At 57.8% G+C, this 57,671-nt stretch carries 46 protein-coding genes and 1 pseudogene (1 of these 47 running past the window's edge); 36 read left to right on the forward strand and 11 right to left on the reverse strand.

Annotated elements, in window-relative coordinates; genetic code table 11:
• The 7 genes from ABSG47_RS01180 to ABSG47_RS01210 all read left to right on the forward strand — a co-directional run.
• Window positions 1-664: outer membrane beta-barrel protein (locus ABSG47_RS01180; protein WP_424165295.1), on the forward strand; the 664-nt coding region annotated here is incomplete at its 5' end.
• 146 nt (window positions 665-810) lie between these two features.
• Complete coding sequence (locus ABSG47_RS01185; RefSeq protein ID WP_424165297.1) at window positions 811-2,037, forward strand: anthrax toxin-like adenylyl cyclase domain-containing protein; 1,227 nt, start codon at window positions 811-813, stop codon at window positions 2,035-2,037.
• A gap of 54 nt (window positions 2,038-2,091) precedes the next feature.
• The gene (locus ABSG47_RS01190) at window positions 2,092-3,537 is read left to right on the forward strand and encodes an aldehyde dehydrogenase family protein (RefSeq protein WP_424165299.1); all 1,446 of its coding nucleotides are present in this window, start codon (window positions 2,092-2,094) and stop codon (window positions 3,535-3,537) included.
• Window positions 3,538-3,869: 332 nt separating this feature from the next.
• Complete coding sequence (locus tag ABSG47_RS01195; protein ID WP_424165301.1) at window positions 3,870-4,220, forward strand: c-type cytochrome; 351 nt, start codon at window positions 3,870-3,872, stop codon at window positions 4,218-4,220.
• Window positions 4,217-4,576, forward strand: a complete 360-nt coding sequence (locus tag ABSG47_RS01200; protein ID WP_424165304.1) for a hypothetical protein — start codon at window positions 4,217-4,219, stop codon at window positions 4,574-4,576. The genes ABSG47_RS01195 and ABSG47_RS01200 overlap by 4 nt, the downstream gene beginning before the upstream one ends.
• A gap of 322 nt (window positions 4,577-4,898) precedes the next feature.
• Window positions 4,899-6,974, forward strand: coding sequence for a S9 family peptidase (locus ABSG47_RS01205; protein WP_424165307.1), 2,076 nt, complete (start codon window positions 4,899-4,901; stop codon window positions 6,972-6,974).
• Between the two features lie 5 nt (window positions 6,975-6,979).
• Entirely contained in the window at window positions 6,980-7,171 is a 192-nt protein-coding gene (locus ABSG47_RS01210) for a hypothetical protein (RefSeq protein WP_424165310.1), read from the forward strand.
• Window positions 7,172-7,178: 7 nt separating this feature from the next.
• Here the strand turns inward: ABSG47_RS01210 and ABSG47_RS01215 are convergent, their stop codons facing one another.
• Window positions 7,179-7,484 (reverse strand): hypothetical protein, encoded by a 306-nt coding sequence (locus ABSG47_RS01215; RefSeq protein ID WP_424165313.1) that lies wholly within the window; start codon window positions 7,482-7,484, stop codon window positions 7,179-7,181.
• A 150-nt stretch (window positions 7,485-7,634) separates the two neighbouring features.
• Window positions 7,635-9,050 (reverse strand): UDP-glucose dehydrogenase family protein, encoded by a 1,416-nt coding sequence (locus ABSG47_RS01220; RefSeq protein ID WP_424165316.1) that lies wholly within the window; start codon window positions 9,048-9,050, stop codon window positions 7,635-7,637.
• Window positions 9,051-9,339: 289 nt separating this feature from the next.
• On the opposite strand from ABSG47_RS01220, the gene ABSG47_RS01225 reads away from it, so the two are divergent.
• The 5 genes from ABSG47_RS01225 (at window position 9,340) to ABSG47_RS01245 (ending at window position 14,722) form a co-directional block, all read left to right on the forward strand.
• Window positions 9,340-11,154: a capsule assembly Wzi family protein gene (locus ABSG47_RS01225; protein WP_424165318.1), complete on the forward strand. Its 1,815-nt coding sequence runs from the start codon at window positions 9,340-9,342 to the stop codon at window positions 11,152-11,154.
• Window positions 11,155-11,179: 25 nt separating this feature from the next.
• The gene (gene larE / locus ABSG47_RS01230) at window positions 11,180-12,082 is read left to right on the forward strand and encodes an ATP-dependent sacrificial sulfur transferase LarE (protein WP_424165321.1); all 903 of its coding nucleotides are present in this window, start codon (window positions 11,180-11,182) and stop codon (window positions 12,080-12,082) included.
• 37 nt (window positions 12,083-12,119) lie between these two features.
• A complete protein-coding gene (gene larC, locus ABSG47_RS01235) occupies window positions 12,120-13,568 on the forward strand; it encodes a nickel pincer cofactor biosynthesis protein LarC (protein ID WP_424165324.1) in 1,449 nt (482 codons plus the stop codon).
• A complete protein-coding gene (larB, locus tag ABSG47_RS01240; RefSeq protein WP_424165327.1) occupies window positions 13,541-14,314 on the forward strand; it encodes a nickel pincer cofactor biosynthesis protein LarB in 774 nt (257 codons plus the stop codon). Before larC ends, larB begins: the two co-directional genes overlap by 28 nt.
• Window positions 14,315-14,404: 90 nt before the next feature.
• Window positions 14,405-14,722, forward strand: a complete 318-nt coding sequence (locus ABSG47_RS01245; RefSeq protein ID WP_424165330.1) for a hypothetical protein — start codon at window positions 14,405-14,407, stop codon at window positions 14,720-14,722.
• 43 nt (window positions 14,723-14,765) lie between these two features.
• Here the strand turns inward: ABSG47_RS01245 and ABSG47_RS01250 are convergent.
• Both ABSG47_RS01250 and ABSG47_RS01255 read right to left on the reverse strand, forming a co-directional pair.
• Window positions 14,766-15,955, reverse strand: a pseudogene (locus tag ABSG47_RS01250) (aminopeptidase).
• 639 nt (window positions 15,956-16,594) lie between these two features.
• On the reverse strand, window positions 16,595-17,665 hold the full coding sequence (locus ABSG47_RS01255; RefSeq protein WP_424165333.1) for an aldo/keto reductase: 1,071 nt from the start codon (window positions 17,663-17,665) through the stop codon (window positions 16,595-16,597).
• 194 nt (window positions 17,666-17,859) lie between these two features.
• Here ABSG47_RS01255 and ABSG47_RS01260 point away from each other — a divergent pair, with 194 nt between their 5' ends.
• The 3 genes from ABSG47_RS01260 (at window position 17,860) to ABSG47_RS01270 (ending at window position 20,527) form a co-directional block, all read left to right on the forward strand.
• Window positions 17,860-18,198: a hypothetical protein gene (locus ABSG47_RS01260; protein WP_424165336.1), complete on the forward strand. Its 339-nt coding sequence runs from the start codon at window positions 17,860-17,862 to the stop codon at window positions 18,196-18,198.
• A 93-nt stretch (window positions 18,199-18,291) separates the two neighbouring features.
• On the forward strand, window positions 18,292-19,437 hold the full coding sequence (locus tag ABSG47_RS01265; RefSeq protein WP_424165339.1) for a tetratricopeptide repeat protein: 1,146 nt from the start codon (window positions 18,292-18,294) through the stop codon (window positions 19,435-19,437).
• A 10-nt stretch (window positions 19,438-19,447) separates the two neighbouring features.
• Entirely contained in the window at window positions 19,448-20,527 is a 1,080-nt protein-coding gene (locus ABSG47_RS01270; RefSeq protein WP_424165342.1) for a cytochrome c3 family protein, read from the forward strand.
• 307 nt (window positions 20,528-20,834) lie between these two features.
• Here ABSG47_RS01270 and ABSG47_RS01275 read toward each other — a convergent pair whose 3' ends face one another.
• The 5 genes from ABSG47_RS01275 to ABSG47_RS01295 form a co-directional block, all read right to left on the reverse strand.
• On the reverse strand, window positions 20,835-21,407 hold the full coding sequence (locus tag ABSG47_RS01275; RefSeq protein WP_424165344.1) for a ferritin-like domain-containing protein: 573 nt from the start codon (window positions 21,405-21,407) through the stop codon (window positions 20,835-20,837).
• A 225-nt stretch (window positions 21,408-21,632) separates the two neighbouring features.
• Window positions 21,633-22,409, reverse strand: coding sequence for an anti-sigma factor (locus tag ABSG47_RS01280; RefSeq protein ID WP_424165346.1), 777 nt, complete (start codon window positions 22,407-22,409; stop codon window positions 21,633-21,635).
• 29 nt (window positions 22,410-22,438) lie between these two features.
• A complete protein-coding gene (locus tag ABSG47_RS01285) occupies window positions 22,439-22,939 on the reverse strand; it encodes a sigma-70 family RNA polymerase sigma factor (RefSeq protein WP_424165348.1) in 501 nt (166 codons plus the stop codon).
• 158 nt (window positions 22,940-23,097) lie between these two features.
• Window positions 23,098-24,135, reverse strand: a complete 1,038-nt coding sequence (locus ABSG47_RS01290; protein WP_424165350.1) for a ferritin-like domain-containing protein — start codon at window positions 24,133-24,135, stop codon at window positions 23,098-23,100.
• Between the two features lie 22 nt (window positions 24,136-24,157).
• Entirely contained in the window at window positions 24,158-25,066 is a 909-nt protein-coding gene (locus ABSG47_RS01295) for a ferritin-like domain-containing protein (protein WP_424165352.1), read from the reverse strand.
• 312 nt (window positions 25,067-25,378) lie between these two features.
• On the opposite strand from ABSG47_RS01295, the gene ABSG47_RS01300 reads away from it, so the two are divergent.
• The 3 genes from ABSG47_RS01300 to ABSG47_RS01310 all read left to right on the forward strand — a co-directional run bounded on the left by ABSG47_RS01300 (window position 25,379) and on the right by ABSG47_RS01310 (window position 28,300).
• Window positions 25,379-25,930: a fasciclin domain-containing protein gene (locus ABSG47_RS01300; RefSeq protein ID WP_424165355.1), complete on the forward strand. Its 552-nt coding sequence runs from the start codon at window positions 25,379-25,381 to the stop codon at window positions 25,928-25,930.
• 223 nt (window positions 25,931-26,153) lie between these two features.
• A complete protein-coding gene (zwf, locus tag ABSG47_RS01305) occupies window positions 26,154-27,551 on the forward strand; it encodes a glucose-6-phosphate dehydrogenase (protein ID WP_424165357.1) in 1,398 nt (465 codons plus the stop codon).
• Between the two features lie 113 nt (window positions 27,552-27,664).
• Window positions 27,665-28,300, forward strand: a complete 636-nt coding sequence (locus tag ABSG47_RS01310) for a YqaA family protein (protein WP_424165359.1) — start codon at window positions 27,665-27,667, stop codon at window positions 28,298-28,300.
• 37 nt (window positions 28,301-28,337) lie between these two features.
• On the opposite strand, the gene ABSG47_RS01315 is transcribed toward ABSG47_RS01310, so the two are convergent.
• Both ABSG47_RS01315 and ABSG47_RS01320 read right to left on the reverse strand, forming a co-directional pair.
• Entirely contained in the window at window positions 28,338-29,693 is a 1,356-nt protein-coding gene (locus tag ABSG47_RS01315; protein ID WP_424165361.1) for a glycoside hydrolase family 18 protein, read from the reverse strand.
• Between the two features lie 164 nt (window positions 29,694-29,857).
• On the reverse strand, window positions 29,858-31,609 hold the full coding sequence (locus tag ABSG47_RS01320) for a glycoside hydrolase family 9 protein (RefSeq protein ID WP_424165363.1): 1,752 nt from the start codon (window positions 31,607-31,609) through the stop codon (window positions 29,858-29,860).
• Window positions 31,610-32,399: 790 nt separating this feature from the next.
• On the opposite strand from ABSG47_RS01320, the gene ABSG47_RS01325 reads away from it, so the two are divergent.
• The 18 genes in view from ABSG47_RS01325 to ABSG47_RS01410 are tightly spaced (at most 53 nt apart) and all read left to right on the forward strand, a layout consistent with a single transcriptional unit that may run on beyond the window.
• Entirely contained in the window at window positions 32,400-33,926 is a 1,527-nt protein-coding gene (locus ABSG47_RS01325; protein WP_424165365.1) for a phage tail sheath family protein, read from the forward strand.
• Window positions 33,927-33,979: 53 nt separating this feature from the next.
• Window positions 33,980-34,507 carry a phage tail protein gene (locus ABSG47_RS01330; RefSeq protein WP_424165368.1) on the forward strand — a complete coding sequence of 176 codons (528 nt, stop codon included), beginning with the start codon at window positions 33,980-33,982 and terminating at the stop codon, window positions 34,505-34,507.
• A gap of 17 nt (window positions 34,508-34,524) precedes the next feature.
• Window positions 34,525-35,232 carry a hypothetical protein gene (locus ABSG47_RS01335; RefSeq protein ID WP_424165370.1) on the forward strand — a complete coding sequence of 236 codons (708 nt, stop codon included), beginning with the start codon at window positions 34,525-34,527 and terminating at the stop codon, window positions 35,230-35,232.
• On the forward strand, window positions 35,229-35,933 hold the full coding sequence (locus ABSG47_RS01340) for a hypothetical protein (protein WP_424165372.1): 705 nt from the start codon (window positions 35,229-35,231) through the stop codon (window positions 35,931-35,933). The genes ABSG47_RS01335 and ABSG47_RS01340 overlap by 4 nt, the downstream gene beginning before the upstream one ends.
• Window positions 35,930-37,189 (forward strand): Pvc16 family protein, encoded by a 1,260-nt coding sequence (locus ABSG47_RS01345; RefSeq protein ID WP_424165374.1) that lies wholly within the window; start codon window positions 35,930-35,932, stop codon window positions 37,187-37,189. The genes ABSG47_RS01340 and ABSG47_RS01345 overlap by 4 nt, the downstream gene beginning before the upstream one ends.
• On the forward strand, window positions 37,186-39,123 hold the full coding sequence (locus ABSG47_RS01350) for an ATP-binding protein (protein ID WP_424165377.1): 1,938 nt from the start codon (window positions 37,186-37,188) through the stop codon (window positions 39,121-39,123). Before ABSG47_RS01345 ends, ABSG47_RS01350 begins: the two co-directional genes overlap by 4 nt.
• On the forward strand, window positions 39,120-39,374 hold the full coding sequence (locus ABSG47_RS01355) for a hypothetical protein (protein ID WP_424165379.1): 255 nt from the start codon (window positions 39,120-39,122) through the stop codon (window positions 39,372-39,374). The genes ABSG47_RS01350 and ABSG47_RS01355 overlap by 4 nt, the downstream gene beginning before the upstream one ends.
• Window positions 39,371-41,956 (forward strand): eCIS core domain-containing protein, encoded by a 2,586-nt coding sequence (locus tag ABSG47_RS01360; protein WP_424165382.1) that lies wholly within the window; start codon window positions 39,371-39,373, stop codon window positions 41,954-41,956. The genes ABSG47_RS01355 and ABSG47_RS01360 overlap by 4 nt, the downstream gene beginning before the upstream one ends.
• Window positions 41,957-41,986: 30 nt before the next feature.
• Window positions 41,987-42,652: a hypothetical protein gene (locus tag ABSG47_RS01365; RefSeq protein WP_424165384.1), complete on the forward strand. Its 666-nt coding sequence runs from the start codon at window positions 41,987-41,989 to the stop codon at window positions 42,650-42,652.
• Window positions 42,649-43,032 (forward strand): LysM peptidoglycan-binding domain-containing protein, encoded by a 384-nt coding sequence (locus tag ABSG47_RS01370; RefSeq protein ID WP_424165387.1) that lies wholly within the window; start codon window positions 42,649-42,651, stop codon window positions 43,030-43,032. Before ABSG47_RS01365 ends, ABSG47_RS01370 begins: the two co-directional genes overlap by 4 nt.
• On the forward strand, window positions 43,025-44,182 hold the full coding sequence (locus ABSG47_RS01375) for a hypothetical protein (protein WP_424165390.1): 1,158 nt from the start codon (window positions 43,025-43,027) through the stop codon (window positions 44,180-44,182). Before ABSG47_RS01370 ends, ABSG47_RS01375 begins: the two co-directional genes overlap by 8 nt.
• Before the next feature lie 10 nt (window positions 44,183-44,192).
• Window positions 44,193-44,732, forward strand: a complete 540-nt coding sequence (locus tag ABSG47_RS01380; protein WP_424165393.1) for a phage baseplate assembly protein V — start codon at window positions 44,193-44,195, stop codon at window positions 44,730-44,732.
• Entirely contained in the window at window positions 44,732-45,055 is a 324-nt protein-coding gene (locus ABSG47_RS01385; protein ID WP_424165395.1) for a hypothetical protein, read from the forward strand. Before ABSG47_RS01380 ends, ABSG47_RS01385 begins: the two co-directional genes overlap by 1 nt.
• An 11-nt stretch (window positions 45,056-45,066) precedes the next feature.
• Window positions 45,067-45,444: a GPW/gp25 family protein gene (locus ABSG47_RS01390; RefSeq protein WP_424165397.1), complete on the forward strand. Its 378-nt coding sequence runs from the start codon at window positions 45,067-45,069 to the stop codon at window positions 45,442-45,444.
• A gap of 2 nt (window positions 45,445-45,446) precedes the next feature.
• Complete coding sequence (locus ABSG47_RS01395; RefSeq protein ID WP_424165400.1) at window positions 45,447-48,773, forward strand: putative baseplate assembly protein; 3,327 nt, start codon at window positions 45,447-45,449, stop codon at window positions 48,771-48,773.
• On the forward strand, window positions 48,770-51,796 hold the full coding sequence (locus ABSG47_RS01400; RefSeq protein ID WP_424165402.1) for a putative baseplate assembly protein: 3,027 nt from the start codon (window positions 48,770-48,772) through the stop codon (window positions 51,794-51,796). Before ABSG47_RS01395 ends, ABSG47_RS01400 begins: the two co-directional genes overlap by 4 nt.
• Window positions 51,793-53,973, forward strand: a complete 2,181-nt coding sequence (locus tag ABSG47_RS01405; RefSeq protein ID WP_424165404.1) for a hypothetical protein — start codon at window positions 51,793-51,795, stop codon at window positions 53,971-53,973. The genes ABSG47_RS01400 and ABSG47_RS01405 overlap by 4 nt, the downstream gene beginning before the upstream one ends.
• A gap of 13 nt (window positions 53,974-53,986) precedes the next feature.
• A protein-coding gene (locus tag ABSG47_RS01410; protein ID WP_424165407.1) for a DUF6519 domain-containing protein crosses the window boundary here: on the forward strand, window positions 53,987-57,671 show its 5' portion. It continues 128 nt past the right edge of the window; 3,685 of the gene's 3,813 nt are visible here — the first part of the coding sequence; its start codon is at window positions 53,987-53,989; its stop codon lies off the right edge, out of view.

Here is a 57,671-nt window from a genome sequence, read left to right on the forward strand (position 1 = left end):
CAATCAAGCTCGTAGTGAAATCGCTCTTCTAACCAATTGGGACCAGGGAATGCAACTACGTTTAAATCAACCCGGAAAGATGCTGCGGCGGCTGAGCGTTTGCCTCGTGCTGTTGGCCTGCGCCGCCCTCTCTACCGGCTCTCTCCACGCGCAGGCCGCCTATGCCGGCTATATGAACCACAACGGCCTCTGGGCTGGCGGCGAATTCAGCGGCTACGCACCCTCCTTTCCCTATCAATACGGTCAGCGCGTCTACGGCGGCGGCCTCACTGCCGACTACCGCTGGGGATTTCACTGGGATTTCGACGGCACCGCGCGCTGGCTTTCTTTGAACAGCTATGCCCAGACATCCGAGCGCACACTCCTCATCGGTCCTCGTTACTACATCGTCCGCTATCACGGCATCGAGCCATACGGTAAGTTCCTCGTAGGCGATGGCACCATTCACTATCCCTATTCCATCGGTACTGACAGCTATTTCACGCTGGCTCCCAGCGGCGGCGTCAACCTCCGCATCTTGGAGCGGCTCCACGTACACGCGGAGTACGAGTACCAGATCTGGCACAACGCACCCGGCTTTACCAACGAGCCGAATCATCCTCTGCGCCCCAACGGCATCAACATCGGCGTCACCTACCGGATCATGCCATTCAAATCGCAATAGCCCGGCAAATTCCTCCCAGCGGGAGTGAACTTGGTAGCCTGCCCCATCCCGCGTGCTTAGAATGGACTTCCCCGACAAATCCAGTTCTATAAGGAGTATCCGTGGTCATCGGAATTCAAAACTCGTTCATGCAAGCGGAAAACGGCATGACGCTGCAAGACATGCAAGCCTGCTGCCAGGTGGCCACGCGGTTAAATGAGGTCATCATCTTCCGCTCCACCGGGCCGTGGTCCCTGCGCTGGCTTGAGAAGAATTACCCCACAAAGAACTTCCATGTAAAAGGTAAAAGCTCCGACTGGGGCCCGATGGCCGGCTTTGTACCCTATCTGGGCAAGTACAGCAAAGTGGGCGGCAACGCAGAGAAGGAGAAGGTCGGCACGGCCTATAACGACGACGGGCTAAAGCACAAATATGCGCAAAAGACGCAACTGTGCCTCACATTGGCGGAATTGCAGATTCAGCGCAGCACGGTCTCCAATGGCCGCACCGCGCTGACTGAGATGCAGCAGGTAGAGAACAGCCCGGACTACTATCTCGTAGCTTTGCGCAGCTCCGACCGGGCGAAATTTGCCTTCCGCGCAGCCTACGACGCAGCCGGCTTTTACAGGATCTCCGTATACCCGAAGTACTTGCCACTGAAAGGGCTGGCATACGAGAAGCCCACACCTCTTGAAGTGATGACCAGCTCCGAAGTCGGCGCAAACAACAGGCCCATGACCGGCGACTACGATCTGATGTCCGTATGCCCCGCCTGGTCCAACTACGGCGAGCGATCGCTGAAGGACATCACCAAGCCCGGACTGAACTTTGGCCGGCAGGGCGGCGTGGAACCGGGCGCAGCCTTCAAAGCGGGCGTCAATCTGGACGCCGTGCTGGACATGCGCCTCAATACCGGCCTGCCCACGCAGATGACCGCTGGACCTAACCCCAAGGCAAAGACCTTTGGCGCGACAGGCTTTACCGCGGCAGGCTATGGAAAGGCGCCTGATCTCCCAAACGCCGCCAACACGCCGCCCGGCAGGGGCCGCGAGCACGGCGACATGGGTAACATTTCAGCTCGCATTCTGCGCTGCATCAACGAGCTCAATGCGGCCATGGGGCAGACAGGGCCATTCCGGCGCGTGCATCACAATGCGGAGTCGCACCGGAATGTGATCTTCGGTGGTATTCAGTCGCGCGATATGGAACTGGGCGAAGGCTTTCCGATCACTTCCTTTCAGCCGGTACAACTTCGCCTTGCGCGCTACGATACGGTAACCACACTCGAAAATATGGCGGAGTTCCGCACCTACGCGGGAATGCTGAATGCCGGTGGCTACTATGTGCAGAAAAACTGGGCCTGGGGCATGTCCACTCGCAATGAGGTAATATAGTCTGCTTTCCCTCTCAGGGTGCCAGCCGTTATCCTCCATCCGAGGACACCTCACATGAAGATGCGACCTGGCGCTCAGACCGGTTTTTTGCTCTGCGGCAAGGAATGGAGTGATGGCGAAGCTCTTGAAGTGCGTTCGCCGTGGGATCAGGGCCTGGTAGGTCGCGCCACCCTGGCCACCCGTGCCGATGCGCGCCAGGCCGTGCAACATGCAGTTGCCTCCATGCGCCGCACCCGCGCCCTGCCCCGCTGGAAGCGCCGCGAAATTCTCGAAGACGTGGCCGCCTCGCTCATTGAGCAGAAGGAGCGCTTCGCCCAGCTCATCGCCTCTGAAGCCGGCAAGCCCATCCGCCAGGCGCGTATCGAAGTCGACCGCTCCATACTCACCTTCAAGACCGCCTCGGAAGAAGCCACGCGCATGGGCGGCGAGACCATCCCTCTCGACCTCACCGAAGGCAATGAAGGCCGCTGGGGCCTTGTGCAGCGTTTTCCCGTGGGCCCGGTGCTGGCCATCACGCCGTTTAATTTTCCGCTCAACCTCGTAGCGCACAAGGCTGCTCCGGCGCTCGCCTCCGGCTGCCCGCTCATCCTCAAGCCCGCGCCGCAAACGCCCTTTACCGCGCTCGCACTGGGCGAAATCATCCTCAAAGCCGGCTGGCCTGAAGAAGCTCTCGCCGTCCTCCCGCTCTCAAACACCGACACCGCATGGCTTGCCGAAAAGGAAGACCGCATCAAGCTCATCAGCTTCACCGGCTCGGCAAAAGTAGGCTGGGATCTCAAGGCGCACTCCGGGCGCAAGAAGGTGCTCCTGGAGCTCGGCGGCAATTCAGCGCTCATCGTGCACAATGACTGGCCCGATCTCGAAGACGCAGCCCAGCGCACCGCAACTGCTGCCTTCTCCTACGCCGGCCAGTCCTGCATCAGTGTGCAGCGCGTTTACGTGCAGCGCTCCGTCTTCCAGACCTTTCTCTGGAAGGTCGTCGATGCGGCAAAAAAGCTTGTCTCAGGCGATCCACTCGATGAAAAAACCGACGTGGGCCCCATCATCCGCCTCGCGGACGCTGAGCGCATCGAAAGCTGGATTCAGGAGGCCGTTGCCGGCGGCGCAAAACTGCTCGAAGGAGGCCAGCGCACAGGCTCCATGATTACCCCGGCAATCCTCACCGGCACTAAACCGGGCATGAAGCTTCGCGATGAGGAGGCCTTCGGCCCGGTGCTGGCCATTGAGCCGTATGATGACTTCGAGGACGCGCTCGCCGAAGTGAATCATTCCAAGTACGGCCTCCAGGCCGGCTTGCTCACCCGCGATGCCGGACGCATCCTCACCGCCTACCGCGAGCTCGAAGTCGGCGCGCTCATCGTCGGCGACACACCCACCTGGCGGCTCGATCCCATGCCGTACGGCGGCGTCAAAGACTCCGGCCTCGGCCGCGAGGGTCTCCGCTACGCCATCGAAGAGATGACCGAACCGCGCATGCTTGTCATGGCCGGCCTGCACTAGGGTGGGACGGCGGATGATAGAGGATCGTTCGATATGAGCTCGCCCCAGACCTCAGAACTCCCGGAAAGCGCACGGATACCTTCTACCCTTCATCATCCGCGCGCTCCGCTTTTGGTTTGCCGTCGTCCTCACCGGCGTCGCCACAGGTATCGGAGCGGCTCTTCTCACCAAGCTCCTCGAGTTCGTGCGGCACGCCGCATGGCGCGGCTCGCCAACGGAATCCTCAGTGCGTGAAACGAGTCGAAGGAATTGTGATTGCGTTTTGTGTGTTCAGCCACAACATTCGGGATGGGCCATTTCGTGGCAGTTTCCGCTTGTATCATCGAGAGAGAATGCGCTTGAGATTGATTGCTGCTGGGGTCGCTTTTGCTGCGGGACTGCTTGCGGCGGGATGCCATGATTTGCCTCCGTCGAAGCCGGCATCCGAGTGGACGGCGAGCGAGGCGCATGGAGCAGAGATTTTTCAGGAAAACTGCATACGATGCCACTATCCCACTTCGACATGGGCCAAGCAGGGGCCGGGTTTGCAGGCGATTACGAAGGTGAAGGCGATGCCGAGCGGCGCGCCACCAACGGATGAGCGGCTGAGCGCAACGATTTTGCATGGACGTGGGATGATGCCTTCGACATCGTTGAGCGATGGCGAGCTGGGCGACCTGCTGGCTTATTTACGCACGCTATGACAGAGACACCCCAAAATCGAGACCAGAAGCGCGAACTGCCGATGCCGGGCGTGGCGGCGATTGCGCTGTACCTGCTGCTGATTGCTGGAACTATCGTGGCGGGCGTGGTGGGCGGCGGGCATTATCCGTGGGGCTTTTTGATTTTTTCGGCGGCGTTTATTGCCGCGAGCGGCGGGCTGATTGTGAGGTTTCGATGGGCGTGGGTGCTGGCGCTGGCCGCGGTGTTTCTGCTGATGGGTTACAACTTCTGGGTGTTTTCGCAGCAGCATCAAGTTCCCGCGGCTGTGCAAGGGCTTCTGAACCTGGTGTTCTTTCTATATTTGATTCGGCCTGAGGTGCGGAACAAGCTGCGTTGATCTTATTTCTTGCATGAGATCACTGTGGACGGGCATGGGGTTCGGACGCATATTTCTGGAATTTCACCCGATAGGAAATGCGCCTGCGACTTGGCGCCTACTGATGCAAGCTCGATATAAGGGATTCCATTCCGAGTAATCATTACTGGCTGGCCCGTCAATGCAATCTCGCGAAATACTTCGAGCCATTTCTTCCTGAACTCACCTACCGCAATGATTCGCATAGACGCTTCATCGTCCGGCAATCGGGCTTCGACACGAAATGACTTCCCAAACAGCATTTTTATGCGCTTTTATGCGGGTCAATGATAATCTTCTGGCCATGCTCTTACTCATCAAAAAATCTCTTGTTTATGCGATTGTGTGTGCGGCTGCTGTTTCCTTTGCTCAAGATGCGCCGAAGAAGCGGGCGATTACGCTGGACGACCTGGGGAAGCTGGAGCGCGTGGGCGGGCCTGCGTTGTCTCCGGATGGGGAGTGGGTTCTCTACTCCGTGAGCAAGACGGACTTTAAGGAAGACAAGAACGACAGCCACCTGTGGATGGTGAAGTGGGATGGTTCGGAGCGGGTGCAGTTGACATACGGCAAGGAGGGTGCGGGCGGGGCGAAGTTTTCGCCGGATGGAAAGTACATCAGCTTTTTGTCTTCGCGGCCCGGGCCTACATCGAGTTCGGCGAAGGGCAGCCAGGTTTGGGTGATGGACCGCCGTGGCGGCGAGCCGCAGCAACTGACGGATGTGAAGAGTGTCGATGGGAAAGACATGGAGATTTCCGGGTATCTGTGGGCTCCGGATGGGAAGAAGCTGCTGCTGACGCTGCATCCCAAGAGCGAGCCGGATGCGGAAGAGGGTAAGCCTGCAAAGCCGCAGCCGATTGTGATTGACCGCTACCACTTTAAGGAAGATGTGGAAGGGTACATCCACAACGACCAGTGGGACGCGCTGTATCTCTGGGATTTGACGACGAAGAAGGCTGAGAAGCTGACCACGGACAAGAATGTGAATGAGGAAGGCGCGGTGTTTTCGCCGGATGGCGCGTGGATTACGTATGTGAGCAACCATGATGCCGACCCGGATCGCAGCAACAATACGGATGTGTTTGTGGTGGCGCCGAAGGCGGGTTCGGCGGCAAAGAAGCTGACCGATTGGAAGGGGCCTGATGGCGGACGGCTGGCTTGGAGCCCGGATTCGAAGCTGATTGCGTTTTCGGAAGGCGCGGAGCTGAAGCTGCTCGAGTACTCGCAGGCGAAGCCGGCGGTGGTGACGCTGGATGGAAAGGTGAGCTATCCGGCGACGAAGCTGGACCGTTCGGTGAGCGCACCGCGATTTGCGCCCGATGGGACGCTAAGTTACCTGGTGAGTGATGACCGCTATGAGTATCCGGCGCAGGTGGAGCTGGATGGTCTGGGCGCGAAGAAGCTGCTGAATCCGGAATTCGCCGCCAAAGGCGTGGTGATGGGGTGGGAGTCGGCTGCGGGGCACACGGTGGTGTCGTACTCCGATGATGCGACTCCGGCGGAGCTATATGCGTTTGAAAATGGCGCGCTGCGCAGGCTGACCCACAATAACGATGCGCTGATGGCGGAGCTGAATTTAGTTGCGACAGAAGATATCGAGTTTAAAGCGAGCGACGGAAACGACGCGCATGGACTGCTGACGAAGCCGGCTGATTGGAAGGCTGGTACGGCGGTCCCTATGATTTTGTTTATCCATGGCGGGCCGAATGGGCAGGATGCGCACGGCTTTGATTTTGAGCGGCAGTGGGCGGCGGCGAAGGGATATGCCGAGCTGAATGTGAATTACCGTGGATCGAGCGGGCGCGGGGCTGCTTACTCGGCGGCGATTGCGGCCGACTGGGGCAACAAGGAAGTGCTGGATATAAAGGCCGGCGTGGATAAGGCGATTGCGCTGGGAGTGGCGGACCCGAAGAAGATGTGCGTGACGGGGTGGAGCTATGGCGGCATTTTGACGGATTACATGATTGCCAGCGATACGCGATTCCAGTGTGCGATCAGCGGAGCGGGGACGGCGTTTGCGCTCTCATTCTATGGCGTGGATCAGTACATTCTGCAGTACGACAACGAGATTGGTAAGCCGTGGGAGAACCTGAAGGCTTACGAGAAGATCAGCTATCCGTTTCTGGAAGCGGGCAAGCGGATTCATACGCCGACGATGTTTATGGGCGGCACGAGCGACATGAATGTGCCGCTGCTGGGCGGTGAGCAGATGTACCAAACGCTGAAGTCATTGGGAGTGCCGGCGGAGCTGGTGGTGTATCCGGGACAGTTTCACGGATTTACGAAGCCGAGCTTTATCAAGGACCGGTACGAGCGGTGGCTGGGGTGGTGGGACAAGTATCTGCAGCCGGATAAGGTGAGCGCTGCCGACAGAAAGAAATAGCGGCGATGCGGCGGATTGCGGAGCGATCTCGGCGCGAGTACGGCAAGCTGGCATCAGTGGAACTGTTTGAGGAACTACATGCGGCGGGGAGTTTTGAAGCGCTGGTGATGCCCACACCGAAAATTACGGTGGATACGAGCATATACACTCCGGCAACTCAAGCGCAGGCGATTACGCATGCGCTTGAGTTGCCGTAACGCGCGGCTATTCGTCGAGCGGAATCAGACGACCGGATTCGGATTCTTCATATTCGTATCTGTGCGTCGGCATGAACTGAATCACGATCGCCGCAACGAATGCGATGGCGAGCACGATCACTCCGACCAGAATGAGCGGAAGGCCAACCCACACCGCTGTACCGACAGTGGTGATGTTGACGCTGAGCTTTGAACCATCCGTCGGCCAGCCGAAGTTAAAGCTGGTGTTGCCGTTACAGTAATTCAGCAGGGTCCACAGACCGCCGGTAAGCAGAGCCACGGCCGCGATGAACAAACGACCAGTTGTCTTCATAACCTTCTCCCATTGCATGAGATGCAGGGTTTTGCATACAGGGAGAGATTCTACATATTTTTAGCGACGTGATGGGCCTACAAATAACAAACCCGTGCAGATGGAGAGCTGTTATCCATCCGCACGGGTGAAGAATGAAGCGTACAGCGACTAAAGCACTAGCTTCTTCGGCTTGCCCTGCTGTGCGTTATATGTGGCCGGACGGCCGATGCTGACGTAAGTAAAGCCGTGATCGGACATCTCTTCCGGCTTGTAGAGGTTGCGGCCGTCAATGATGATGGGGAAGCGCAGTGCGCGGTTGAGGCGCGGCAGGTCGAGTTTGGAGTATTCCTTCCAATCCGTGAGGATGAGCAAGGCGTCAGCGTTCTGCGCGGTTTCATAGAGGTCGCTCGAATAAATGAGCTTGTCTGAAACCGGCAGGACGGCCTTGGCGCGATCAATGGCCGCAGGATCGTGGGCGACGACGGTTGCGCCGGCTTCGACGAGACGCTTGATGGTGTCGATGGCAGGAGACTCACGGATGTCGTCGGTATCGCCCTTGAAGGCCAGGCCGAGGGCTGCGATGCGCTTACCACGGAGAGTCCAGAGAGAGGAGCGGACCTTGTTGAAGAAGACGTCGCGCTGCGCGTCGTTGATGCGGCGCACCTCTTCAAGGAGCTGGAAGTTGAGGCCCTGCTGCTGCGCGACATAGTGGAAGGCAGCAACGTCCTTGGGGAAGCAGGAACCGCCATAGCCAAGGCCGGCGCGAAGGAACTTGGGGCCGATGCGGCTGTCAAGGCCGATGCCGGCGGCAATATCTTCAATATCGGCATCGACGGTCTCAGCGAGGTTGGCGACGGCGTTGATGAAGGAGATCTTGAGCGCGAGAAATGCGTTGGAAGCGTGCTTGATGATCTCCGCGCTTTGCGCCGAGGTAACGAGGATGCGGGCAGGATGCGCGGCCGAGCAGACGCCGGCAAGCGCGCCAGACCGATCGTAGTAGGTGCCGCTGGTGAGAGGAGCATAGATGCGCTGCAGAAGCTGCGCTGAGCGCTCCGTACCCGCACCGACAACGATGCGATCCGGATGCAGGAAGTCGATGATGGCGGTGCCTTCACGCAGGAACTCGGGGTTCGAGACGACATCGAAATGGGCGGCATCGACGCCGTGACGGTTGAGCACGCGGCGCACCCACTCATTGGTGTAGACCGGCACGGTGCTCTTTTCAACGATCACCTTGTAGTCGGTAATGGAGCGGGCAATTTCAGAGACTACCGCTTCGACATAGGAGAGATCGGCTGCGCCGGTATCTCCCTGCGGCGTGCCGACGGCGATAAAGATGGCTTCACACTTCTCAACCGCGCCGGAGAGGTCGGTTGTGAATTCGACACCGCGCCCCAGGTGCTTACCGAGCAGTTCAGGCAGGTGCTCTTCGTAAATGGGCACGCCGCCGGAGCGCAGGGTCTCAACCTTGGCCTTATCGTTGTCCACGCAGATGACCTGGTGCCCCATTTCGGCAAAGCAAACTGCGGCAACGAGTCCTACATACCCGGAGCCGATCACGCAAATCGACACTGGTGTCGACATATAGAGGGTTCTCCTATCTTTGCTCGCGGGAGCGCGGCGGGATGGTAATCAATCTAACGGTATGAAATGATGGGAGCGGAGCTTTTATACCGGCTTCTTGGATTATAGGGTATCTGTGAATTTTTCGCCGCGTCTAAGTCTCATTGCGCTGTAGCCAGCGTAACCGGGGCCGCAGATTACAGGCTTACGAGATACGTATATCTATGTCTTTGCGGCATAAGACAGCCGCGCTTTGAATGGTAGAGTGAGGAATATGAAAACGAGACCTGCCGTGGCCAAGAGGCTGCGTATGATCGTTACAATTGCAGCTATTTTTTTCGGAACCGCGGCGGGCCTGATGGCAGCGGGGCAGGCACCCAGAGCAGGTCTAGACGGCCAGGCTGTTCCCGCAGCCCAGTGCCAGGTCTCCGGAATGGGGTCTCCCTACATACCGGTGGACAGTTGGGTTTATCCGGCCATCTATCGGCTTTATTCCCTGGGATACGTGGACGCTGTATACCTGGGAATGCGGCCCTGGACGCGCACCAGCATTGCTCGCATGCTGGAGAGTGCGGCGGATCGCATTGACGACGCAGACGGCACGCCAGAGGGCGACCAGGCGCAGGAGATTTATGACGCGCTGCTGCATGAGATGCGGTATGACATTGCGGGCCCTTGCAGTGCGTTGAAGGGGCAGGCGCGGATCGAGTCAGTCTATACGACGCTGCGCGGCATAACGGGGACGCCACTGCGTGACAGCTACCACCTGGGATCGAGCATCATTAACGATTATGGCCGTCCGTATGAAGCGGGCTTCAATAGCTACATCGGAATGAGCGGATACGCGACTGCTGGACGTTTTTCACTGTATGTGCGCGGAGAGTTTGAGGAGGCGCCGTCAGCGCCTGGATATTCGACCTCTCTGGCGGAGATACTGGCGTCAATCGATGGAACATACGGCCAAAACACGGGCAATGTGTACTACAACCAGGCCACGATTCCAATGGGGGAGATTAATTACATATCCCGTGGGCGCATCCAGGAGGCTGTGATCTCCGCGAATGTGTGGAATCACGAGATCTCCTTCGGGAAGCACGACCAGTGGCTGGGTCCGGCGCAGGGCGGCTCCTTTGCCTACTCGAATAATGCGGAGAATATTTATGGGCTCCAGCTCAACCGCGTGGAGCCGCTGCATGTTCCACTGCTTTCGCGGCTGACAGGGCCATTCCGCTATGAGTTTCTGGTGGGCGCGCTGCGGGGGCACACATACATTCCGAACGTAGATTTCATGGGAAATCTGGGGGCCCAGGCAAACGTCACCGCGCCTGGTGATCCGTGGATGCATGTGGAGAAGGTCAGCATGCGGCCGACAGAAAACCTGGAATTCGGCTTTGCGCGAACAGTGATCTGGGGCGGCCAAGGCCATGTGCCAATCACAATTCACAGCTTTCTGAAGAGCTTCTTCAGCTTTCAAAATGTGCCAGCTGCGGAGAAGGATGGCCGCGACGATCCAGGCGCGCGCTTTGGCCAATTCGACTTTTCCTATCGCCTGCCCTGGATGCGGAACTGGCTGACGCTGTATGCGGACGGAGAAGTGCATGACGATGTGTCGCCGATTGATGCGCCACGGCGCGCGGCGTGGCGGTCGGGATTATATCTCTCGCATTTACCGGGTGCGCCGCGTCTGGATCTTCGCACTGAGGGCGTGTACACGGATCCGCCTGTAGGCAGCAGCCAGTTCGGCAGGTTTATGTACTATGAAACGGTCCAGCGGCAGGGCTATACCAACCAGGGACAGATTTTTGGCGACTGGATCGGTCGTGAGGGCAAGGGCGGACAGGCATGGCTAACCTACCATCTGAGCGGCAATGAGTGGCTGCAGTTGAATTACCGGCGGCAGAAGGTTTCCAAGGACTTTATTGCGATTCCGAACGGGACGCAGTATGGAACGACGCTGGATGATGTTGGATTCCAGGCGGTGAAGCGAGTCGGCAAGGATTTCGAGATCAATGGAAACTTTACGGCAGAACACTACCTTGCGCCGATTTATCTGCAGAATAAGCAGACTGTGACCAATACCAGTGTTCAGCTGACGTGGTATCCGAGCCGGCGGGTGAGTTTCTAGGACCAGTTTCACAAGCAGCCGCAAGATGTGGCGTAAATCTTGGGGCGGTATAATTCAGCGCATGGCGGAGACGATGCAGGAGCGAATTTCCGAGCCGGCTGCGGCTGACAAACTGCGTGTGCTGGAAGCTCAGCTCCGCGACCGGGGCTCCGTAATGGTGGCCTATTCCGGCGGCGTGGATTCGGCATTTCTCGCGGCGACGGCGCACAGGATTCTTGGCGAGCGCATGATTGCCGTGCTGGCCGATTCGCCGAGCCTGGCGCGGCGCGACCTGGAGCAGGCTGTTGCATTTGCTCAGACGATAGGGATGCCGCTGAAGATTATTCAGACGGAAGAACTTGAAAATGTTGAATATCAACGTAATGACGCGAACCGTTGCTTTCACTGCAAGACGGAGCTATTTGCAGGCATGGCGGCATTGGGGCGCGAGCTTGGCTTTACGCAAATAGCCTACGGCATGAATACGGATGATGCGAGGGACTTTCGGCCGGGGCAGCGCGCTGCGGAAGAGCATGCTGTGCTGGCTCCGCTGGCGGATGCTGGTTTGAGCAAGTTGGACGTGAGGACGTTTGCCAAGGCGGCTGGTTATACGCTTTGGGATCGGCCTGCGGCACCTTGTTTGTCTTCACGGGTGGAGTATGGGCGCCCTGTGACACGCGAGGTTCTGGAGCAGGTGGAGCGCGGCGAAGAGGCGATGCGTGAGCTTGGCTTCCGCGAGTTTCGCGTGCGTCACCATGGGCCGCTGGCACGGGTGGAGATTGCGCGGACAGAGATGCCGCGGGCGCTGGATATGGGCGTGCTGGACCGCATTACGGCGGAACTGAAGGCGATTGGCTTTCAGTATGTGACTCTCGATGCTGCCGGGTTTCGCTCGGGATCGATGAACGCGATTCTGCCGGCGGATGTGCTGCTGCGGCGCGGAGCCTGAAACGCCGACCAGGGCTTCTTCTGTAGAATTTCCTTCGATGCGAATTGGATATTTGGAATGCTTCTCCGGCATTAGCGGAGATATGTTTCTGGGCGCGCTGGTGGATGCGGGCGTGCCGTTGAGCCATCTGGCTGAGGTGACGGCTGCGCTGAACGTGGGCGCGCGGCTGGAAGCGCGCGCGGTGATGCGCGCGGGGATTACGGCGACGAAGGTAGATGTTCTTGTTCCTGCTCATTTGCATGAGCAGGAAACAGGGACTGAGGGACTGAGGGACCAAGGGACTGATTCCGGGCATGCGCATACGCATTCGCATGTGCACTTGCACAGTCATGAAGATTCGCACTTACACTCGCATGTGCATGATCATGACCATCCGCACGAGCACGATCATGAGCACGCTCACTCGCATGAAAATGATCATGCGCATACACATGAACATTCTCATTCACACGATCATGAGCATTCGCATAGCCACGAGCATGCTCACCCGCATGAGCATCGTTCGTTGTCTGCGATTGTCGGGATTATTCGGGGTGCTGCGCTGGATGAGGGTGTGAAGGCATGGGCGATACGCGGATTTGAGATGCTGGGCGAGGCAGAGGCGGCGATTCATTCGATGCCAGTGGAAGAAGTTCACTTTCATGAAGTGGGTGCGGTGGATACGATTGTCGATATTGTGTGCGCCGCTGCGGGCGCAAAGTGGCTTGGAGTGGATAAGTGGGTTGCTTCTGATTTGAACGTGGGCAGCGGTACGGTGAAGTGTGCGCATGGAATGCTGCCGGTGCCTGCTCCGGCCACGCTGAAGCTGCTGGGCGATGCGCCGGTGTATGCGGCGGGACCAGCGATGGAGCGGGTGACGCCAACGGGTGCGACGATTCTGAAGATGCTTGGCGTGGAGTATGCGACGCTGCCACGGATGCGGGTTTCGGCATCTGGTTATGGGGCTGGTGGGCGCGATACGGCTGGTGAGCCGAATGTTTTGCGCGTGCTTGTTGGCGAAGACGCGAACGCAAACGAGAACGAAGAAAAAATTGCGATTCTGGAGACTGTAATTGATGATTCGACGCCGCAGTTGGTGGCTTATGTGAGTGAGTTACTGCTGGCGGCGGGCGCTTGGGATGTGTATCGCGTGCCGGTGCAGATGAAGAAGGGGCGCACAGGTGTGCAGGTGACGGTGTTGTGCGCGCCGAAGAAGCTTGAGGAGCTGCGCGAGCTTCTCTTTCGAGAGACGACGACGATCGGGGCGCATTGGCGGATTGAATCGAAGATGGCGCTGAGGCGCGAGTTTTCTGAGGTTCAAACGCCATGGGGCGTGGTTCGCATCAAAGTAGCAAGGCTTGGTTCGGGTGAGATCGCGAATGCATCGGCTGAATATGAGGATTGCCGGAAGATTGCCGAAGAGCATGGAGTTCCGCTGAAACTGGTGATGCTGGAAGCGGTGCAACTCTATGCGGTGCAATGTGCCGTCGAACGGAAGGTGCTGTGATGGATGGCGCGCAGATGGAAGCACTGCTGACGGCGGTGCGCGAGGGAAAGACCGAGGTTGCAGAGGCTCTGGAACGGCTGAGGAATTTGCCATTTGAAGATATGGGCTTTGCGAAGCTCGATCATCATCGCGCTCTGCGGACGGGGATGCCGGAGGTGATTTTTGCTTCAGGCAAGACCGATGCGCAGGTGGCGAAGATTTTTGCGCGCATGGCGGCGGCGGGTGGGAATGTTTTGGCTACGCGGGCTTCGCGGACGTGCTTTGAGGCTGTGGCTGAGGCTGAGCCGAGAGCTGAGTATCACGAAACGGCGAAGTGCATTATGCTTTCGCAGGCTTCGGCGGTTGTCGGCAAGGGGACTGTGGCGGTGGTGTGCGCGGGGACTAGCGATTTGCCGGTGGCGGAAGAAGCTGCTGTTACTGCGCGACTGATGGGGAATACTGTCGAGCTGATCGTGGATGTTGGAGTGGCGGGGATTCATCGGCTGCTGGCGCAACGCGAATCGCTTCAGTCGGCGCGGGTGTTGATTGTTTGCGCGGGAATGGAAGGCGCGCTGCCGACAGTGGTTGGCGGGCTGGTGAATGCGCCGGTGATTGCGGTGCCTACGAGTGTGGGTTATGGAGCTTCGTTTGGCGGCGTGGCGGCGCTGCTGGGGATGTTGAATACCTGCTCGCCGAATGTTTGCGTGGTGAATATCGATAATGGGTTTGGCGCGGCTAGTATTGCTACGTTGATTAATCGGCTGTGAGGAGACGGCAGGGGATGCCGGTTCATTCTTCTGAGAATTACCAACCCATTTCCAATTCTTAAATGAATGTGCGAGAGAAGACTTAGTCAAATGAGAGAAGAAGACATGCAAGCTAAGGTGACGTCGTTTCAAGAGTCGCTTCATCCGCAAATTAAGAAGCTCAGTGGAAGAGATGGCGGAGTTTCGCTTTCTGGTGAAGGCGCGGAGATTCTTTTAACCCTCCTCGGATCTGCTACAGGTACACTCATCGAAAGCAAATTTCAGCTTGAAATGCAATCTCAAATTCTTAATGCGCAGACCCAACTTATCGCGGCTCAGACTAAAGCCATCAACAAGCTGATTGAGGAGCTTCAGAGTGTAACGGATTATGCCAATGGGCCATGCATACGTGTAATATCCACGCGCTAAATCTGGCAATGTGCTCGTCTAAGGCAAAGGTTTGCCAGAAGACTTAGACCCACTCGCCTTTGCGCATAAGCGGCTCGCGTACGCCTAATGCGGTGATGCCGTCGATGTCTAGATCACCTGAGCCGATCATCCAGTCCACGTGAATCAGGCTCTTGTTTGCGCCTTTGGCGGCGAGTTCCTCTTCGCTGAGCTTGTCGCCATCAAAGTGACGCCGCTCTGCGAGATGGGCGAGGAATGGGGCACGAGAGCTACTTCGCCTAGGCGGCGCGCGCCATCGTCTGTGCTGATGAGCTGGTTGAGGACTTCTTCGCCCTTGGTGGCGTGGGCTTCAACGATGCGGCCTGCTTCAAACTTTACTTGAATGCCTTCGATCATGGTGCCTTGATACGAAAGCGGCTTTGATGCTGTCACTGTGCCGTCGGCGCGGTCTTTGTGTGGCGTGGTGAAGACTTCTTCCGTGGGCATGTTGGGGATGCAGTAGAGGCCGTTGCCGGCGGTGGTGCCGCCGCCCATCCAGAGGTGATCGTCGGCCAGGCCGAGGCGGAAATCGGTGCCGGGGCCTGTGTACTGGAGTGCGGAGTAGCGCTTTGCGTTGAGGAATGCGGCGCGCTTGTGAAGGCCGGCGTCGTGGGCTTTCCAGTTGGTGACGGGATCAACGCTGCCGCCGATGCGCGTCGTCGAAAAGATGGCTTCCCAGAGTTTGGCTAGGGCATCTTCCGGCGTGTCCTTGGGGAACATGGCTGCGGCCCATGCGGGCGTGGCGGAGGCGACGATGGTCCAGTTGATTTCGTGGCGGGTGATGAGATCGAGCGCGGGACGGTAGGCGATGGAGACGGCGCGGTTGGCGCGACTTACCTTGGTGGGGTCTTCATTCGAGAGCAGGAGTGGGCTTGCGCCGGTGATGGCCAGGCGCGCGGCTCCGCTGCGGAAGGCTGCGCCGAAGCCGTCATAGAGCCATGTAGCTGCTTTGTCAAAGCCCGCGTCGTGAGCGTACTTGTAACGCAAGAGTGTGGTTTCGTCATCGGCATAGATGATGGTGACCAGTGAGGCTCCGGCCTTGTATGCGTGCTCGGCGATTTTACGGGCGAGCGGCACTGCGTCCAGCGGCGCGGTCATGACTAGCTCCTGGCCCGGTGCGAGGCCGAGGCCTACTTTGATGGCTACTTCGGCTAGCTGGTCGAGTTTTTCAGTGAAGGCGGGGGAGGCGAGAATGGCGGTAGCAGTGAGTGACATGACAAGAAGATTGTAGCCCTAACCGCTTCCATCCCACCTCCTAATAGGAGGACGTGGGGCACCCAGTCCTAGCCTTAACGGTCCCAGATCTCTTTGAATGATGCCGGGATTACATAGATAGTTAGAACTCTCGGTTCGGGACTCTGTGTTCGTGAATTGCAATCATTGTGAGCTACTATTCCTGTCGAAAGAATCGTGTCAAGATTGTAGGCATCGGTGTTATTGAGAGTATTTCCGCCGTAATCAAATCCTAGAAACTTTCTATAGTCATTTTCAGAGTAGCGACAGTCGCGATGCAGAAAGTCCATCCATACTCTTACTTCGCGAGGACTTACTCCCGTCACATCTATACGTGCGTCTCCCCAGAATTGAGTCCGCCGATAACTTTGCTCAAATTTTTGTGGATCGGTTTTTCCGAGAAATACATACGGTGATGCAATCCACATGGGCAGACCCGTCTTTGCATTGCGGATTTTGATAATGATCTGCTGACGTTGACTCGCGCTAGTTGCAGCCGATTGCTGTGCTAAAGAAACTGCACCATGCCGAGGCCATGCAAGACATAATATGGCCCAAATCGTTACGACGTTGCGAATTTTTCGGCTATCACGTTGCATCGTAAATCAACATTCAACATATTTACGGGCGGTCGTAGAAACGGAAGAACAAGGATGGCTTCGCGACCGGTTCGGTTTTGGCTACCAGCTCGGATTGCTGCTTGTCGGTGAGTGGAGTGAAGTCGCGGGCTAGCTGGACGTTCTGTTCTAGTTGCGCGATGTTGTCGCAGCCGATGATTACCGTGCTCACCGGGCGTGAGAGGGTGTAGTACATGGCTTCGCGCATGGTGATGGTGCCGGGTGTGGGCGCGGGGACCATGCCTTCCCACATGTGCTTCTGCACGTCGAGCGGCTGGGGCTGCCAGCTTGAGAGAATGCGGCCGCGGCCGGGGATCTTCATGCCGATGATGCCCATCTGGTGCTCGACTGCGAGTGGGAGCAGGTCTTTGTCAAAGCTGAAGTGATGCGGGTCGGCGGCGTTGACGGCCATGAGGACTGTGTCGAAGTCGTGGCGCTTGATGCACTCCATGAGCGACTCAGGACGGTAGTGACCGGTGAAGCCGAGATAGCGGACGACCTTCTGCTGCTGCATCTCGATGAGGGCTTCCATGGCGCCGCCCTTGGCGAATATCTGATCGACGTCATACATGGTGCCGACGTCATGAAGCTGCCAGAGATCGACGTGGTCGGTCTGCAGAAGCTTGAGCGACTTATCGATCATCTGCATGGAGCCGTCGCGGGTGCGCTCCTTAGTCTTGGTGGCGATGAAGGCTTCGCTACGGCGCCTGGCCATGACTTTGCCGACGTATTGCTCGCTCCAGCGGTCGGGGCCGCCGTAGATGGAGGAGGTGTCGATGTAGTTGACGCCGAGATCAAGAGCGCGTTCAACGATGGGCACGGCGACGTCGAAGTTATTGGGCTTTTCAAGAGCGGCCTGGCCGCCGAGCGAGAAGATGCCTACCTTGTAGCCCGTCTTACCGAGGTTGCGCGTGGGCATGGCCTTGAGCGTGACGGGGTTGGACGGCATGGCGGGCAGGGTGTGCGGGCCGTCAGCCAGGGCGAGGCTGGGCGTGAGCAGTGCGGCGGTGATTGCGCCACCGGTTTTCAGGAATTCGCGACGACCGGTTTTGAGGCCATTGGGCTGCTCGCTCATGATTTGCTCCTTCAGCACAGCGCTGTTTTTCTGGTGGGTCCATGATAGCTCCGCCAGCGCGATGAGGAAAGCGGAGGCATGAGCGCCGTGTGGAATTTTCTGGCGAGAGTGAAAATTTGTGCGGTATAGTCCTGATCATGAGACCAAATAGCTACTTCCCTTCTCTTTTTCTTGGCGCTGCTCTGGCTTGCGGAATGGTTGCGGCTCAACCTTTTGCCCAGGCACAGAACCCAGCCGGACAGGATGTAAAGGACGCGGGCAAAGACACAGCTAACGCGGCGAAAAGTGCCGCTCACGCAACGGCAAATGGCACGAAAAAGGCCTACAGCGCGACTAAAAACGGTACGGTGAAAGCGGCTGACGCGACGAAGAATGGAACTGTGAAAGCAACTGACGCCACGAAGAAGGGTACGGTGAAAGCGGCTGACGCGACAAAAAAGGGCACGGTGAAGGCCTACGACAAGACCAAAAGCACAACCAAGGGCGCGGTGGACGGAGCCAAGAACGGTGCGAAGGACAGTCCGAAGCAGTAGTGAAGCTTGAGTGGCCGAGTCCGCGAGGATGAGGGCCGCATCTGCCTGCTAGTATGGGGTTCATAGCATTCCTGCTGAGGAATTCCATCCTTCATGCTTTCCGTGTCTATCTCCGCGTCCGCGACGAAAGAATTTCTTCTTCGCAGAAACCCGAAGCGGACGTGGGCGGGCATTCTTCCAGTTACGGCTGCCATTTTGATCGTCTTAGCGATGCCGGCGGGAGCGCAGGCTGGTCCGCAATTTGAGGATCTTGCGGCGCGAGCCGCACATGCACGGGATGCTGGCAACCCAATGCAGGCGGTGGAGCTGTACCGACAGGCGACGGCGGCGAAGCCCGACTGGCAGGAGGGCTGGTGGTACCAGGGCCTGCTGCAATATAGCGTGAACCAGTATCCGCCGGCGATTGATGCCTTTACGCGCTTGCTGAAGCTTGAACCACACGCCGCTCCGGCGATGGCGCTGCGCGGGCTATGCGAGTTTGAGACGGCAGCCTATGAAGACGCACTGCGGGACCTGGATACGGCTGTGGCGCATGGAGCGGCTAGTGATCCCCGCAATGCGCTGATACTGCGCGTTCATCTTGCGCAACTGCTGACGCGTGCGTCGCGCTTTCAGGATGCGCTGGCGCAGTACAGTTTCCTTGCCTTGGGAAAGGTCGAAGATCCGGATCTGGATGCGGGGATTGGGATGGCGGGAACGCGCATGGCGGGGTTGGTGAGCGATGCTACGGCGGCAGACCGTGTGCTGTATGAGGCTGCCGGGCGCGCCGGCTGGCAGTTATTGGCTAACAATACCATGCAGGCGGATGCGCAGTTTCAACAGTTGTTTACGCAGTATCCCACAACGCGGAATCTGCACTTTATGTATGGGTACATGCTGTTTCCGCACGATCCAGCGATGGCGCTTGACCAGTTTCAGCAGGAGCTGGCGGTGGCTCCCGATAACACCGCGGCGCGCGGGATGCTGGCTTTTACGCTGATGATTGACGGGCGTTATGTGGAGGCGCGAGCGGCGGCGGAGCAGGCACTGGCCGAAGAGCCGGAGATGGCTATGGCGCAGATTGCGCTGGGGCGCGCGCTGGGCGAAACCGGCGAGTATGCACGCGGCGAGGAGATGCTGAAGAAGGTGCGGACCAAGGATCCGCAGAACCCGGAAGTGCGCATGGGGCTGATTTCGATCTACTCGCATACGGGCAGGACTGAGGAGGCGCGGCGTGAGCGGCTGTCTATGGCGAAGTAACGCAGCGCGGATGGCAGCGGTTGCGGCTGTACTGCTGGCACCGCTGGCAGTGCGGCTGCTTGCGCCGATTTCAGCAGAGGGAGCGGCGCAGAAGCAGAAGGTGTCTAGCGTTCCTGTGACTTGCGCAACGTGCCATGCGGCGGTGGTAAATGACTTTGCCCATGCGCCGATGCGGCATGCGATGGAGCCGGAGGGAGCAGACCCGGTGCTGGACGCAAATCCGGATCTGCGGACTGAGCAGAGTGGATATACCTACAGGATTGAGACGAAGAATGGAAAGAGCACGTACACGGTTTCCAATGGCAAGGAGACGCTGACGCTACCCTTGCGATGGCACTTTGGCATGCGTGCGCAGACGTGGGTGCTGGAGAAGGATGGCAAGTTTTATGAAGGCCTGGTGAGCTACTTTCCAGGAATTCACGGGCTGGCGACGACGCCGGGGGACAACAAAATTGAGCCCCATTCAATAACCGAGGCGATGGGCCGCGAGCTGCCGGTGTGGGAGACGCGGGAGTGCTTTGAATGCCATGCCACCGGGATGAAGGCCCGCGAAGTCTTTACGCCGGAGAAGCTGAAGCCGGGACTGGATTGCGAGCATTGCCATGAGGGCACGGAGCAGCATATAGCGGACGCGCAGGCGGGGAACTTCAAGACGCTGCCGGTGAGCCTGAAGAAGATGGATGCGGAGAGCGTGTCCGGCTTTTGCGGGCAGTGCCATCGGTCCTTTGATACGGTGATTCGGAATGGGTGGCATGGGCCGCCGTTTGTGCGCTTTGCACCGTACAGGCTGTCGCTGAGCCGGTGCTTTTCCGGCAATGATGCGCGGATCAGCTGCCTGGCGTGCCACGATCCGCATCAGCCGGTGAGCCATGAGACAGCGTCTTACGACAAGAGATGCCTGGCGTGCCACTCGGGAAATGCGACCGTAGCGGCTGTGGGAACTGCGGAGGCTGCGCCGAAGACCTGTCCTGTGGCAAAGGCGAACTGTGTGAGCTGCCACATGCAGAAGGTAGACCTGCCAAGTGGAAACTTGCAGTTTACCGATCACTTCATCCGGATTGTGAAGCCGGGAGAGGCTTATCCATACTAGATTTTGGGGGGCACACTGTGCGAGGCCCCTTTTTAAGTTAATGATGCACTACTACCGTCCAGAAGCCTCCAATCCCATCCATCAAAATCCCGCCACAACTTTGTCCATCGAGGCCTACACTCTCCTTGTGTGGACAATGAATTATGCAGCGGTGGATAAATGGGGGCGGCAATGACTGCTAACTTCATCCCATATCGCAGCCATTCAGCCATCCGTCTTGAAATACTCCTTTACCGTCGTGTTGACCTCGAAAAGCACCTGAAGCTGTTCACAGATAAAGCTGAGAGCACCTGCCGAATCTCAGCAGCTAGTCCGCAATTCCTGGGTTAGGAGGGTCAATTCCCAGTGCCGTTGCCAGCGCAATAAGGTGATCCTGCTCCTGCATCAGAATTCCGCGCAGGCCCTCCGCGATTGCGAATTCATTCAACTCATCGGCCTGCTTTATGCGACGGCGGTATTGGCGAATCGTTTCTTCTTCATTGTTCAGATCGAAGCGCAGCATCTCCTCTGCCTTTTCCGAGGTTTTGACGGGCTTAGAAGTAACCGAAGGCATGCCTCCCAGATAATCAATGTGATTCGAGAGTTGCAGCGCGTGATCGAGCTCTTCCCTGGCATGAACTGCGAGCTCGTCGGCGATATTCATGTAGGCTGCCCCCTTAAGGACTTGAGAATAATTCACATACGAAATGATCGCCTGATACTCACGCGACAGATCTTCGTTTAGTGCATCGATAAGTCTTTTACGAGTCATCTTGCCTTGTGCCTTAACGTCCATTTGCTTCATTCCTCCACCTCGGATTTTCAATTTCGCGATCTTCCCGGTGATGTAACAGATCCAGGCATCTTTGATGCTCAGTGACTGATCGTGGGCTGTATTCAAAATCGAACAAATCTAAGCACGGACCTTCTGAGGAGCAAATCTTGAGGTCCATACCAATCCATTCAATTTCGGCATCGCCATATCCGAAATCAGAAAATGAGGGCACTCAGCTTCTGCAGATCGCAACGCCTCAAGGAGATCAGTAAAAGCGGTCGCCACGAACCCGGATGAATTCAAGATCATTGCAGGTACGGCGCCTGCACGGCGATGCCTGAGTGAGAGTTGTCACTCGCCTGCAGCCGATGCGGTCGTTCCTAATAGTATGATCGGCGCCGTCGGCGTGTCCGATCCTTCCGCCTTCTCAATCGTCACCCCGAAGGCCTTTGCAGGAACGCCCCTGTGGAGTGGCGGCAACACAACGCTCGCATTGCCGGTTGCATCAGACCGGAACAATCCAGCGGGGATGGGTTTGCCCTTTGCAGGGATTACCCACAGCTCATAGGTCTTATCTGAAGCCAGCAGTTTCAGGTTGTTTGCCTGGAAAATCAGACTGCCGCTGTCTGCCAGATAGATGGCGCGACCGGTCGGCTCGGCAGGCGTTTTACTGGCTGTCAACAAAACGCGCTGTGCGGAATGAGAAGTCAGAAGATCGAGCACTTGCTGCGCGCGAGCAGACTGACCCTTGAGATCCGTTACTTTGCCAGAGGCATCGGCGAGCTCCTGATGGAGTGCGGTGTTCTTTACGAAAAGCGAAATGGCCAGAATGGCGAGCGCCGCTGCTGTAGCCCATGGAATCCAGGCTTTGTAAGGAAACGGCAGAACCTGTTTGCGCTTTTCCTGCTTTGCAGATTGCTCTGAGAGCGACGCATCCGCGGCTACTCGATCAAGGAAGCGCTGCCGGGAGCCCGCAGGCACTGAATGCTGCCGTACGCCAAGCCCAATCATCGCCACATTACCGGAGAGCTCTGCCAACTCATCGCGGCACAGGGCACACTGCGCCAGGTGCGCGCACACCACTGCCGACTCTGCTTCAGACAGAGCCTGCAAGGCGTGTAGCGCCAAGTCCTCCTGCGAGATGTGTTGGTTACCTGTCACGCCGCAAGTGCCTTTCGTATTCCCATCAACGCCAGCCTGATTCTGGTCTTTACTGTACCGAGCGGGTCCCCGGTTCTTTCTGCAATTTCCGAATGGCTCAATCCTTCAAAATAGGCTAAATCGATCGACTTCTGCTGCTCCAGAGGCAGGTCTTTCAAGACAACGCGAACTTTCTCCATCAACACATTCCGCTCTGTGTCCGATGCCAGGGTACATGGCAGCACAACTTCGTCTGGCGAATCGGTCGGCTTTCTTCGCCGTATCGTATCGATTGCGCGATTCCTGGCCAGCACCATCAGCCAGCCACAAAGCGAGCCGCGCCCTTGAACGAATGCATCGGGCTTACTCCAGAGCTGGAAGAAGATTTCCTGCATCACATCTTCCGCCTGTCCCGGGTCCTTGAGCACTCGCAACGCCACCGAGTACACCATGCCTCCATAGCGATCAAACACCGCGGCCATGGCCTGCTGATTGCCGTCGCGCACGCGCTCCAGCAACAGATCATCGCTTGGGTCATAGTCGCTATGATGGGTACGTTCGAGTGCCATTATCGGATTTGCATATCAGGCTACAACTCTGTTTATACGCTTCCAGGAAGCGCATAAAGGGCCGTCATTTTGTCAGGGCGGCCCTTTAACTTGTCTCCCGCTTGCTTCTATCTGAAGCCGTTTGGACCTGCATTCATCCCTGCGGGGAAGAATACTCCCATTGCCGGGCTGACCGCGGCTTTCCCGCTGACAGCGCCACCACCGGTGACAATATTCAGGATTTGAGTGGTGTTGCGCGCGAAGGCTATGACATTGGTCGCATCGGCATCGGTGATGCGCGTTGCTGTTGCACTACCTGCGCCTCCGAGCATAACCGAGAACGTTGCTAAACCGAAGTCATCAGGATTTGAGTCGTACGCGCTGGGCTGGGCGCCGAGCAGGCCGGCCTGTGAGAGCGTTGCACGAAGCGCGGAAATCAGATTTGTGTAGCCGCCAATGGTCGCGCCGGTTGGATCAAGATAGTTGATGGTGGTGCGGACGAGACCGGCGTGATAGGCCTCAACCGCGAGGATACCGGCGGCTGTTACCAGATTTGCGGGCGTGGTGAGCAATGATGCCGCTCCGTGATAGGCCGTGACGCCTACATCCTCGAAGACATAAGCGCCCACAAGAAAGGCAGCGTCGCTGGCATAGGGGCTGAAGCCCGAACCACCAGGAATTTTTGCCGCCGTGGCGAGCGCCGGGAAGGATGTTCCCAGGTTGATGGCAGGCTGTGCTACGGCAGAAGTCCCGAGCGCGGTCAACAACAATTGAACATGCTTGCCCTCTTCGACAGCCGTCTCCGTCGCATAGGAAGCGACCTGGATTGTGCTGAAAGGAACCTGACTGCCTCCCGAAACGGTCCCGGCTGTGCCGACTGTTCCTGAGAGCGTGATCTGCGGCGCACCTGCAGCCGTTGATGCTGCATTCGGCTTGTCGATGGTAGTGCCGAAGGTCGCCAGGTAATAGAAGTTGGCCTCAAGATACTCGAGATTGAGGGCGAAGTTGAGAATATCTGAGTCCGAGTAGGACGCGGTTGCGGCCTCTGCCAAGGGGGCGCTTGCGCCGAGGGCCAGAGCAGCCAGTGAAGACACGCCGAGAGTCATCATCTTGCGGCGATTTGTGGCAATGATGTCATCCAGAACTTGAGTTTCTTGATTTGCCATGATGTTTTCCTTTGCAGGCCGCTTAGGCTGTGGTTGTGGCGAAGATGCTGTTCATTCCGTTGGGAAAGAAACCGCCGCTCTTGGCGCCAACAGTTGGCGAACCGTAGACGATATGAAGCACCTGGTTCACGGTGCGCGCAAAACCAACGGCGTCGGCCGCGCTGGCTGCCACGATTGAACTTGCGGTGGTCAGGTTTGCAGGCAGCGTGAGAAGCGTTTCTACCGAGCCCGATGTAGAAGGGGCTGCGCTGGCGCCGACCGTAAGCGTAGCGCGCAGATCTTCCACCAGGTTGGCAGCGGCCAGGTATGGATATGCTGACGCGGAACCCGCGGCAATGGCTCGTCCGGTCAGGGATGTTCGGACGTAACCAGCGTGGTAAGCCTCGACGGCCATGATGCCGGCGGCTGCCGTGAGATAGCCGGAAGCAACGCCTGCTGCACTGATCAGCGGAGCTGCGCCTGCGTAGGCGGTTACACCCACATCCTCAAAAATGAAGGCGCCGACGAGAAAGTAGTCAAAGCTGGAAAAAGGATTGAAGGAGCCATCGCCGGTGGCGGCTGTGGTGATATTGGCAGCAACGGCTAGTGGACCAAAGAAAGAGAGATCGATATCGGGCATGGGAACAGCCGCGGAGCCGAGTGCGCTGCGAAGAAACCGAACATGCGCCTGCTCTTCGAAGGCGATCTCATTCAGGATCTGCTGCTGTGCCGATGTAAGCCCTGATACGAGGGCGGCATCGCCCACTGTTACCGTGCCCGTGGTTTGGTAGGGCGAGGCGGAGCCGGCTGTGGTATCGGAGGTTTCGAGCCCTGAGCCTGTGGCCGCGTAGAGGTAGAACTGCGCCTCAAGATACTCCAGGTTTAGAGCAAAATTAAGGATGTCTTCATCGGTTGGCCCTGACGGGCTTGTTGGTCCTGTTGGTGATGTCATGGGTGAGCCATTGTCACCACATCCGAAAAGGTTCAGTGCCCCGACCGCTCCCGCGCTGGCTCCAACCCCGGCCAGAAATCTGCGACGAGAGACGTCACTGTTAATGAATGAACTTAAATTGGCCACGATGTTTCTCTCCTTGTACTTGCTACCTGGGTCTTCACACGCTGCCTTGAGTACGCCCCAATGATTGTTTTGGATTTGCTGTGTTGAAAAATAAATTCCCTGGGCCTGCGTGAATCCGTTTCGTTCTGTCCGGCGTTCAGTGAGTACAGCAGGAGAAACCCAAAGGGTAAGAGAGAGGACATGATTATGAAGAAGTATTGCGGAATTATTCTGATGAGCGCGCTTGCGCTTTCAGGGCTGGCGGCTCACGCACAGAAGGACCCCGACGTAGGCGGTGCGGCGATGTATCCGACTAAGAACATCGTTGAAAATGCGGTCAACTCAAAGGACCACACCACGCTGGTTGCGGCAGTGAAAGCGGCAGGACTGGTAGACACTTTGGAGGGCGCAGGACCGTTCACAGTGTTCGCACCCACCAACGAGGCATTTGCGAAACTGCCCGCCGGGACGGTGGATACGCTGCTGAAGCCCGAGAACAAGGATCAGCTCGTCAAGATACTGACCTACCATGTTGTAGCCGGCCACATGACAACGATGGACCTGAAGCGGAAGATCAAGATGGACGGAGATAAAACGGTGTTAAAGACCGTGGAGGGCGGAACGCTGACTGCAACCATGGAGGGCGGCAAAATCGTTCTTACCGATGAAAAAGGCGGTACGGCAACCATCACCATTGCGAATGTGATCCAGTCAAATGGCGTTATCCAGGTTGTGGACAACGTTCTTATGCCTAACTAATTGAGCGAGGCAGATATCCGAGGGTGGAGAACAGCACGTGGGTGCTCGCCGCGTATGTGGGCTTAGCCGGCATGATACAGCTGGCTAAGCCATCCATCCGCACGAAGTCGACATCAAACGCCAACAGGATTGAAGAACGCAATCCAGTACGCCTGACTTGCCCTGATTCTGATCACGAGGGTCGTTGAGTTGATTTAGCTACAATTGGAAATCGAGGCGCTTGATGACAATCTCCCGCTCCGATGCGTTGGTGGTTTTTGGCGTAACTGGCGATTTAGCCCACAAGATGATCTTCCCCGCGCTTTATGCAATGGTGAAGCGAGGCACGCTCAAGGTTCCGATCATCGGAGTGGCGTTTCCGAATTGGAGCCTGGAGCGGCTGCACAGGCGCGCGACTGACAGCATCAAGCGAGCTGGCGGAATTGATGATGAGCGCGCATTGCATCGTCTCCTGTCTCTGCTCAAATACGTGAGCGGGGATTATAACGACAGCGATACATTCGCGGGGATCAAGAAGGCATTAGGGGATGCGCGGTGTCCGGCGTATTATCTGGCTATTCCGCCTTCACTCTTTGAGACGGTCATCAAGAACCTGGGCGCTGCGAAGTTATCTGAGAATGCCCGCGTTATTGTTGAGAAGCCGTTTGGTCGCGACCTTGCCTCGGCGCGTGCGCTGAACCGCGCTGCTCGCGCTGTGTTCCCGGAAGACTCGATCTTCCGCATCGATCACTTCCTCGCAAAGGAAGCGATCATGAATATCCTTTACTTCCGGTTTGCCAATTCATTCCTTGAGCCGATCTGGAACCGCAACTATGTGGCCAGCGTCCAAATCACGTTGTCTGAGAACTTCGGCGTGGAAAAGCGCGGCGCATTTTATGAAACTGCCGGCTGCCTGCGCGACGTAATTCAGAACCACCTCTTCCAGGTGGCTGCGCTGCTTGCCATGGAGCCGCCCGCAGGTCGAGAGTTTGGAGACGTACATGATGAGCAGGCCAAGGTCTTCAAAGCCATGCGTCCTCTGAAAGCCGCCGATATGGTGCGCGGCCAATACGCCGGTTACCGCAATGAACCCGATGTAGCGAAGCGTTCCGATGTTGAGACATTCTGCGCCTTGCGGTTATTTATCGACTCATGGCGCTGGGACGGGGTGCCATGGTATTTGCGCTCCGGCAAGTACCTTGCGGAAACCGCGACAGAGATTGTGGTGGAATTGAAGCCGCCGCCGCAGAGACTTTTTGCCGATGCAACGGCGGTTTCTGGCCGGAGCAACTATCTGCGCTTCCGGCTTTCTCCCAACTCTGCCGTTGCACTGGCCGCGCGCGTCAAGCTAGCGGGGCAGGATTTTATCGGAGAGCAGAAGGAGCTTTATCTGCTGGAAGAGCAGCCCGGAGAGGAATCACCCTATGAGCGGCTTTTAGGGGATGCCATGGCCGGCGATGGTGCACTCTTTACCCGGGAAGACTCAGTTGAGGCTGCGTGGGCCGTGGTCAATCCGGTCCTCAAAAAGCATCCCCGAGTTCGCCCCTATAAACGCGGCGGATGGGGACCGAAGGAGGCTGACGCCATCATCGCTTCCGATGGAGGCTGGCACAATCCCAGCCGCACGAATCCAGCCGGATGATGCTCGTCCCCTCATCTGTATTTCTGCCGCATGCATCGCAGGCGGCCGCATCAATACGCCACTCAACCCTGCAGATAGTACAGTTTGTTGCTCAAAGAGGGCATCGCTCGCTGTTGCCAAACTGGCTCACGCACCTGGGAGGTCTGGGGCTCTTTGTTGTTGCAATCATCGATTCCTCCATCATCCCTCTTCCTGTGCCCGGCAGTACTGACCTGTTGTTACTCTGGCTGATAGCGCGCAGCGGCAATCCCTGGCTGCTTGTAACCATTGGCGTCGCTGGTAGCCTCGCGGGTGGGTACACTACCTGGCACATCGGCCGCAGAGGCGGGGAAGCAGCTCTACGTCGCTATGTGCCGGCCCGCCTTCTTGGGCGAATTGTTGGTTGGGTCAAGCATCATCCCGTCCTTGCCGTGTTTCTTCCAGCTGTGCTGCCTCCACCCATTCCGCTGTCTCCATTTGTGCTCGCATCCGGAGCGCTCAGCGTTTCGCGCGGCCGATTTCTCGCAGTATTCGGCGCAGCACGAACTCTTCGCTACTCCCTGATTGCCTGGTTGGGAGTGGCCTATGGGCGCCATGTGGTCCGGCTATGGACAGGAACGCTGCAGAAATGGTCGACGTCATTGCTTTGCGTTTTTGTGGCACTGCTACTTAGCGGCCTCTGCATGGGGATATGGAAGGCTCGCAGCCTGCGGAAGTCTGATGCTGCGGAGAAACCTGCCTTGCAGGCCAAAGCAGCTCACACAGACTGAGCTATAGCATTCCCTTTGTCCGAATAGGTAGGTCAATTCACGGAATTTCGGAGTGAGAAACCGTATTCGATTTCTTGAGTCCTGCCGCTATGGCTTTGGTCAGCGATCCACTGGAATCGTCGTCGTTGAGTGCCCATACATAAGCGCCACCGAGTTTGTTTTTCCGAATATAGGCCGTCTTGACTGCTACTGAAACGGGAGTGTCGTAGGTATAGAAGATTCCGCCCGACGGATTGTAGAGCGTGGCTGCAACTCTGGCTTTGTCGTACCAGGCAGTAAAGCCGTTCGTCCCGGCAAATTTCTCGATCGTCGCATAGGTCAGGAATCCCGGGGTCAGGATCGGGTCGCAGCCGGGAGATGGAGAAGCCTTATTTGGGTTTAGACAAATGCCCGACCCATCGACCAGAGGCACAGGAGCCGGGCCAGTGGCGTCTTGATATAAGCCATGGTCTACGTTGGCAACGCCTTTCCAGCCGACGGCATACAACGGCATGCCCATGGTGTATTTGGCTGCGGGTACACCCGCCTTCAAATACGCTTTTACAGTCTCGTCGATGACGGGCGGGCCATCGAGTGAAGGCTTTGTTTCTGAAGCGTAAAGCGAGGAAGCAAGATTCGTTTGCTTATCGTCAGGCGTGGCCAAATCGTAGCCATCGATGGTGAGGAAATCCACTTGCTCGGCGGCGGCTTTCAAATCGATGTTGGCGTATTTTTTCGGGTCCGACGGGGAGTCAAAGGTAAGTACGTACCGTTTTCCTGTGCTCTTCGACAAAGCGCCGAGCTGGTTGCGGAACTCTTTCAACAGGGCGGTGAAATTTTGTTTGTCTGCCGCGGATGGAAACTCCCAGTCGATATTGAAGCCATCGAAGAGGCCCGGAGCGTGAACGTCCGCAGCGATATTGCCTTTGACAAAGAGATCGATGCAGGATGAGGCCAAAGCCGCACGCCCGGCGGGCGTTGCAGCTGCAGCCACCCAACCCGCAGCGTTGCCAGCCTGCCCTCCGAGTGAGACGAGAACCTTCAGCCGCGGATGCAGTTCTTTGAGTTGAAGAATGGCTCCGAAGTTTCCATACGGACGAGCAGCGTAGGGTTTGCCACTTACGCTCGGTAGGGACGCATCCAGATAAGCAGCGGCGGGATCTTCGATCGCGCAGGAAGGCGTCGAAGTCGGAGTGACATCGCCAAAGGCGTAGATGAGATGCGTCAGCTCATTGGCAACGCCATTCATTTGCAAATCCGCTATTGTGAATCCGCCATAGTGAATTCCCCACTCTTCAAAGTAGCCTCCAATGACCTTATCTGTGCGGGGCGCCTGCGCCGGAGAAGGGGATACGCATGTCACAAAAGCTAGCCAATACAAAACTGCCCGGAAGGGGCGAAAATCTTTTGTCATCGCAAACATCTCCTGAATTTCGCAATGTTCGCGCTCACGAAATATAGAACCATTACACAAGATTTGAAGCCGGGATTTTCCATTTGTTTTGTCAATATTACAGTCAGAATGCTCTCTCAGAGTGAGGCCGCCTATGAGGAGTTGAAGGCGGTCTGCGGCTGATTTCAGGTCAGGCTACAGGCTGCGGCAAGCAGGAATACGAGCGGAGCATTCCAGTTGATAGCAATTTCGTTCATGGAATATGCACGTTGATCATCGATCCACATGCGCATAGGCGGCTGTTTCGGCACCGTGCGTGCGACCGTATCCGCAGGATGCGCATTGGGACCACCAGATAGCAGACCGGGCCAGGGAGCATCGATGCCATCCGCAGCGCTTGGGCGGTGATGCGGATGCTGGAAGGGATTCGTTCCCACGCCAGTGACCCACGAGACGCCGAAGCAATTTCGGCCAAGCAGGTAATGCAGATTTCCGAGTGAGGCTTCGCGGAAGCGCGGAGTGGATTGGATATGGTCGGCGATGAGCAGGAGTAACGACTGATTTGCCGCCGTACCGTTTGAGCCCCAGTTATACTGCTCGGGCGCCATGGTGGTGCCGTAGCCGCCGGCATCTCCGCGATCAGCGAGAGCTTGTGCCGCCTGCAACGTTTGCTCGATGATTTGCGCGCGGAGAGGTGCAGCCTGCGATGGATTTGTGGATTTGCGGTCGGAGAGAAGCCATGTCCAGTAGGCCATTGGAGCAACCCAGTTGAAACCCGGCACCCAACGTGAGCCGCGTGCAATTACCGCGGGCTGAAGCGTGGCTGCTGCGAGGAATGCCTGTTCGTATTGGGCTTCGCCGGTGGTGCGCCAGAGCTCCGCGGAGGCCCACAGAAGCTCATCGCTGCAGTTATTGTCGCCATAACCGCCGGTGTTAATGCCCTTGGGATTGTCAAAGAGGACATTCGGATTGGCTTGCGCCCATTTCCATGCTTTCTTTGCGGCCTCAAGACACTGCTGTGCGAAGGCTGGGTCATACGGCGCGTAGCAGCGGGCTGCAATGGCGGCGACAGAGGCCAGGTCGGCTGTGGCGCATGTGCTCTTGTAGGGTTCGGAGCCGGTGCCGATGACATAGCTGGTCAGCGCGTCCTGTTCCGGCATGATGAAGGCGCAAAACTGCTCGCTGGTTTGTTTGTGCCAGACGCCGCCGTCGGAATCCTGCAGCGAGAGCATCCAGGCAAGATTCCAGCGGACTTCTGCCAGGTAGTCCGGAATCTTGCCTCCGGATTCAGGAATATCGAGGTGCAGCTTTATGAGCTGGTGCGGATACAGCTCCCAGGCCCAGAAAAGCGTTCCGGTCGAAATTCCGCTGTTGACAATATAACGGCCATAATCACCTGCGTCATGCCAGCCTCCGGTATTGGCAAATGGACCCGTCTTACCGCTTGTGGCATGGTAGGCTCCGTTGGCGTGGCAAGCGGCGTGGTGATACGGGCCTATCGTGACCTTTGTGCCGCAGCGCTGCCCATGAAAACCGAGCATGGCTGTACGCAGAGCCTCTGTGCAGGAAGAAGCGTCGATTGGAAAAGGGTCGCTCTTGAGTTGGCCCGAGAGGAGACGGTATTTGCCCGGACGAGTGAGGCTGGAGAAATCGGCCAGAACAACGCTGTCGCCGGAGAGAATATCGGTCAGAGGTGCGGAGACAGGCGCTTCGAATACCGAATGCGTCAAGTCGCTTTCCGCGGCGATGCGAAAGGTTTTGGCTGCATTCGAAGCAGGCAGGGTGGAAATTTTGCGCCAGTGCGGCGCATAGCCGATCTGGCTGAGAACAGCCGTGGGAGGTCCAGTCACCGGACTTTGCGCATGCAAACCTTTCGTTTCCGCAATGGCTGCGAGGCTGGAGAGTCCAAGGTATTTGAGAAGTGTGCGACGGCGCATGCAGCGATCTTACCGGAGCAGGGAGGCCTGCAATTTCATATCCGCGTCAGACGCGTGGCGTCTTTAACGAGCATGTCCGATCAGGCATGTACGCTGCGTCTGGCATGTCATCACGACTACGACCTGATGGAGACGTGTGGAATCACAACTTTCTGCATGAATAAAAAGCGGGTTCCGAACTTCTCATAGCCAATCATAAAACTTTTATAAAATTTTTTCTGGACAGAGCGCTCAGGCTAGGAGTAATCTGCCGCCACATTGAAGTTCTTGCATTGTTGAGAAGCTAGAGAAAGAAAACAGACCGTGCTGTGCGTCTCCGAGACGCTATGGCCGGCCAGGAACGAATGCGGGATTGATACGGTTCACCCAGCGCCTTCACTATCTGCAGCAGAAGTGAAAGGAAAGCGGAACAGGCGCGAGAGCACTTTGTATCGGTTTCTCCAGCTTGCAAATCCGTGTACAAGATAGTTCCACGCATTCGCTACATGCGCGATGAGGGGATTGTGTTTGCTGACACTTGCAGTTTGAGCTGAAGCGGATGCAGTAGCATTGCGCGAATTTGCTGTCTGCTTCCGTAACTGCTGTCGTTTACCGCCTTGACAACAACATTTTCAGAGAAATTGTGACCTTTCAAGCGTGGTTCAGGGTCGCCTGTTTCTGATTTCCACTTCGACGAGCGAAAGCATGCTCGCGCGGAAGTGCGGGATCGTGTCGACTTGGCTTTGCTGGTTCGGGCTACATCCTTTCTGAAATGCTTTTGGGCTCCCAATCAGACAAGGAGGGACGCACTATGTCCGCATTTACCTACCCAGGCGTTTACATCGAGGAGTTGCCAAGCGCAGTCCACACCATCACCGGGGTCGCTACTTCGGTTGCAGCATTTGCAGGTTGGGCCGACCAGGGGTCTATTACGCAGGCCACACTTGTGGAGAGCTGGTCTGACTTCCAGACGCAGTTCGGCGGCTTGGATTCGCGCAGCCTGCTTGGCTACGCGGTGAACCAGTTCTTTGCCAATGGAGGCGGACAGGCCTACGTTGTGCGCCTGGTCTATACAGATGCCAAGACAGCTTCATCAACGTTTAAAATCGGAAACCTTCCGGTCTACGCAGCGAATCCCGGCGCCTGGGGCAACAACATTGCTATTACGATCACGCTCAATCCCGCTGACGCTACACGCTTCAGCATTCTGGTGCAGATGGTTTCCACCACCGGAGGCGCGACGGCCACGCTTGAGAACTTCGTCAATCTATCTCTCAGCCCAACTGATCCGCAGGGCAACTATTTTGTCACGGTAATTGACAGCGAATCGAACTACATCACGTTCATCGATCCGTTGAATCCCGGCGCAACTCTGACTCCGGGCACCACAATCGCCGCCATGTCCATGACTCAGTTGAAGAGCAACAGCGGCAACGATGGGACGGTGCTGACGCCTAACAATGGAAATTTTGAAACTGCGTTGACGGCCACGGGCGCAGGCGTAAACCTGCTGAGCAATGTCTTTTTTAATCTGCTTTGTGTGCCCGGCGAGAGCACGCCATCGGTTGTGACAACGCTGCAGGCATTCGCCGCGGACCCTTCCAATCGCGCGTTCTACATTGTCGATCCGCCTTCGACGGCGACATACTCCACGCTCCTCGCAGGGCCTGGAGCAATTGTCACCGCGCCGAACGCGGCCAACTCCGCATTGTATTTTCCGTGGGTCTCGGCGCCCGATCCGCTCGCTGGCAATCGACCGAAGATGGTTCCACCGTGCGGATTTGTGGCAGGCATTTACGCGGCAACAGACGCGGCGCGAGGTGTGTGGAAGGCTCCGGCAGGCATTGATGCAGGGCTGACGGGCATTAACGGATTGCAGTACAACTTAACCGACCAGCAGAACGGCGACCTGAACCCGAAAGCCATCAACTGCCTGCGATCGTTTCCGGTGTACGGAAACATCGTATGGGGTTCGCGCACACTGGTTGGTAACGACCAGGTGGGATCGCAGTGGAAGTACGTGCCGATTCGCCGATTCGCGCTCTTTCTGGAGTCGAGCCTGTATCAGGGCACGCAGTGGGCGGTCTTTGAACCGAACGACGATACGCTGTGGGGCCAGCTGCGGCTCAACATCGGCGCGTTCATGCAGGGACTTTTCCAGCAGGGCGCATTCCAGGGCACAACGCCGCAGCAGGCTTACTTTGTGAAGTGCGACTCCGAGAACAATCCTCAGCCGAGCATTGATCAGGGGATTGTGAACGTGACAGTGGGATTCGCACCGTTGTATCCGGCGGAGTTTGTTGTGATTCAGATTCAGCAGATGGCCGGCCAGTCGTAGTCGAAAAGGCTAAGCCTAAGACACCTGAGACGTAAGAAAAGAGGATTTACGGTATGCCTCCATTCTCTGTAAACACGACGCGCCTGGACCCCTACAAGAATTTCAAGTGGCGGGTGAAATGGGACGGAAAATACTGCTACGGCGGCAGCAAGCTGACCGGGCTTAAGCGCTCCACCGAAGTTGTGGAGCATCGTGCAGGTGGCGATCCATCGACCGCGCATAAGTCGCCCGGCAGGACCAAGTACGAGGCCATTACGCTCGAACGCGGTCTGACGCAGGACCTTGCCTTCCACGACTGGGCAGGACTGGTGTGGAACTTTGGCGCCGCACTTGGCTCTGAGGTTTCGCTGGCCAGCTTCCGCAAGAATCTCTACCTGGAGCTTTATAACGAGGCTGGCCAGTTGGTGATCGCGTACAAGATTTACCGCTGCTGGGTCTCCGAGTATCAGGCTATGCCGGATCTCGATGCGAATGCGAATGCCATCGCCATTGAGCACATCAAGATCGAGAACGAAGGCTGGGAGCGCGACACGAGCGTCACCGAGCAGCAAGAGCCGACGCTGACCACGGTGAACACGTAAAGCCGAAAGAAGGCTGAATGAGAACGCTCTCCAATCTCGACTTCCTCGAACTTTGGGAGCGCGGAGCGGTGTTGCATCCGCTGGACCGCGCGCTGGTCGCCATTTCCATGGCGTTGCCCGGCGAGGGCTACGACACACTGGCCGCGTGGCCGCTGGGCAGGCGCAATGCTGCGCTGAGCCAGTTGCGCCGTGCCAGCTTTGGCCAAATGCTCGCGGGCTGGGTTGCCTGCCCGCAGTGCGGCGAGCGTCTGGAGTTTTCCCTGGACACTGAGAAGTTGCGCAGCGATGCGCAGGACATTGCGGGAGAGATTGTCATCGATGGACGAAGGTTTCGTCCGCTTAACAGCAGAGACCTTGCAGGAATTGTGAACGAGAGGAATGAACAGACTGCTGCGCTGAAGCTGTTGCGTGAGTGCTGTCTCGATGGCGGCGACTTTGGCTGTGGCGAATTTTCAGCAGAAGAGATCGATGCGATCAGCATACGGCTGGAGGAGGCTGATCCGCTTGCGGAGACGCTGCTGGAACTGCAATGCGCGGAGTGCGGCCATGGCTGGAGTGAGCCGCTGGACATGGCTGAGTGGCTGTGGACAGAGATTGGAGCGCGTGCGCGCCGTCTGCTGCTGGATGTTCATACACTGGCCGCCGCGTATGGCTGGTCAGAGGCTGAAGTCCTCTCGTTGAGCGACCAGCGGCGAGGGCTGTACATGGAGATGGTGCGGGCATGAGCAGCTATCTACATCGCATGGCGGCGAACGCGTTGTCGCGCGAACGCTCGATTCATCCAATCCTTGGCTCGCTCTGGGCTCAGCAGCGCAGCGCGGATTCATTCGAGGCATCGGGTGAGACGCTCGTACCGGGCACAAAGCAGCAACGCGCACAGAATGCAAAGCAAACGCAGACTCCGATCCAGCCACCGAGTAAACCTCAATTTTTGGTCCCGCCTGCGCGCATGGAATCGCTGCATGTTGAGAGAGAGCCGCGCCCGGCTGAGCGGGGTTCTGAAATGATGCCGCAGGTCAGAGCAGAAGCTGCGATGTCGATACATTCTTCATCGGAGACCGGGCAGGTTCATGCGATCAGCGCGCTTTCACGCGCGGCATCTCAGGCTGAAAGCGATAGCGGATTGCGGATGGCACAATCAGAGCCGCAGCAACGGAGTTTCAAACCGCTTGTGCCGGTGTCTTTAGAGTGGGCAAGCGGACTGCAAAGCGTCGGAGCGCCAGAGGTGCCAGCTCCGCGTGTTGATTCCCTTCGGCGTCAGACATTCGCGCAATCCGCGCAAGAGCCGGATGCCATTGAGATTCACATTGGCCGCATTGAGGTTCTTGCCGCGCAGCCGCAACCGGTACAGCGTCCACCGGCACAGCCTGTGCGCAAATCGCTTGACCTGGGCGAGTATCTTCGACGCGGCGGGAGGACCCGATGAGCAGCGCGCTGGCTCTCTCCGCCGTTACTTCTGTGCTGCAGACGAGCCTGGGGCTTGTCTACAACAGCTCCGCGCTGGGAACAATTACCGTTTCGGCAATAGCGCCCGATGTCGTTGAGACGAAGTATGGAATTGGACCCGACTCCGGGCCACTGGTGAATCTCTTTCTGCATCAGGTGACGCCGAACGCCGCATGGCGCAACATTGATTTCCCTTCCTTGGCCGCGGACGGATCCACGAGGCTCAAGAATCCGCCGCTGGCTTTGGACTTGCACTATCTGCTTACGGCGTATGCTTCGGAGGATACCGAGGCAGAGGCGCTGCTGGGATACGCGATTCTCATGCTGCATGAGAATCCAATTCTGCCGCGTGCATTGATCACGAGCATGCTCGGCAAGCTTTCTTCAAGCACGTATAACGATGCGCTGCAGGCTGCCGGGGTGGATGCACAGATTGAAATGATCAAGCTGTCGCCGGCGACACTGGGCCGCGAGGAGATGGCGTGGCTGTGGACGGCGCTGAAAGCGGATTATCGGCCGACATTTCCGTTTCAGGCTTCAGTTGTACTGATGCGGAACGACAATCCGGCGGCCTTTTCGCTGCCTGTGCTGACGCGCAATATCGTGGTGCAGCCGGGCGTTTCAGCGCAGCTCTTTGGCCTGCAGCCGCCCAATGATCAATCCCCCGCGCTGGTGGGAGACACGGTTCAAGTCAATGGCTCGGCGCTGAGCACGGCGAGCCAGATTTCGATCGCCAACCCGACGACGCACGTTACGTATCTGTTCGCGCCGGCTATCGGCAGCGCTCAGGACACGAGCGTGAGCTTTCAGGTGCCGGAGGATCCTGCGAATTTGCCTTCAGGCGTTTGCGAGTTGAGCCTGATCTTTAAGGATTCCAGCGGGAATGTCACGCAGCATACCAGCAATGTGGTGCTTGGCATTGGCTTGAAGATTGCAGCAGCGCCCGTGCCGTCTGCTGCAGCCAGCGGCGGAGGCACGCTTGTTGCCCTCGGCTGTGATCCGCAGGTGCGGTCTGGCCAGAATGTCTATCTGGTTCTCAGTTCGCAGACAAATAGCAATATGCAGGTCGTTGTCGCGCAGCCCTTCACCGCGCAGACGGCCTCGCTCAGCTTCCAGTTCGCACCTGCGCTGGCAGCGGATACATACGCCGCGCAACTGCAGGTGGATGGAGTGCTTGCGCCTGTCGCCTCTAACTGGAAATTCACGCCTCCTGGCACACTGACGGTGCTGCCATGAGTGCGACCGCAACAACTCCGATGACATCGAGCGCGGCCGGCAGCGAGCAGTCGTGGGCCGAAGCGAATCAGGCATATCTTGTGGCAGAGTTTGCCCGGCTGCGAAGGCAAGTGGATGGCGGCTCACAGGGCTCACAGATCGAGAACAGTGAAAGCAGCTTCGCGATAGAGCCTGCGCCGGCAATCGACCGGCTTGCAGAGATATTTGGTTTAACGGCCTTTGAGCGAGATCTGCTTCTGCTCTGTGCGGGGGTAGAAATGGATTCCGCGCTCGCGGCCCAGTGTGCGGAAGCGCATGGTGGGCAGCATAGATGCGCGTTGACCTTCGGCCTGGCACTGGCCTCGCTTGCGGAACCGCACTGGAGCGCGCTTACGCCCTCGGGTCCGCTGCGGCGCTTTCGTCTCATTCATCTCGATGCAACGCATGGACTGACGGCTGCGCCGATTCGCATTGAGGAACGTGTGTTGCATTTTCTTGCGGGAATCAACCAGCTCGATTCACGGCTTGCGTCGATTCTCACGCTTGCAAAGATGCCGGATGCGGCAGCGCAGGCACACCAATTGCTTGCGGTAAGGCTTGTGCCGATGTTTGCGGCCACAGCGGCGCAGTCACAAGTGCTGCATCTCAGCGGAGACGATCCGGATGGCCAGCAGGATGTGGCCACACTTGCCGCATACGTTGCGCGCCGTCCTCTCTACATCCTTCGCGCGGAAGATATTCCGGCGGATGCGTCTGCGCTTGATCTGCTGATAGATTTGTGGACGCGGGAGGTTGCACTGCTGAGTGCGGTTCTGTTGATTGAGGCGGGCACAGCAGAGTTTACGGCATTCGCAAAACGCTTCCTCGACAGAGTCCCTGGAGATATTTTTCTAGCAAGCCGCGATCCTCTGCTGCTGAACCGTAGCGCTGCCCGGTATGAAGTGAACAAGCCGCGCCCGGCAGAGCAGAAGCGGCTCTGGCAGGAGTCGATTGGACCGGAGGCAGAAAGCCTTGATGGATTGCTTGATCGCCTGGCAGGCCAGTTCTGTCTGAGTGCGCGCACCATTCAAGCCACTGGCGCAAAGGTGCGCGAGCATGCGCCGTATGAGTTGTGGAACGCATGCCGCTCGCTATCCCGCCCGCGGCTTGAGGATATGGCGCAGCGTATTGTTCCCACTGCGGAGTGGAGCGACCTAATTCTGCCGGAACCGCAAATACTGGCGTTGCGGCAGCTTACTGCGCAGGTTCGCTGTCGCGTCAAGGTAAACGAGACGTGGGGCTTTGCAGCCAAAGGACGGCGTGGTCTTGGCGCCAGCGCGCTCTTTGCCGGCGAAAGCGGCACAGGCAAAACTCTTGCGGCTGAAGTGTTGGCCCACGATCTTGGGCTTGATCTCTACAGGATCGATCTCTCCGCCGTGGTGAGCAAGTACATCGGCGAAACGGAGAAGAATCTGCGGCAGGTTTTTGATGCAGCGGAAGAGGGCGGCGTGTTGTTGCTCTTCGACGAAGCGGATGCGCTCTTTGGCAAGCGCAGCGACGTGAAAGACAGTCGCGACCGCTACGCGAACATGGAGGTCGGTTATCTTCTACAGCGCATGGAGGCGTATCAGGGGCTGGCGATTCTAACCACCAATCTCAAGTCGTCGCTGGATCGCGCATTCCAGCGCCGGTTGCGCTTTGTGATCGAGTTTCCATTTCCGGACGTGACGCAGCGCGAGGCTATCTGGCGCTGTGTGTTTCCCGCCGAAACGCCAACGCAAGGCATTGACGCGGCTGCGCTGGCACAGCTCAAACTGCCGGGCGGCAGCATTCGTAATATCGCGTTCAATGCCGCATTTCTTGCTGCGGATGCCAATGAGCCAGTGGGCATGGCGCATCTTCTCCAGGCAGCACGGCTGGAGGCGCAGAAAACGGATCGCCCGCTTTCGGAAGTAGAAGTCAGGGGGTGGAAATGAGCCGCATCCGCATTACCATCGATCGGCTGGCTCTCCAGGGATTTGACCCCGCGGAGCGCGCCGCGCTTGTGGAGGGACTGAAAGGCGAACTTGCGCGTGCGCTGGCAGACCCTGCGGCGCATGCCGCGCTCAAATCGCGTCGTACGCCGGTCTTGCGGCTTGGAAACCTTGAGCGCAACTCTGGCCCTTCAGGCAGCAGGACCTTTGGGACGAAGATTGCCCGTGCAATTCAAAGGAGCGTGAAGCCATGAGCCAGAGAATGCTGGCGCACAAGCCGTCGAACGTTTCTGCTGTGACGCATGGCGCGTCCTCGGGATTGAAGGTGAACCGGCCAGGTGACACATTTGAGCAGGAGGCGGATCGCGTAGCTGCTGTCATAGCATCGGGCGGCCGGATTCCTGCGTGGTCTATTGGGCGGGTAGGAATGAGCTCCACCGCAAGCACGGTGCAGCGTGACGGTCCGGATGCTTCGAGTCCACAACAGTATCCAAAGCCTGACAATTACGGCGACGCAGCAAAGAAGGCTGCGGAAGCCTTTATGAAGACCGACGCAGGTAAGAAGCTGGAACAAGCTGCGAAAGACGATCCGCTGGTGAAGGGCGCTTCGGACTTTGTCGGCACGCTTCCAGGCAAGATCATTGTGGGCGCGGCCGCTACGGCAACAGTGGCGGCGCTGGCCGCCGAGCACAAGCCCCTGCCCTTGCAGCTTCCCGCCATTCCCTTGAGTCCGATCAGCCCGAAGCTCAAGGACATGAGTGTAAAGGTGGATTATGAGGGTCCCGTGGATAAGCCGACCAAGGCAATGCTGACCTTCAGCTATACCCCGGGTGCCGACAAAAAGAAGAAGAAGGACGATACTTCCGCCAGGCTCAAGTCGGAGACTCAGGCGCTGCGGGCAAGCATGGATATGTTCCGCCCCAAGAATGATTCCGCGCATCAGGATGATTCCGTGCATGAGGTGGCGGCTGCGGAAAAAAGCCGTTTCGCGCCGTATGCAAAACCTCCCGCGCATGCGCCTGCACAGCAGACGCCGCTCGACAAGAAGCTGGATCTGAAACCCGCTGAGGCCGCGCCGCCGATAGCAAACGACAAGGATAAGAAGGACGAGGCGCCGTTGCAGCGCAAGGCAAGCGGGAGTGAGGGTGTGTTGCAGCGCAAGTGCTCCTGCGGCGGCTCCGCGGAAGCGGACGGCCAGTGCGAGGAGTGCAAAGCGAACAAGCAGGTGCAGCGGAATTCCACGGATGCGGGACCAGCCTCAGCGCCGTCTTCTGTCGAGAGCGTTCTGCACTCCTCTGGTGTTCCACTCGATCGCAGCGACCGCTCTTTCTTTGAATCGCGCTTCGGCCTGGACTTCAGCAAGGTGCGAATCCATACTGGCGCGCAGGCAGCGTCTTCCGCCAGAGATGTGGCGGCAAAGGCGTACACGGTGAGAGACAGGATCGTCTTTGACAGCGGCCAGTACTCACCTCACACGCAGGAAGGGCGCAGGCTCCTCGCTCACGAACTCACCCATGTCGTGCAGCAAATGGGAGGATCTAATGCTGCACAGGCTCCAAAAGCTCCACGCGCTGTCCAGCGAAAAGTGGTCCGCAACAAGGCTGAAATGGAGGCAAAGGACCGTGCCGCCTTTCTTAAATCGCACAAATGGATTAACCCCGCGCTCGCGTCACAAATCATGGAAGAGATGGCGGCTGCCGGCGACACATTCGACTTTGCCGATGATAACGAGCTTCAGACCGAAATCGTGAAACGCCTCTCTACCGTGCGCCACATGAAGGAATCGCAAGAAGGCGACAAAGTATCCGGAAACTTGCGTCTCGCCTTCGGATATCCTTTTAATTCCGGCACCGAGGTCTATGGTCCGCGCGTCAACTTCGCCGCCAGGGACTATTGGACTCCCGCCCTATCGGACAACTATGCAGCGCGGACTGACAAAGCAAGGGTCAATCAGGCGGTCAATACTGATCGTTCCACTCGGCACACCATCTTCGGCGATCAGCCGCTCGAAAAGTACTTCTGGAAGCTGTCAGACAAGGGCAAAGCAGATCCATACACCGCTATCAAGTTGCTCTTCGAGCCACAGGACGAAGTGCAGAAGCGCACCCTCATTCACTGCGACTATCTGATCTCTCTCGTAAACCTCCTCTCACTGGCGGACTCCATCGGAAAGGATAAATTCATCAAGCGCATAGCCACTTTCGGCATCGACAAAATCGTGCTGAATAAGGACACTTTCTGGGATATGCACCTCGAGACTGACCTGAGAGACCAGGCAGGAGAAGCCCTGGAGAAAAAAACACCGGGACTGAAGAGCACGCAGCGCGTCACGCCTACATCTCCGAACGATCTCGTCATCGGCGATCACGTTGTCTTCCACAACCATTCTGCATTTGACTTGCTCAATGAATCCGGCAACCCATGGCGCCTGGAGAATGCTGTCTACGTCTCGCGTGATGACAAGGGCATCAACACCTATCTCGGACACGGCTCCGGACCTGAAACCGAGAGCGACATGAGGAAGAAACTCTCCGAAGAGTTCAACAAGCTTGTAGACATAGCGCAACCCATTGTCAACCGGGCAGCATCGTGGAACCTTGTGATTCGACAAGTGGCGCAAGACGAACTCTTTCGTCGCTTTAACACCGTCATGATCGACGACGACGCGGTTGTCACCGGCAAATTCCATGACATCACGTGCCGGACAAACGTCAACTTCAAGCTTCACCACATTGGCCCCGATGAGGTAGTCGGCCTGCACGACCCGTGTAACTCCTCGGCGATGTGGCCTGTCGAGCGCCCGATTGAATCGGCGCCAGGAAAAGCGACGCCGTAATACGCATTTGAAAACAAAGAGGCATGGCCAATGGCTACCACATCCCCAATCTCGCCGCGATTAGTCAAAGGCGGCATCGTCACGATGGACCCCGACACCGCGGCGGTGCAGAGCGTGATTGCGTTGCAGTACAACCCGGACTCGCTCTCACGCACGCTGCAGATTCAGGCGGTACAGGGTGGGCAGGACGGCGTGCGCGTGGACGCGCTGCGCTTGCGTGGGCCGGCGATCGAAACCATCAAAGTGGAGGCGGAGCTCGATGCCACCGATCAGCTTGAGTTTCCAACGCAGTTTCCAAATGCAGCGCAATACGGACTGCAGCCGCAGTTGGCGCAGCTCGAGATGCTCGTCAATCCGACTGTGGAGACGCTCAATGCGGATAATGCGATGGCCAATGCGGGCACGTTGGAGATCATTCCGCTGGAGCAGCCGCTCACGCTTTTCGTCTGGAGCAGCAGCCGCGTGGTGCCCGTGCGCCTGACGGATTTCTCCATTACAGAAGAAGCCTTCGACACATCGCTGAATCCGATTCGCGCCAAGGTGAGCCTGGGCATGCGCGTACTGAATGTCGATGATCTCGGCTTCGATCATCCCGGCGGCCACATCTTCATGACTTACCTGAGCAACAAGGAGCAACTGGCTGCAAAGGCGGGCAGCGCAGCACTCACAGTTCTCGGACTCGGAGGCATTCCATGAGTTCTCCCCTTACTGCGTTTCTTCAGCTTGGACTTGTTCCACCGGTGAGCTTTCCAACGGACAGCCGCTACTACAGTTATTCCACGCTCACCTACACCACGCCGCCTAGCCAATCGGGTCCAGGCCAGAGCGTGACTTATCTTGCGCGGCGCATTGTTCCGCAGCCGGGCACGCCGAACTACGCCACCGTAGCGCAGCACACCGTGGTGCAGGGAGACAGGCTTGACCTTATTGCGGCGAAATATCTCGGCGATCCGCTGCTCTTCTGGCTACTCTGTGACGCCAATGGAGCGCTGCGCCCGGAAGATCTGATTGCCACGCCCGGAACGACGATTGCCATCACCATGCCGCAGGGTGTGCCTGGAGGGACGAGTGTCTAGTGCCACTCTGAGCAGCGTTCAGCTTTCGCTACTGATGGGGCCTATTGCGCCCTCTCCAGTGTCGAGCGACATCATAGAGTCGCTGGCTTCGGCTGAGGTGCATATTGATGACGTTGGCCAGAGCGGCTTTCAGCTTGTCTTCAGCATCAACAAGCAGTCGTCACTACAGACGCTTTTCATTCTCTCGGGCGCAGTTCCGTTGCTGTTTATGCGCGTGGTGCTGGTGGCCACGGTCAACGGCACGGCAAATGTGCTGATCGATGGTGTGATCACCAACAACCAGCTTGCTCCCGGCGACAAAGGATCGAACTCCACGCTAACCATTACTGGCAAAGATCTGACCGCGTTGATGGATCAATCGGACTGGAGCGGCTTTCCGTATCCCGCGTGCCCGCCAGAGGCGCGCGTAGCCATCATCTGCGCCAAATACTCCATGTTCGGTGTGATTCCGTTCATCATCCCCAGCATCATGATCGACGTGCAGTTGCCCATTGAGCAGATTCCTGTGCACCAGGGTACCGATTATCAATACGCGCGTCAGCTTGCGTCGGATGTGGGCTATGTCTTCTACATCGATCCTGGCCCGGCCCCAGGCATGAGCAAAGCTTACTGGGGGCCACAGATCAAAGTGGGGCCTGTTCAGCCGGCGCTGAGTATCGACATGGATGCTTACACGAATGTCGAGAGCATGAGCTTCACCTTTGATCAGGAGAGGAACAAGATACCGCTGCTCTACATCTACAACCAGGAGACAGGCGTCAGTATTCCAATTCCAATTCCACCGATTACGTCTCTGAATCCACCGCTCGGAGCCATCATGGGGTTGCCTACGAATCTTCTTCCACCGGACCTGAAGCCCTGGCGCGATGACGTGCCCAAGCTGCCGATTCCACAGGCCATTATGCAGGGTCTCGCACAGGCCGCGGAAAACGCCGAAGGCGTAACGTGCGAGGGGTCGCTGGATGTGACGCGCTATGGCGGTGTGTTGAAGGCGCGGCAACTCGTGGGTGTGCGCGGTGCGGGTCCTGCATTTGATGGCCTGTACTACGTGAAGAGCGTTACGCACAAGATCAAGCGCGGTGAATACAAGCAGAGCTTTACCCTGACACGCAACGGCCTTGTCTCCACTGTCACTAACGTCAACGTATGAGGAATCGCGCATGAGCCCGGACCCAGCACAGAAGAAGCGCTACTACGGCAAGTACCGCGGTCTTGTGATCGATAATCTCGATCCGCTGCAGACCGGCCGTATCATGGCGCAGGTTGCTGCGCTGGCCGGAGAAACCCCTTCCACGTGGGCTCTGCCGTGCGTGCCTGCCGCAGGTATTCAGTCGGGCGTCTTCCTCGTGCCGCCCATCGGTTCGCAGGTGTGGATCGAGTTCGAGCAGGGCGATCCCGACTATCCGATATGGACCGGAGGCTTCTGGGGCACGGCTGCTGATGTTCCAGTTTTCGCCACTGCGCCGCCGGCGATTCCACCAGGGCAGAACATCGTTCTGCAAACCACAGGCCAGAACATGATTCTCATCAGCGATGCCGCGCCCACACCGGTAACCGGCGGCATCATTCTTAAATCCACCGCCGGAGCCATGCTCGTGGTCAATGACACGGGCATTTACATCAGCAACGGCCAGGGAGCGATGATCACGCTTATTGGCCCAACCACCGATGTGAACATCGGCGCACTGACGGTGATTTGATGCCGGCACCCGTACTACATCAGGGAGCCACGGTGCTTTGCTCGCATGGTGGGCAGGCGATGCCCACTGTGCCAGACCCGCGCGTGATGGTGAGTGGAATGCCCGCGGCTACGCTATCGGCGCCATGGGTTGTCGTCGGATGTCCGTTTCCGCCGCCGCCCGCAGGTAACGGTCCATGCGTAACAGCGCAGTGGGTAATGGGCGCGGTGCGGGTTACATCGCTGGGCCAGCCGCTGCTCATCATGACTGGCGTGGCTATCTGCGTGCCCACAGGGACACCGCTAATGCCTGTCGTAGCGCAAACGCGAGTGATTGCAACGTAAGAGAGGCCGCTATGAGCACGATGAACATTGCGTTTCCTTATCAATTCGACGGACGCGGTCGCACGCAGGATGCGGCGATTGCGGATTACGTCAACCAGCTTGTTGAGCAGGTGTTGTTCACCTCGCCCGGCGAGCGCGTGAATCTGCCGGACTTCGGCAGCGGTCTGCTCCAGCTTCCCTTCGCGCCCAACAGCATGGAGATGGCGGCAGCTACGCAATTCTCCGTGCAGGGAGCGCTGCAGAAGTGGCTGGGCAGCTACATCAAGGTGAAATCAGTGGTTGCATCCGCGCAGGAGTCCACGCTCACCGTTACCGTTTCGTATGCGCTGCTGTCGAGCGATGTGACACAGGTGCAGACCTTCGTATATGGAGGCCCGACGGGGAGCTAGTGATGATCTACGCCTGCTGCAACACAAACCGCAAAGCCGCCGTGCTGGGCAATCCCACGCTCAACGGTCTGGACTTTCTTGAGGTCCTTGATCTTGAAGCCATCCCATTGGGCCTGCCGCGCCAGCAGACACTGGTGCTGCATTGCCTGAAGGCTGTGCCGACCACCATCACAACAGACAATATCCTGATCACCGGCGGCGAAAGCATTACCGGCATCACGGCGGCATGGGTTGCAACGCCTTCCACACTGCTCAACCCGTTGCCATTCACACCACCCGTTCCGCTAACTGCCGAGGCAACGGCTTACTTCACCAGCCTGCAGGATGCAGCAAACGTTCTTATCGTGGGCACAAGTGAAGCCGGAGATTTTTCCACTTACACGCTGCAGCTCGTAAACGACGCAAGCACGGCATCGCAAGACACATTCGATCTTTCTGCTGCGCTGGCCGGCTTCGATCCGCAGCTTACAGAGCTGTGTTTCTCCTTCAAGATAGAGTGCGGACCGAACTTTGAATGTCAGCCGCAGACGGACTGCCCACCTGATCTGCCCACGCCTCCGTCCATCAACTACCTGGCCAAGGATTACGGCAGCTTCCGCACCATTCTGCTGGACCGCATGAATCAGCTCTTGCCCAACTGGGGCGCAACGAGTGAAGCTGACTTCGGCATTGCTCTTGCGGAGCTGGTCGCATACGTCGGTGACCGGCTGAGCTACTTTCAGGATGCGGTGGCTACCGAGGCATACATCGAGACCGCGCGCCGTCGCGTTTCGCTGCGCCGTCACGCGCTGCTGGTGGACTATCACGTTCACGACGGCTGCAATGCGCGTGCATGGATTGCGGTCAGCGTGAATGCGAACCCCAACACGCCGGTCTTCCTCGATCGCACGTTGACCCGCTTCTATACCTTTGCGCCGGGAATGCCAAGTTCACTTGCAGTGGGCGCAAACAATGAAGAAGCCGCGCTGATCGCCGGTGTGCAGGTCTTTGAGCCTCTCAGCGATGCGCTGCTCTTTGCCGAAAACGCGACGATGAACTTCTACACCTGGGGCGATAGCAACTGTTGCCTGCCAACCGGCGCCACAGAGGCCACGCTCATAGGAACATTCGGCAACCTGGAACCGGGCGATGTACTGATCTTCGAAGAGGTGAAAGGTCCGCTCACTGGCAATCCTGCCGATGCTGATATTCGCCACCGCTGCGCAGTGCGCCTCACTGCCGTGCTGGCGAAAGACGGCAGCGGCAATCCTCTTGTCGATCCGCTTTTCGACGTCAAAGGTATTGCTATCACCAGCGCTGCGCAGACGCCACAACCCATTACCGAGATTCAATGGATGCCGGAAGACGCACTGCCATTTTCAATCTGCATCTCCTCGACGTACCTCGATGAGGATTCCGATGATCAGACTGTGACCAACGTCAGCATTGTTCTCGGCAACATCGTTCTCGCAGACCACGGCCTCACACTCACAGACAAATGCCTCGGGTCCGTTCCGGCTCCATCTATCTACTATCCCAACACCTCGGATCGCTGTACGCCTGCCGCTGTCACACCAATTCCCGCGCGGTACAATCCACCAGTTCCCGATAGTCCGCTGACACAGGCCATTCCAGTGGCTGTTGTGGCATTGGCAGGAACGGGAAATCCGGTGACAACAAGCCCGGTGCCGCTGTCGGGCACGAGCATTCCGCTCCCCAACGCAAGCGGCTTTATCGCGCTGACGCTTGAGACCACGAATCCCGGGTCGTGGCCTGCGCTCTTCGGCGTCTTGGTCAAGCCAAATACCGGCATTCCAACCAACATCGATCTCTCTGTGGTCTACAATCCGCCCGGAGGAGCAGCGGGCTTCAATAAGCAGATCACGGTAGAGAGCTTCATGGATCTTTCGCTTTCATCAGCCGATCCTGCTTATGTTGTTACAAAGGTCAACGCTGCATCTCAGTTCATCCGCCTCACAGCTCCAACCAGCGCGCCTGCCCCTGTAGGGTTTCCGGCAGCACCAACCATGCTTTCCGCCACTGGCTCAGTCAACCTGCAGGACACCAGCGCCACTCCGGTAACGTATCTGACCGTGCAGCCCACGGCGCCGGATGCATGGCTCGGGCTCTTCGCCGTAACAGCCCAGCCCAATGCAAACCCCGCGTACTTCGATCTCGACATCATCTACAATCCTGCTGCCGCAATCGGCGTTACTCTGCCCGTTCCAGTGGAGCAGTTCACGAATCTCTTGTCTGCCACTGCGGCAGATGAGATTGATTCAGAATCTGCGCTGGTGCTGGTGCAGAGCTTTGCGCAATCGCTCGATTCTTCCTTGTCGGCCTCTGAACTGCTGAATCTCAATCCATCTAACGCTATTCCGGCGATTTCACTCTCCGGCACGCTGAATAGCGTGACGCAAACCTGGACGCCTGAGCAAGATCTGCTCTCAAGCGGCTCCGCCGACACCAACTTTGTTGTGGAAGTCGAATCGAATTTGAGTGCGACGCTGCGCTTTGGCGACGACACAAACGGTAAACTTCCTGCGACAAACACAGTCTTCACAGCCACGTATCGCATCGGCAACGGCGCAGCCGGTAATGTAGGCGCCGAGAGCCTGAAGAATCTGGCAGCGGGTGATGCGCGCATCGCGGGCTGCACAAATCCGTTACCAGCAAGCGGAGGAACCGATCCGGAAACTGCGGATCAAATTCGCCGCCGTGCGCCGCAGGCATTCTTCACGCAGGAGCGCGCTATAACCATGCCCGATTACGAGGCAGCAGCGGAGTCAAACCCGCTCGTCGAGCAGGCAGTTGCTTCACTTCGCTGGACGGGAAGCTGGTACACAGTCTTCATCGCAGCCGAGCCCCAAACCAGTGGCCAGACAAACGGCCAGCAGACCGGCGGACAGTTAGCCACGGCGCAGATCAAGAGCGTTACCTCTACCGTCAATGCACTGCGCCTTGCTGGAGAAGATCTGCAACTCGATGGTCCGCAGTATGTCTCGCTTCAAATCACTCTGGAAGTCTGCGTCGATCCCGACTACTTTATGCGCGACGTTGAAACCGCGCTCTCGACTGTGTTCGGTAGCCAGCAGGGCGGTTTCTTTAACGCGGGTAATTTCACCTTCGGCCAGGCCGTATACCTCAGCCCCATCTATGCGGCGGCGCGCGCAGTGCCCGGAGTAAACGCGGTCACGGCCACCACATTTCAGATGCAGGGAGTGAACGACACCTCTTATCTGCAATCAGGAGAGATCGATCTTGGCCCGTTGCAGATTGCGCGGCTTGAGAATAATCCGAGCTTTCCGAGCCACGGCCAGCTCAGCTTTGTAATGGAGGGCGGAAAATGAGTTGCACTTGCTCTTCCGGTTCTACCTGCGGCTGCTGCGCAGGCACAAGCATCCAGACTCCGCAGTTGATCACGAATACGCAGGGACAACCGGCAATATCGTATCGCACGGGCACGTGGGCCACGTTCAAGGAATCCATGCTCGCGCGGCTCTCGTCTGCCGCTTATCCCGCGTTAGCCTCTTTAAAGACGCGCGACGACGATGACTTCACGATTGCATTTCTCGATGCCTCTGCGGTAATGCTCGATATTCTCTCCTTCTATCAGGAGCGGCTGGTCAATGAGAGCTATCTCCGCACCGCGCAGCAGCTACAATCGCTCACCTCGTTGTCGCAGCTCATCGGCTATCAACCCGCGCCGGGGATCTCTGCCTCGGTATATCTCGCATTTACGTTGAAGACAACTCCTGGAACCCCCAGCGATCCGACTGCGCCTCCAATCACCATTCCCACTGCCACGCAGGTGCAGAGCGTTCCAGGACAAGGACAGACACCGCAGACCTTTGAGACTTCAGCGCCGATTCCTGCAAAGGCCGACTGGAATGCGCTCCCCGTACTTACCGCGTTGCCGTGGACACCCAGCTCTGCGAATGGCATGTATCTTGCGGGAACGGCCACGCAATTGAATCCCGGCGACATGATTCTGATGCTCGGCGCACGCGCTACGAACTCCTCCAGCAGCGACTGGGTGGTGCTGTCTCTCACCACGGTCAAAACCGATACGGCAAACAGCCGCACCTGGATAGCGTGGTCCGACCCGCAGCCCTCGGCCACTTCGCTGACCTCGACGAGCCCGCTGCTCTATGCGTTCCGCCAGCGCGCAGCGCTCTTTGGCTACAACGCCATTGATCCAAACATTCTCGACAAAACCAACCTCACTTTGCCTACCAGCGACTTTGGCAGCGATGGCGACTGGGCAGGTCTAAATCCCTCTTCGACGATCGATCTTGACTCATCTTACTCAAAGATTGCTATCGGCAGTTGGGTGGCGTTGATGCAGCAGACAACTTCCGCCTCGTCGAGCCTATCGAGCGAGCTAAGCGAGTTGTCATCCAGTGGCGTGAAGTTTGAGACGGCCCGCATCTCCAGGGAAAAAGTGAACACCGGCCTGAGTCACGGAGTCACTGAAAAACATTTACCGCCAGAGAGAGCATCAACAACAACCGTCACCACCAGTGTCGATCTTTACCAGGCACAAACGATCACGCCAGTATCGCGCAGCAACTTTGGCATGAGTGCCAAGATCACGCGCGTCACCCCGGACACAACAACTGACCTGAGCAATTACAACGCGCGTACAGCAATGGTCTTCGCGCAGACAGATCAGCTCACTCCCACGCTGCAGCCGCTTGACCACCCGCTCTACGGAACGCTGATTGATATTCAGGCGCTGCAGCCTGATCTGATCGGAGCCACGGTTATAGCCATCAGCGGCACGGCGCAGAAGATCGCGTTGAATGCGGGTGTCGCAAATCTTCACTTTGTTCCGGATGACGAATCTACGCCAGTCGGCCTCAACCCCGGCGATACCTTCACACTCATCGCGCCGCCGCCGCTGCCCTTCAGTTCGGATGGTTCGGTTCCTTCATGGTCAGGATCTACCTATGCTCTGACACTCAAGGTCACAGATGCCAGCGGGCGCACCGGCACTTTACAAGGAACGAGCGCTTCAGTGCCGCTGTATCTCAGTTACTTCTCCCTTGTCGCGCAAGCGTCCAGCGATCCTGAAATCTCCGAGTGCGCTCTGATATCGCAGGCTGTCGGCGTCACTGCAACCAATAGCTCCACTCCAAATACTCAGTTCCAGCTGCAAAACCCATTGCTCAACTGCTACTGCCGGTCGACAGCCACGGTAAACGCAAACGTAGCGCTCGCTACCGCGGGGGCCACTGTCAGTCAGATCATGGGCAACGGCAGCGCTGCAACGCCGAACCAGAGCTTCACGCTACGCCAAAAGCCTCTTACCTATGTGCAGGCCGATACGCCAAACGGCTACCAGAGCACACTCACCGTTCGCGCCAACGGCGTGGCATGGACTGAAGCTCCAAGCCTCTATGAGCAAGCTGCCACTGCACAGGTCTTCACCATCCAGAACCAGTCGGATGGAACGAGCGATGTTTTGTTCGGTGACGGTGTGGAAGGCGCAACCTTGCCAACCGGCCAGAACAATATCATCGCAACATATCGCACTGGTTCGGGCTCGGCCGGAAACGTCGCCAGTGACGCAATCACCACTCTCATGCAGCGTCCACTTGGCGTAAGCGGAGTCACCAATCCGCAAGCGGCTACAGGCGGCGCTGATCCGCAGTCCATTGATGACGTGCGCTCCAATGCTCCCCAGACCGTGCTCACGCTTGGCCGCGCTGTCTCCATTGCGGACTACCAGAACTTTGCGTCTATCTTTGCGGGTATCGCGAAAGCGTATGCAATCTGGATTCCCAGCGGCAATGCACGTGGTGTGTTCCTCACCGTTGCCGCCAACGGTGGCACGGCGCTCGATTCCAGCAATCCCACGCTTGAGAATCTGATTTCCTCGTTGCAGAGCTATGGCAATCCGCTGATCCCCATTTCCGTGCAGTCCTTCATTGAGACACTTTTTGGTTTCTCAGCGAACGTAATGTACGACCCCGGCTACGTTCAGCCGACCGTTGAAACGCAGATTCGCCAGATGCTCGTCAGCACGTACTCATTTGCGAATCGCACCTTCGGCCAGGGCATCTCCACCGATGAAATTGCCGCAGACATTCAAGGCGTTGCCGGCGTAATTGCCGTAAATGTCACGAATCTTTCAGTGATTGCCAGCAGTGAAGGCGGCGACCTCGCGAATCTCTTCGGAGGCTTTACCGTCTCCAATTGGAACAGCTGGATGTCGCAGCAGGTAACGGTGCCGCGGCCATTCTCAGATATGTCGACGCGCATCTGCCCCTATCTGCCAGTCGCCAACGCGCAGGCACTTCCGCTGCCTGCCGAGATTCTGGTCCTCGATCCCGATCCGAAATCCGTTGTCCTGGGAGTGATGTCATGAGCACACCGGTGCTTCAGCAGCGCCAGACACTTTTTTATCTTCTGCCCGCGCTTTATCGTTTGCGCGACGCGCAGCTTGCCGCATCTGCCGGCGCGGAGATGGGGCCGCTGCAGTCACTCCTTTCTGTAGTGGAAGAGCAGATCGCCGTCCTCGAAGAGAACATCAACCAGCTCTACGATGATCAGTTCATTGAAACCTGTGCTCCGTGGGTGGTTCCTTATATCGGAGATCTCATCGGCTATCAATCGATCCACGGAATCGCATCGTCAGTAGACAGCCCGCGCGCGGAGGTCGCTTCCACCATCGGCTTCCGCCGCCGCAAGGGCACAGTACCGGTTATGGAGCAGCTTGCGCGCGATGTCACAAGCTGGGGCGCGCATGCCGTTGAGTTCTTTCAGGTCATGGCCACAACGCAGTGTATTCGCAACCATACGCGACTGTACAACTACTACGCACCGGACCTGCGCCGCTGGCAGCCGCGGGAATACATCGATACAGGCTTCGACAAAACCGCACATAAAGCGGACGTGCGCCGCATCGCTGTGGAGCGCGGCCGCTACAACGTGCAGAACATCGGCATCTTCCTCTGGTCGCTGAATGCATACTCGCTTACGCAGGTTCCACTCACTCCGGTTTCCGGAAATACGCAGTGCTTCCGCTTCAGCACTCTCGGCGCAGACGCGCCGCTTTTCAACAATCCGATCGAGATGGCATCTGAGACGACCACACTCGCCGCGCCAGAGAATGTACCCAACTACCTGAGCCGTCACGTCCTCTGCAAAGACATCACTCAAATTCAAGTGAACTCGACCGCGCCTGTGTATTACGGCCCGGGGCTGAGCCTTGCCGTGTACCGCAATGGCTCTCTGCAGGATCCCGCGCGCATTCAGGCCACAAACCTCTCCGGCACAGACGGCTCATGGATTAATGTACCGACGAGCGGCAACACAATTGCGGTCGATCCTGAGCTGGGCCGCGTGGCTATCGCGCCGGCCTCCGGTTCTGGTACTGCGACTGACAAGCTCAGCGCTACCTGGTATTACGGTTTCAATGCAGCCATTGGCGGCGGCGAATATCCACGCTCCGCTACCTTCCTGGCTTCTCCGGATCAGGCCATCGTCCACGTGCCCGGTGATTACGCCACCATCCATGAAGCGCTGGCCGCTCTCTCCGGAGACGGTGTTGTAGAGATCAGCAACTCCGCGATCTACCCCGAGCCAAACGGCCTCAACATCAACGTCCGTGCCAATGGCCACATTGAGTTGCGTGCTGCGGACGAGTCCCGGCCCACACTGCTGCTTGGCGGCGAAATTTCCATCACCGGCGCCTCAAGTAATGGCGTTGCGGAATCCGCCTTCGACATGAACGGGTTGCTTATTGCGTACGCACCGGCCTCTGGCGCGACCACGCCGTCGTCCCTGGTTCACGTGCCTGCTGCAAACGCGCTAGCTAGCCTCAGCATCACACATTGCACCATTGTTCCCGGCTGGGCCCTCCAATCCAATGATGAGCCACAGACTACGTATGCAGGGTTGCCATCGGTTCTAATCGAACCCTCCGGCGTTGCAGTACAGATCAATCAATCCATCCTTGGTCCGCTATGGCTCAACGGCCAATCCACAGCTTCGTTGACAGACTCGATCCAGGATGCGACAGATCCCACGATGGTGGCCTGCGTTGCGGGCATCGATTCGACGACGAAGCGTCCCATTCCCTCCGGCGCGCTTACCATGCAGGGCTGCACCGTGATCGGCAAAGTTTACGCATCGTTACTGAGCTTGGTGAGCGACTGCATCTTCTGGGCGGAGCTAACTGAGGCAGATGTATCCGCCACGCCACCACTATGGAACGCATCGCTCTGGGCAGCCCGACAACAACAGGGCTGTGTGCGCTTCAGCTTTGTGCCTGCGGGAGCCATCTTGCCGCGCAATTACGAATGCGTGGAGCAGGCCCCCGGCGGACCCGCGCCCATGTTTTATTCGCTCCGCTATGGCCACCCAGCTTACGCCAAGCTGCTGCCAACCACAGACCCAGCCATCCGCCAGGGAGCCGATGACGCGGGCGAGATGGGAGCATTTCATTTTCTCCTCGCGCCGTTACGTGATGCAGACCTCCGCATCCGCCTCCAGGAGTACATGCCTGTAGGCCTCGAGTTCGGGATCTTCTACCAAAGTTGAAAGGAAGCACGTCATGAGTTTCGATATCAGCCGCTCTACTTTCCGTCCCCGCAAGAACTTTCTCGGCGTTGTGATGCAGCAGGGCCGTGTCCAGTTGGACTCGGACTGGAATGAGTGGCAATCGGAGTTCTCTCGCCGCATTCAGGCCGGCACGCTGGACACCGTGGGCCGCGCTGTTTTTTCCGCATCCACGCCAAATGCCTTCAAGATCACAGCAGGCACAGATGCAAGCGGCAATTCAACTCTCACGATTGGTGCAGGCCGTTACTACGTCGATGGCCTGCTCGCGGAAAATCATGGTCCCGAGGCGCAGGCCGCATGGGACAGCGCGCTGGCCGAGCTTTCCGGCGCACCGGCGTACTCCACAACCACAGCGGCCACTAACTTTGCCCAGCAGCCGTTTCTGCCCGGTGCCGCGCTCCCAGCGGGCAACGGCCCATTCCTCGCATACCTAGACGTATGGCAGCGCGATGTGACGTACCTTGAAGACCCTGACCTCATCGATAAGGCCATCAACATAGATACGACAGGCCGTCTGCAAACCGTATGGCAGGTAAAGCTCCTCGATCTCTCAAACCTTGGAACCACACCTGACTGTTCAACCGACGTTCCTGCCTTCGACGCCCTTGAACAGCCGCCAGCGGCTAGGCTTACGAATGGCCTCGTGCCCAATGCCAGCTCAGGTCCATGCTGCCTTGCGCCAAATACCAGTTACACAGGACAGGAAAATCAACTCTATCGTGTGGAGATTCACCAGGCCGGCGCAGCTGCCGCCGCGCCCGCAGGGGGATTTATCTGGCCGCTGCCAGCAAATACGCCCACCTTCAAATGGTCGCGCGACAACGCCTCGGTAGAGACCAGTGTTTCCGCCATTGCGGCTGTCTCTACAGCTTCGGGATCGGTCAGCCAGCTGACTGTCGCCAGTCTTGGCCGCGATCAGGTGCTCGGCTTCAGCGTGAACAACTGGATCGAGATCACTGACGATGCGTACGAACTGAACAACCAGCCGGGAGAGTTCTACCAGATAGCAACGCAGCCCTCCGCCGCACGCGCCGTCACACTGAACGGTGCTGTTTCCTCTCACTTTCCGCTTACCGGCGGCCAGACCAGTCCAAAACTCCACACGCTTATCCGTCGCTGGGATCAGTCCGGAAAGGTCTACTCCACAGATTCATCGGGCAACACCACGCTCTGGATCGATCTGAATGCGCCGGGCAGCACCGGCCAGATTCCCGTTCCGCCCGCGGGCACAATGCTGGTCCTTGAGAACGGCATCACAGTCTCCTTCGACCTCAATCCTGAGCCGACTTCTGCAAACCCCACAGTCTTCCGTATTGGAGACTACTGGCTCTTTGCCGCGCGCACTGCCGACGGCTCCGTTGAGCAGATCACTTCAGCGCCGCCGCTCGGCATCCATCATCACTATGCGCAGCTTTCCATCGTGACGTTTCCCAGCACTACATCCGACTGCCGCATCGAGTGGCCGCCTTCGCAGTCCGGCTGCGACTGCTGCTGCACAATTACGCTCTCTCCGTCGGACCTCACCGGCAACACGACGCTGCAGTCCATTCTCGATCAGCATCAGAATCAGTCCACACCGACAATCATCTGCCTGGAGGCGGGAACTTACAGCTTGCCTGCCCCACTGCGTCTTACTTCGGCATACCAGAACATCACGATTGAAGCCTGTCAGCCCGGCTCGGTGAATATTCAGGCTCTCCAGGGCAACGAATCCAATTTTTCCGACGGCCTCATTGTCCTCGATCAATCGAGCTCCATTAAGTTCACGGGGCTCAATTTTCTGGTGCCGGTGACAAACTATTCCGCAACCACCTTCGCAGGACAGGCCCTCTCATCACTCGACTCTTCAGTCGCCTCCATGGTACAGAATCTCTTCGTCTCCATCGGCATCCGGGGCGTTAGCGGAACTACAATCTCCATCACTCAATGCGCCTTTGAACTGGGTTACTCAGCGGAAGGAAAAGGCACGCAATACTCCTCGCTCTTTGCGGCAGCCATCTTCCTGAACGGACAAAGCTCCGGCCTGACAATCGACAACAATGAGTTCGTCGCCAGAACCATCGATCGACCATCTTCCGATGTCTTCACAACCGGCGTGTTGCTCGCCTCCACCGTCTCCTTCGGTGTTCCAACCACCATATTTGTAGATCAATCCGCGGCTGAGCGAAATCTCATCAACGAGGTACCGAAACTCAAAGCCCGTGCCGAGACAGAAGCCGCACAAGCCCCGGCTAAGACAGAAGCTCAGGCTCCAGCCAAAACAGAAACCCCAACAGAAGCGCAGCTTGCGGCGAATGCGCCCACACTGAATCTCGGCATCACAGGCGAGCGGCCCGTTCTCGGCGAAATAGGACTGCAAAACATCGGCGGCCAACTCCAGAACATCTTCAGCTTCGGTAACACCTCTCAAGCCACGCTTGCCTCGCAGGGAGGAACCGTACTTGCGGCTACGCTCGACACCTCCAGGCTCCGCAACAACACCTTCGCCCGCCTCACGGCAGCCGCCCTATTGTTAGGCGAGCCGGGAAGCCTTGATGCTATCGGCAATACCACCACGAGCTGCCGTGCGGGTATCTGGATCGTCTCGTCTGCACTGACGCAGCAACTTCTAACCGATCCTCAGAACCTTGCGCTGCTCGGCGCAACGGTGGCGTTGGGTTACCCTCTGCCGCAGAATGATACGTCCACCCCCACTACCGTTGTTGCAGCGCCAGCCTCCACATACATCTACACCGGAACCAGTAATTACACCGACTCGCAAGGCAATGTCTGGCTGCCGGATGCCTCCGCATCGAACGTCACCGTAAGCGGTGGCGCTCTTGCGCATCCCATTCCCCTGCCCAACGTGACCGGCACCAGTGATCCCGCGCTGTATCAGTCCGAGCGTTATGGCAACTCCTTTACCTATACATTCAATAGCCTTCCCTCGGGCTACTACTCGCTGACGCTCAAATTTGCCGAGATCTTTTACGTCGACAATCAGAGCAACAAAGGTGTTCGCGTCTTCGACGTCACCGTCAATGGCGCGCCGGTTCTCAACGACTTCGACATCGTCGCCGATGCGGGCGAAGCCTTGGAGGCCGATGACCAGACGTTCTCCGGCATAGTGCCGAACGGCGCTGGTCAAATCGTCGTGCAGTTCACTGGAACAACCGTTGGCTCCGACCAGAATGCCAAAATCTCCGCCGCATCCCTTAGCCCGCTCTGGACCGGAGTTCCATATCTAGGCTCCGGCAATGAAAGCGGCTCGGTGAGCTTCTTCGATCAACTTGCGCAGCTCGCCATGCAGGGATACGCGAATCTCGGATTTTCCCAGCCGCAGCTTCGCGTGCAGAATAACGAGTTGCACGGCCTCACCGCGCCGGGTCTGCTGATCTTCGAAAGCGACAGCATCGTGAACGACAACTCGGGTTCGCTCGTGATGACTGCCAATCGCATCGAGGGAGAAATCGTGGCGAACAGCACCTTCGCCAATATCGACGGAGCTCAAGGAGCCGAGACCAATCTGAACCGTGAGGCGGTTTCTGTCATCGGCTACTTCCCGAGCATGTACTACTACCTGGTCATCGTTGTTTCCGTGAGCCGCGCTGTTGTTTCAGCAAACCTGGTCACCAATGGCAACTTCACAGACGGCTTTGGACCAAGCCTCTATCTCAACGACGACCTGGTGCAGCAGG

Source organism: Occallatibacter sp. (genome assembly GCF_049510455.1).
Taxonomy (GTDB): Bacteria; Acidobacteriota; Terriglobia; order Terriglobales; family Acidobacteriaceae; genus Telmatobacter.

Excerpts from the sequence above, each read along its gene's own strand:
- ABSG47_RS01355 (WP_424165379.1), top strand. The coding sequence starts at position 39,120 with ATGAGCCGCATCCGCATTACCATCGATCGGCTGGCTCTCCAGGGATTT.
- ABSG47_RS01340 (WP_424165372.1), top strand. The coding sequence starts at position 35,229 with ATGAGCAGCTATCTACATCGCATGGCGGCGAACGCGTTGTCGCGCGAA.
- ABSG47_RS01255 (WP_424165333.1), bottom strand. The coding sequence starts at position 17,665 with ATGAGCGAGCAGCCCAATGGCCTCAAAACCGGTCGTCGCGAATTCCTG.
- ABSG47_RS01200 (WP_424165304.1), top strand. The coding sequence starts at position 4,217 with ATGACAGAGACACCCCAAAATCGAGACCAGAAGCGCGAACTGCCGATG.
- ABSG47_RS01210 (WP_424165310.1), top strand. The coding sequence starts at position 6,980 with ATGCGGCGGATTGCGGAGCGATCTCGGCGCGAGTACGGCAAGCTGGCA.
- ABSG47_RS01385 (WP_424165395.1), top strand. The coding sequence starts at position 44,732 with ATGCCGGCACCCGTACTACATCAGGGAGCCACGGTGCTTTGCTCGCAT.
- ABSG47_RS01260 (WP_424165336.1), top strand. The coding sequence starts at position 17,860 with ATGGTTGCGGCTCAACCTTTTGCCCAGGCACAGAACCCAGCCGGACAG.
- ABSG47_RS01245 (WP_424165330.1), top strand. The coding sequence starts at position 14,405 with ATGAGAGAAGAAGACATGCAAGCTAAGGTGACGTCGTTTCAAGAGTCG.
- ABSG47_RS01380 (WP_424165393.1), top strand. The coding sequence starts at position 44,193 with ATGAGCCCGGACCCAGCACAGAAGAAGCGCTACTACGGCAAGTACCGC.
- ABSG47_RS01350 (WP_424165377.1), top strand. The coding sequence starts at position 37,186 with ATGAGTGCGACCGCAACAACTCCGATGACATCGAGCGCGGCCGGCAGC.
- ABSG47_RS01335 (WP_424165370.1), top strand. The coding sequence starts at position 34,525 with ATGAGAACGCTCTCCAATCTCGACTTCCTCGAACTTTGGGAGCGCGGA.
- zwf (WP_424165357.1), top strand. The coding sequence starts at position 26,154 with ATGACAATCTCCCGCTCCGATGCGTTGGTGGTTTTTGGCGTAACTGGC.
- ABSG47_RS01325 (WP_424165365.1), top strand. The coding sequence starts at position 32,400 with ATGTCCGCATTTACCTACCCAGGCGTTTACATCGAGGAGTTGCCAAGC.
- ABSG47_RS01300 (WP_424165355.1), top strand. The coding sequence starts at position 25,379 with ATGAAGAAGTATTGCGGAATTATTCTGATGAGCGCGCTTGCGCTTTCA.
- ABSG47_RS01270 (WP_424165342.1), top strand. The coding sequence starts at position 19,448 with ATGGCAGCGGTTGCGGCTGTACTGCTGGCACCGCTGGCAGTGCGGCTG.
- ABSG47_RS01360 (WP_424165382.1), top strand. The coding sequence starts at position 39,371 with ATGAGCCAGAGAATGCTGGCGCACAAGCCGTCGAACGTTTCTGCTGTG.
- ABSG47_RS01185 (WP_424165297.1), top strand. The coding sequence starts at position 811 with ATGACGCTGCAAGACATGCAAGCCTGCTGCCAGGTGGCCACGCGGTTA.
- ABSG47_RS01195 (WP_424165301.1), top strand. The coding sequence starts at position 3,870 with ATGCGCTTGAGATTGATTGCTGCTGGGGTCGCTTTTGCTGCGGGACTG.
- ABSG47_RS01295 (WP_424165352.1), bottom strand. The coding sequence starts at position 25,066 with ATGACATCACCAACAGGACCAACAAGCCCGTCAGGGCCAACCGATGAA.
- larE (WP_424165321.1), top strand. The coding sequence starts at position 11,180 with ATGTGGCGTAAATCTTGGGGCGGTATAATTCAGCGCATGGCGGAGACG.
- larC (WP_424165324.1), top strand. The coding sequence starts at position 12,120 with ATGCGAATTGGATATTTGGAATGCTTCTCCGGCATTAGCGGAGATATG.
- ABSG47_RS01370 (WP_424165387.1), top strand. The coding sequence starts at position 42,649 with ATGAGTTCTCCCCTTACTGCGTTTCTTCAGCTTGGACTTGTTCCACCG.
- ABSG47_RS01220 (WP_424165316.1), bottom strand. The coding sequence starts at position 9,050 with ATGTCGACACCAGTGTCGATTTGCGTGATCGGCTCCGGGTATGTAGGA.
- ABSG47_RS01265 (WP_424165339.1), top strand. The coding sequence starts at position 18,292 with ATGCTTTCCGTGTCTATCTCCGCGTCCGCGACGAAAGAATTTCTTCTT.
- ABSG47_RS01400 (WP_424165402.1), top strand. The coding sequence starts at position 48,770 with ATGAGTTGCACTTGCTCTTCCGGTTCTACCTGCGGCTGCTGCGCAGGC.
- ABSG47_RS01320 (WP_424165363.1), bottom strand. The coding sequence starts at position 31,609 with ATGCGCCGTCGCACACTTCTCAAATACCTTGGACTCTCCAGCCTCGCA.
- ABSG47_RS01315 (WP_424165361.1), bottom strand. The coding sequence starts at position 29,693 with ATGACAAAAGATTTTCGCCCCTTCCGGGCAGTTTTGTATTGGCTAGCT.
- ABSG47_RS01225 (WP_424165318.1), top strand. The coding sequence starts at position 9,340 with ATGATCGTTACAATTGCAGCTATTTTTTTCGGAACCGCGGCGGGCCTG.
- ABSG47_RS01290 (WP_424165350.1), bottom strand. The coding sequence starts at position 24,135 with ATGGCAAATCAAGAAACTCAAGTTCTGGATGACATCATTGCCACAAAT.
- ABSG47_RS01390 (WP_424165397.1), top strand. The coding sequence starts at position 45,067 with ATGAGCACGATGAACATTGCGTTTCCTTATCAATTCGACGGACGCGGT.
- ABSG47_RS01365 (WP_424165384.1), top strand. The coding sequence starts at position 41,987 with ATGGCTACCACATCCCCAATCTCGCCGCGATTAGTCAAAGGCGGCATC.
- ABSG47_RS01405 (WP_424165404.1), top strand. The coding sequence starts at position 51,793 with ATGAGCACACCGGTGCTTCAGCAGCGCCAGACACTTTTTTATCTTCTG.
- larB (WP_424165327.1), top strand. The coding sequence starts at position 13,541 with ATGTGCCGTCGAACGGAAGGTGCTGTGATGGATGGCGCGCAGATGGAA.
- ABSG47_RS01190 (WP_424165299.1), top strand. The coding sequence starts at position 2,092 with ATGAAGATGCGACCTGGCGCTCAGACCGGTTTTTTGCTCTGCGGCAAG.
- ABSG47_RS01215 (WP_424165313.1), bottom strand. The coding sequence starts at position 7,484 with ATGAAGACAACTGGTCGTTTGTTCATCGCGGCCGTGGCTCTGCTTACC.
- ABSG47_RS01205 (WP_424165307.1), top strand. The coding sequence starts at position 4,899 with ATGCTCTTACTCATCAAAAAATCTCTTGTTTATGCGATTGTGTGTGCG.
- ABSG47_RS01330 (WP_424165368.1), top strand. The coding sequence starts at position 33,980 with ATGCCTCCATTCTCTGTAAACACGACGCGCCTGGACCCCTACAAGAAT.
- ABSG47_RS01395 (WP_424165400.1), top strand. The coding sequence starts at position 45,447 with ATGATCTACGCCTGCTGCAACACAAACCGCAAAGCCGCCGTGCTGGGC.
- ABSG47_RS01345 (WP_424165374.1), top strand. The coding sequence starts at position 35,930 with ATGAGCAGCGCGCTGGCTCTCTCCGCCGTTACTTCTGTGCTGCAGACG.